General features: G+C 70.2%; 50 protein-coding genes, 1 tRNA gene and 1 pseudogene (1 of these 52 running past the window's edge). 29 read left to right on the top strand and 23 right to left on the bottom strand.

The features are described 5' to 3' along the window. The 6 genes from ACFVXA_RS35280 to ACFVXA_RS35255 form a co-directional block, all read left to right on the top strand. Window positions 1-60, top strand: the 3' portion of a protein-coding gene (locus ACFVXA_RS35280) for an ATP-binding protein (protein WP_389749372.1). The gene continues 2,901 nt to the left of window position 1, outside the view; 60 of the gene's 2,961 nt are visible here — the last part of the coding sequence; the start codon falls outside the window, past its left edge; it ends in the stop codon at window positions 58-60. Between the two features lie 93 nt (window positions 61-153). Beyond that, a complete protein-coding gene (locus ACFVXA_RS35275; protein WP_389749371.1) occupies window positions 154-816 on the top strand; it encodes a hypothetical protein in 663 nt (220 codons plus the stop codon). Between the two features lie 168 nt (window positions 817-984). Continuing rightward, window positions 985-3,168, top strand: coding sequence for a hypothetical protein (locus ACFVXA_RS35270; RefSeq protein ID WP_389749370.1), 2,184 nt, complete (start codon window positions 985-987; stop codon window positions 3,166-3,168). 81 nt (window positions 3,169-3,249) lie between these two features. After that, window positions 3,250-4,035: a hypothetical protein gene (locus ACFVXA_RS35265; RefSeq protein ID WP_389512243.1), complete on the top strand. Its 786-nt coding sequence runs from the start codon at window positions 3,250-3,252 to the stop codon at window positions 4,033-4,035. A 328-nt stretch (window positions 4,036-4,363) separates the two neighbouring features. Continuing rightward, on the top strand, window positions 4,364-5,719 hold the full coding sequence (locus ACFVXA_RS35260) for a WhiB family transcriptional regulator (protein WP_389512245.1): 1,356 nt from the start codon (window positions 4,364-4,366) through the stop codon (window positions 5,717-5,719). Window positions 5,720-5,810: 91 nt separating this feature from the next. Next, window positions 5,811-6,074 carry a hypothetical protein gene (locus ACFVXA_RS35255; protein ID WP_389512247.1) on the top strand — a complete coding sequence of 88 codons (264 nt, stop codon included), beginning with the start codon at window positions 5,811-5,813 and terminating at the stop codon, window positions 6,072-6,074. Between the two features lie 335 nt (window positions 6,075-6,409). Here ACFVXA_RS35255 and ACFVXA_RS35250 read toward each other — a convergent pair. From ACFVXA_RS35250 to ACFVXA_RS35215, 8 genes and pseudogenes are all read right to left on the bottom strand, one after another. After that, window positions 6,410-6,728, bottom strand: a pseudogene (locus ACFVXA_RS35250) (MFS transporter); the annotation flags it as partial. Window positions 6,729-6,766: 38 nt separating this feature from the next. Beyond that, window positions 6,767-7,261, bottom strand: a complete 495-nt coding sequence (locus ACFVXA_RS35245; RefSeq protein ID WP_390028276.1) for a hypothetical protein — start codon at window positions 7,259-7,261, stop codon at window positions 6,767-6,769. Window positions 7,262-7,296: 35 nt separating this feature from the next. Continuing rightward, entirely contained in the window at window positions 7,297-8,403 is a 1,107-nt protein-coding gene (locus ACFVXA_RS35240; protein ID WP_390028275.1) for a sugar ABC transporter substrate-binding protein, read from the bottom strand. A gap of 458 nt (window positions 8,404-8,861) precedes the next feature. After that, entirely contained in the window at window positions 8,862-9,308 is a 447-nt protein-coding gene (locus ACFVXA_RS35235) for a heat shock protein transcriptional repressor HspR (RefSeq protein ID WP_362022494.1), read from the bottom strand. Window positions 9,309-9,313: 5 nt separating this feature from the next. Then, complete coding sequence (gene dnaJ, locus ACFVXA_RS35230; protein WP_362022120.1) at window positions 9,314-10,495, bottom strand: molecular chaperone DnaJ; 1,182 nt, start codon at window positions 10,493-10,495, stop codon at window positions 9,314-9,316. Between the two features lie 33 nt (window positions 10,496-10,528). Then, a complete protein-coding gene (gene grpE, locus ACFVXA_RS35225; RefSeq protein ID WP_362022123.1) occupies window positions 10,529-11,191 on the bottom strand; it encodes a nucleotide exchange factor GrpE in 663 nt (220 codons plus the stop codon). Beyond that, window positions 11,188-13,053 (bottom strand): molecular chaperone DnaK, encoded by a 1,866-nt coding sequence (dnaK, locus tag ACFVXA_RS35220; protein ID WP_362022126.1) that lies wholly within the window; start codon window positions 13,051-13,053, stop codon window positions 11,188-11,190. The genes grpE and dnaK overlap by 4 nt, the downstream gene beginning before the upstream one ends. 168 nt (window positions 13,054-13,221) lie before the next feature. Further along, the gene (locus ACFVXA_RS35215) at window positions 13,222-14,253 is read right to left on the bottom strand and encodes an MraY family glycosyltransferase (RefSeq protein ID WP_390028255.1); all 1,032 of its coding nucleotides are present in this window, start codon (window positions 14,251-14,253) and stop codon (window positions 13,222-13,224) included. A 382-nt stretch (window positions 14,254-14,635) separates the two neighbouring features. Between ACFVXA_RS35215 and ACFVXA_RS35210 the strand changes: the two genes are divergently transcribed. From ACFVXA_RS35210 to ACFVXA_RS35185, 6 genes are all read left to right on the top strand, one after another. Then, on the top strand, window positions 14,636-16,927 hold the full coding sequence (locus ACFVXA_RS35210) for a (Fe-S)-binding protein (RefSeq protein WP_362022132.1): 2,292 nt from the start codon (window positions 14,636-14,638) through the stop codon (window positions 16,925-16,927). A gap of 323 nt (window positions 16,928-17,250) precedes the next feature. Next, window positions 17,251-18,525 (top strand): FG-GAP repeat domain-containing protein, encoded by a 1,275-nt coding sequence (locus ACFVXA_RS35205; RefSeq protein WP_390028274.1) that lies wholly within the window; start codon window positions 17,251-17,253, stop codon window positions 18,523-18,525. A 158-nt stretch (window positions 18,526-18,683) separates the two neighbouring features. Then, entirely contained in the window at window positions 18,684-20,141 is a 1,458-nt protein-coding gene (locus tag ACFVXA_RS35200) for an FG-GAP-like repeat-containing protein (protein ID WP_362022135.1), read from the top strand. Window positions 20,142-20,366: 225 nt separating this feature from the next. Then, a complete protein-coding gene (locus tag ACFVXA_RS35195) occupies window positions 20,367-21,869 on the top strand; it encodes an FG-GAP-like repeat-containing protein (protein WP_390028254.1) in 1,503 nt (500 codons plus the stop codon). Between the two features lie 180 nt (window positions 21,870-22,049). Next, complete coding sequence (locus tag ACFVXA_RS35190; RefSeq protein WP_390028253.1) at window positions 22,050-23,486, top strand: FG-GAP-like repeat-containing protein; 1,437 nt, start codon at window positions 22,050-22,052, stop codon at window positions 23,484-23,486. Between the two features lie 243 nt (window positions 23,487-23,729). Beyond that, a complete protein-coding gene (locus tag ACFVXA_RS35185) occupies window positions 23,730-24,752 on the top strand; it encodes a Yip1 family protein (RefSeq protein ID WP_390028252.1) in 1,023 nt (340 codons plus the stop codon). A 100-nt stretch (window positions 24,753-24,852) separates the two neighbouring features. On the opposite strand, the gene ACFVXA_RS35180 is transcribed toward ACFVXA_RS35185, so the two are convergent. Further along, the gene (locus tag ACFVXA_RS35180) at window positions 24,853-25,350 is read right to left on the bottom strand and encodes a phosphoribosyltransferase (protein WP_390028272.1); all 498 of its coding nucleotides are present in this window, start codon (window positions 25,348-25,350) and stop codon (window positions 24,853-24,855) included. A 10-nt stretch (window positions 25,351-25,360) separates the two neighbouring features. Beyond that, the gene (gene dcd, locus ACFVXA_RS35175) at window positions 25,361-25,936 is read right to left on the bottom strand and encodes a dCTP deaminase (protein WP_362022147.1); all 576 of its coding nucleotides are present in this window, start codon (window positions 25,934-25,936) and stop codon (window positions 25,361-25,363) included. 514 nt (window positions 25,937-26,450) lie between these two features. Between dcd and ACFVXA_RS35170 the strand changes: the two genes are divergently transcribed. Further along, a tRNA-Gly gene (locus ACFVXA_RS35170) sits at window positions 26,451-26,524 on the top strand. A 153-nt stretch (window positions 26,525-26,677) separates the two neighbouring features. Here the strand turns inward: ACFVXA_RS35170 and ACFVXA_RS35165 are convergent. After that, the gene (locus tag ACFVXA_RS35165) at window positions 26,678-27,337 is read right to left on the bottom strand and encodes a nuclear transport factor 2 family protein (RefSeq protein WP_390028250.1); all 660 of its coding nucleotides are present in this window, start codon (window positions 27,335-27,337) and stop codon (window positions 26,678-26,680) included. A 260-nt stretch (window positions 27,338-27,597) separates the two neighbouring features. Here ACFVXA_RS35165 and ACFVXA_RS35160 point away from each other — a divergent pair, with 260 nt between their 5' ends. After that, entirely contained in the window at window positions 27,598-28,230 is a 633-nt protein-coding gene (locus ACFVXA_RS35160) for a TetR/AcrR family transcriptional regulator (protein ID WP_383745887.1), read from the top strand. A gap of 58 nt (window positions 28,231-28,288) precedes the next feature. Here the strand turns inward: ACFVXA_RS35160 and ACFVXA_RS35155 are convergent, their stop codons facing one another. Then, window positions 28,289-28,591, bottom strand: a complete 303-nt coding sequence (locus ACFVXA_RS35155; RefSeq protein WP_362022169.1) for a hypothetical protein — start codon at window positions 28,589-28,591, stop codon at window positions 28,289-28,291. Between the two features lie 576 nt (window positions 28,592-29,167). Then, the gene (gene phoU, locus ACFVXA_RS35150; RefSeq protein ID WP_362022172.1) at window positions 29,168-29,854 is read right to left on the bottom strand and encodes a phosphate signaling complex protein PhoU; all 687 of its coding nucleotides are present in this window, start codon (window positions 29,852-29,854) and stop codon (window positions 29,168-29,170) included. 253 nt (window positions 29,855-30,107) lie between these two features. Between phoU and ACFVXA_RS35145 the strand changes: the two genes are divergently transcribed. Next, entirely contained in the window at window positions 30,108-31,202 is a 1,095-nt protein-coding gene (locus ACFVXA_RS35145) for a PP2C family protein-serine/threonine phosphatase (protein WP_390028248.1), read from the top strand. A 7-nt stretch (window positions 31,203-31,209) separates the two neighbouring features. Here the strand turns inward: ACFVXA_RS35145 and ACFVXA_RS35140 are convergent, their stop codons facing one another. After that, a complete protein-coding gene (locus ACFVXA_RS35140; protein WP_390028247.1) occupies window positions 31,210-33,780 on the bottom strand; it encodes a hypothetical protein in 2,571 nt (856 codons plus the stop codon). A gap of 512 nt (window positions 33,781-34,292) precedes the next feature. Between ACFVXA_RS35140 and ACFVXA_RS35135 the strand changes: the two genes are divergently transcribed. From ACFVXA_RS35135 to ACFVXA_RS35105, 7 genes are all read left to right on the top strand, one after another. Beyond that, complete coding sequence (locus tag ACFVXA_RS35135) at window positions 34,293-34,976, top strand: DUF899 family protein (RefSeq protein ID WP_390028246.1); 684 nt, start codon at window positions 34,293-34,295, stop codon at window positions 34,974-34,976. 120 nt (window positions 34,977-35,096) lie between these two features. Continuing rightward, on the top strand, window positions 35,097-37,508 hold the full coding sequence (locus ACFVXA_RS35130) for a glycoside hydrolase domain-containing protein (protein WP_389471077.1): 2,412 nt from the start codon (window positions 35,097-35,099) through the stop codon (window positions 37,506-37,508). 6 nt (window positions 37,509-37,514) lie between these two features. After that, window positions 37,515-37,859: a hypothetical protein gene (locus tag ACFVXA_RS35125; protein ID WP_362022186.1), complete on the top strand. Its 345-nt coding sequence runs from the start codon at window positions 37,515-37,517 to the stop codon at window positions 37,857-37,859. Beyond that, window positions 37,856-38,593 (top strand): hypothetical protein, encoded by a 738-nt coding sequence (locus ACFVXA_RS35120; RefSeq protein WP_390028245.1) that lies wholly within the window; start codon window positions 37,856-37,858, stop codon window positions 38,591-38,593. The genes ACFVXA_RS35125 and ACFVXA_RS35120 overlap by 4 nt, the downstream gene beginning before the upstream one ends. Window positions 38,594-38,877: 284 nt before the next feature. After that, the gene (locus ACFVXA_RS35115; RefSeq protein ID WP_030224351.1) at window positions 38,878-39,081 is read left to right on the top strand and encodes a cold-shock protein; all 204 of its coding nucleotides are present in this window, start codon (window positions 38,878-38,880) and stop codon (window positions 39,079-39,081) included. A gap of 183 nt (window positions 39,082-39,264) precedes the next feature. Then, window positions 39,265-40,947, top strand: a complete 1,683-nt coding sequence (locus ACFVXA_RS35110; RefSeq protein ID WP_383745897.1) for a DEAD/DEAH box helicase — start codon at window positions 39,265-39,267, stop codon at window positions 40,945-40,947. A gap of 67 nt (window positions 40,948-41,014) precedes the next feature. Then, the gene (locus ACFVXA_RS35105) at window positions 41,015-41,332 is read left to right on the top strand and encodes an SCO5918 family protein (RefSeq protein ID WP_362022195.1); all 318 of its coding nucleotides are present in this window, start codon (window positions 41,015-41,017) and stop codon (window positions 41,330-41,332) included. Window positions 41,333-41,467: 135 nt separating this feature from the next. On the opposite strand, the gene ACFVXA_RS35100 is transcribed toward ACFVXA_RS35105, so the two are convergent. Continuing rightward, the gene (locus ACFVXA_RS35100) at window positions 41,468-41,842 is read right to left on the bottom strand and encodes a hypothetical protein (RefSeq protein ID WP_362022198.1); all 375 of its coding nucleotides are present in this window, start codon (window positions 41,840-41,842) and stop codon (window positions 41,468-41,470) included. Between the two features lie 572 nt (window positions 41,843-42,414). Between ACFVXA_RS35100 and ACFVXA_RS35095 the strand changes: the two genes are divergently transcribed. Continuing rightward, the gene (locus tag ACFVXA_RS35095) at window positions 42,415-42,747 is read left to right on the top strand and encodes a MerR family transcriptional regulator (protein ID WP_362022201.1); all 333 of its coding nucleotides are present in this window, start codon (window positions 42,415-42,417) and stop codon (window positions 42,745-42,747) included. Window positions 42,748-42,830: 83 nt separating this feature from the next. On the opposite strand, the gene ACFVXA_RS35090 is transcribed toward ACFVXA_RS35095, so the two are convergent. From ACFVXA_RS35090 to ACFVXA_RS35075, 4 genes are all read right to left on the bottom strand, one after another. Beyond that, on the bottom strand, window positions 42,831-43,862 hold the full coding sequence (locus ACFVXA_RS35090; RefSeq protein ID WP_390028244.1) for an SMP-30/gluconolactonase/LRE family protein: 1,032 nt from the start codon (window positions 43,860-43,862) through the stop codon (window positions 42,831-42,833). Between the two features lie 130 nt (window positions 43,863-43,992). After that, complete coding sequence (locus ACFVXA_RS35085; protein ID WP_362022204.1) at window positions 43,993-44,448, bottom strand: (2Fe-2S)-binding protein; 456 nt, start codon at window positions 44,446-44,448, stop codon at window positions 43,993-43,995. A 124-nt stretch (window positions 44,449-44,572) separates the two neighbouring features. Beyond that, window positions 44,573-46,693 carry a molybdopterin cofactor-binding domain-containing protein gene (locus ACFVXA_RS35080; RefSeq protein WP_390028271.1) on the bottom strand — a complete coding sequence of 707 codons (2,121 nt, stop codon included), beginning with the start codon at window positions 46,691-46,693 and terminating at the stop codon, window positions 44,573-44,575. Between the two features lie 449 nt (window positions 46,694-47,142). Then, entirely contained in the window at window positions 47,143-47,538 is a 396-nt protein-coding gene (locus tag ACFVXA_RS35075) for a DUF5994 family protein (protein WP_362022207.1), read from the bottom strand. A gap of 388 nt (window positions 47,539-47,926) precedes the next feature. On the opposite strand from ACFVXA_RS35075, the gene ACFVXA_RS35070 reads away from it, so the two are divergent. Beyond that, entirely contained in the window at window positions 47,927-48,319 is a 393-nt protein-coding gene (locus tag ACFVXA_RS35070) for a helix-turn-helix transcriptional regulator (RefSeq protein WP_362022209.1), read from the top strand. A gap of 33 nt (window positions 48,320-48,352) precedes the next feature. Here the strand turns inward: ACFVXA_RS35070 and ACFVXA_RS35065 are convergent, their stop codons facing one another. The 3 genes from ACFVXA_RS35065 to ACFVXA_RS35055 form a co-directional block, all read right to left on the bottom strand. After that, window positions 48,353-49,525, bottom strand: a complete 1,173-nt coding sequence (locus ACFVXA_RS35065; protein ID WP_390028243.1) for an NAD-dependent formate dehydrogenase — start codon at window positions 49,523-49,525, stop codon at window positions 48,353-48,355. A 103-nt stretch (window positions 49,526-49,628) separates the two neighbouring features. Then, window positions 49,629-50,564 carry a LysR family transcriptional regulator gene (locus ACFVXA_RS35060; protein WP_383909359.1) on the bottom strand — a complete coding sequence of 312 codons (936 nt, stop codon included), beginning with the start codon at window positions 50,562-50,564 and terminating at the stop codon, window positions 49,629-49,631. An 86-nt stretch (window positions 50,565-50,650) separates the two neighbouring features. Continuing rightward, window positions 50,651-51,130, bottom strand: coding sequence for a molybdopterin-dependent oxidoreductase (locus ACFVXA_RS35055; RefSeq protein WP_390028242.1), 480 nt, complete (start codon window positions 51,128-51,130; stop codon window positions 50,651-50,653). A gap of 227 nt (window positions 51,131-51,357) precedes the next feature. On the opposite strand from ACFVXA_RS35055, the gene modA reads away from it, so the two are divergent. Genes modA through ACFVXA_RS35040 form a run of 3 tightly spaced genes read left to right on the top strand, consistent with a single transcriptional unit; the run spans window position 51,358 to window position 54,195 of the window. Further along, the gene (gene modA / locus ACFVXA_RS35050) at window positions 51,358-52,182 is read left to right on the top strand and encodes a molybdate ABC transporter substrate-binding protein (protein WP_384024082.1); all 825 of its coding nucleotides are present in this window, start codon (window positions 51,358-51,360) and stop codon (window positions 52,180-52,182) included. 25 nt (window positions 52,183-52,207) lie between these two features. Next, complete coding sequence (locus tag ACFVXA_RS35045; RefSeq protein WP_390028270.1) at window positions 52,208-53,113, top strand: ABC transporter permease; 906 nt, start codon at window positions 52,208-52,210, stop codon at window positions 53,111-53,113. Continuing rightward, the gene (locus ACFVXA_RS35040; protein WP_390028240.1) at window positions 53,110-54,195 is read left to right on the top strand and encodes an ABC transporter ATP-binding protein; all 1,086 of its coding nucleotides are present in this window, start codon (window positions 53,110-53,112) and stop codon (window positions 54,193-54,195) included. The genes ACFVXA_RS35045 and ACFVXA_RS35040 overlap by 4 nt, the downstream gene beginning before the upstream one ends. Before the next feature lie 72 nt (window positions 54,196-54,267). Here the strand turns inward: ACFVXA_RS35040 and ACFVXA_RS35035 are convergent, their stop codons facing one another. Further along, on the bottom strand, window positions 54,268-55,203 hold the full coding sequence (locus tag ACFVXA_RS35035; RefSeq protein WP_362022228.1) for an FkbM family methyltransferase: 936 nt from the start codon (window positions 55,201-55,203) through the stop codon (window positions 54,268-54,270). Window positions 55,204-55,282: 79 nt separating this feature from the next. On the opposite strand from ACFVXA_RS35035, the gene ACFVXA_RS35030 reads away from it, so the two are divergent. Together ACFVXA_RS35030 and ACFVXA_RS35025 are read left to right on the top strand one after the other, a co-directional pair. Beyond that, the gene (locus ACFVXA_RS35030) at window positions 55,283-55,783 is read left to right on the top strand and encodes a cupin domain-containing protein (RefSeq protein ID WP_389936566.1); all 501 of its coding nucleotides are present in this window, start codon (window positions 55,283-55,285) and stop codon (window positions 55,781-55,783) included. Window positions 55,784-56,205: 422 nt separating this feature from the next. Beyond that, window positions 56,206-56,625: an ATP-binding protein gene (locus tag ACFVXA_RS35025; protein ID WP_362022233.1), complete on the top strand. Its 420-nt coding sequence runs from the start codon at window positions 56,206-56,208 to the stop codon at window positions 56,623-56,625. Window positions 56,626-56,783 lie beyond the last annotated feature (158 nt).

Below are 56,783 nucleotides of genomic sequence, written 5' to 3'. Positions count from 1 at the left end.
TGGGACTGGACGTTCTTGCAGGAGGCGGACCCAGAGACGAACGCGTCAGCCGCCGCGTGACCACCCACGCACCCACACACCCACCGACCGACCGACAGACCAATCGACCGACAGACCGACAGACCGACAGACCGACCAGGAGAGCTGACCAGCATGCGCCTGTCCAAGCACCTCACCGCCGGGGCCGCCCTCATCACGCTCGCGACGCTGAGCGGGTGCTGGTCGGACTCCGAAGGCGGCGCGAAAGCCCCGGCCGGACAGAGCCAGGAAGGGACCGGGGGCCAGGAGAAGGCCGACGGAACCGGCCTGCCCGGCGTCAAGACACTGGGCGGCGCGCAGGAGTTCCTCTCCGGGGCGGGGCTGCCCTGCGCCGACATCACCACGGACGAGAACGCGCACGGGACACCCGCCCAGGGCTTCCTCGGCACCACGTACGACGGCGCCACGGAGGAGGAGAAGCGCGATGCCGCGGCCTGGAAGATCAAGGAGTCGGGCTTCTGCGGTGACACCAACTCCGAACTCGGTGGCTGGGTCGTCTATCTGCCCTCGGACATGAAGGCGTTCCAGCGGAACTACCGCGACAAGATCCGCGCGTCGGCGCAGCGGAGCGGGACCAAGGGCAACCTGCTGACCGGCCGCTTCTTCTTCGGCGCGGACTTCGTCGTGGACCCCACCAACTCGCTCAGGAACAGCGGGCTGGCCGAGACCGGACTGCTGATCGAGAACTGCGACCCCGACCTCGAGGTGCCCACCGGCTACCGCAAGCAGGACTCGCTGGTCGAGGGCTGCGTGCTCACCAACTACATCCCCTCCTGAGGCGGACGACCCCGCGCCTCCAGCGAACGGCCGTCCGCGCCGCCGCCCCGGCCGCCCTCGTCACCGCCCCGGCCGCCCTCGTCACCGGCTGCGTACCGAGCGACTGTCTCCCGGCCGACCCGACATCGGCTCCGCGGCCCCACCTCCACGCCTCCAGAAGGAATCAAGATGCCCCCGCGCAATGCACTGCGCCGCAGAATCGGCAGGGTCGGCGCGGCAGTCCGCGCCGGTCTCTTCGTGGTGCTGGCCATGGTGGCCCTCTCGCTCGCCGTGCCGACGTCGGCGTACGCGGACTTCTCCTGCAATTTCACCGGTGACGACAGCTACCAGATGGACACCCCGGGCACCAACGGCGAATCGATCATGCCCGCGGTCAACCAGTGGCAGAAGGGCAACGGCGCCGAGAGTCTGAGCGACAACGCCGGGATGATCACCGGCGCCGTGAAGATGCCCCTCGACGCCGACAAGTACACGCTGTACGAACTCGACGGCATGCGGGGCATGAACTGGTCCATGACCTTCAAGGGCCGTGGAGACGCCTCGGAGGACGACGGCAACTGGGGCAGCGGCGCCGATTCCTGTGCGGTCATGGCCTATGTCAACAACGGCATAGCCGACACGATCTTCAACGGCACGAAGATCCTCACCCGCACGGCCATCTCCATCAAGGAATCCGCGTCCAACCCGAGCCCCCTCGCCGGCCTCTACTCGGGGCGGGACGACGTCGTCGACACGCTGCGCAAGAACGTCCTCGTTCCGGCCGTCCCCGTCATGATCCTGCTGGTCGGCCTCTGGGTGTTCACCAAATGGCGCAGTGGCGACATGCGAGAGGTGTGGGCGGGAATCTCCTGGGCCGCTCTCACCGTCATCGCCGTCACGGCCTTTCTGACCGGGAACAACTACCACAAGGTCGTGGAGACCGCCGACTCCGGTATCGCCAAGGCCAATTCAGCGCTCACCGCGACGGTCCTGGCCGGAGCCTCCGGAGAAATGCAGAGTCCGTGCGACCTGCCGGACGGCTCCTACAACGAGGGGCTGCGCCTGTCGAGCTGTGCGATGTACGACACGCTCGCGTTCCGCCCCTGGTCCCTCGGCCAGTTCGGCGACCCCGGCAAGAACTGCATCTTCAAGAACGACGGCGGCAAGGTGAAGCCGGACGGCTCCTGCGCCCCGAACAGCGCGGGCGAAACATGCAGTTGGGGCAAGGGCGCGCGCTGCGAGGACCTCCGGGTGCGCCAGGCCGTCGCCCAGTCCTGGACCAACAAGGACGAGTTCGCCGGCAAGGACATCGACAAGTACAAGAAGCAGTGGATGCCCATCCGGCAGGACATCTCCGGCGGTAAGGACGCGGGTGACGATGTTCCCGACAAGAACATCTACCCCGTCGCGTTCAACGACTGGGCCGGCAAGAACGCCGGCAGCCGGGTCGGCATCGCCTTCTACTCGATCGTCGCGGCCTTCATCGTCGGCCTGATGGTCATCGTGCTCAGCGCGCTCACCCTGCTCTGGCACGCCGTGACCCTGATCCTCGTCATCATGCTGCCGCTGATCGCCACGCTCGGTATCCACCCCTCGCAGCAGAAGCTGCTCAAGGGCTGGCTGGAGACCTTCGTGCACAGCTTCGTCCTGCGCGCGGGCTTCGGCGTGATCCTCACCGTGCTGCTCGTCCTGTACCAGATGATCCTGCCCGCCAACATCGCCCTCGGTACGCAGCTCCTGATGCTGCTGCTGGTCACGGTCGCCGTCGTGATGATGCTGAAGAAGCTCCTCGCCGGGAACTTCAGTCCGCAGTTCGCGGGCGGCGGCGGAGACGCTCTCGGCATCCGGGACGCGGCGACCGCGGGCAGCGAGAAGTCGGTGGACAGGACACCGGACGCGGTCAAGGGTGCCGGGCGCTCCGTGGGCCGTACGGCGGGCCGGGCGGCGGCCGGGGCGACACGGTACGCCGACAAGAAGTGGCTCGGCGACCGGCTGAAGAGGGGCGGTGTCCTCGCGCCCTCCAAGCGGGACCAGGCCAAGTCGGCGTACAGGTCGTCGCAGGTGACGGACCGGAGCTACGAGGGCAGGCCGGAGAACGGACCGCACCCGCAGGAGCCCGTCGACCCGCAACCGCCCAAACCCCGCCGCCGCGTCAGCGGCACGACCGGCAGCCCGGCGGGCCAGGCTCCGCAGGCCCCGGTACCTCAGCCGGGGCCCCAGCCAGGACCTCAGGGCCAGGGCCAGGGCCGGGGCCAGGCTCAGCCTCATCCTCGCTCCCAGCCCCGGGGGCCCCGTCAGCCCACCGCCCCTCAGCAGGCGCCCCCCGCGCCCCGGCCGGACGAGCCCCGCCCCGACGGCCGCGTTTCGAAGTAGCCGACCGCCCATGGAGCCCGAGCAGACACCTGTCCTCCGCGCCAAGGTGCAGGGCACCGACATCGGAATGTGAATCCTCCCGTGAGCCGCACGACCGCCAGCAGTCCGAAAGCCGGACGCCCGAAAACCAGTTACCCGACCCCCAGTCGCCCGACATCCAGCAGTCCGAAACCCAGCAGCCCGGAAACCCGCCGCACGGAGGCCCCACGCACAGAGGTCCGCCGTACAACGACCGGCCATCCCCGCACCCCAGAACCGCCCGGCAGCCCAAGGCTCGCCCGTGTCGGGCGTGTCCTCCGCCAGGACCCGGCCGACCCCTGGGCCGTCAAGCTGCTCCCCCGCGTCGTCCTCGGCCTCGCCGCCGCCTACACCCTCTTCTCCATCGCGGCGTCCAGCGGCTCCTCCTTCGTCACGGTCTGCGTGCTGCTGATGCTCGGCCTGCTGGTCTGGCTGCTGCGCAGGCGGGGGCAGTTGCTGCTGGCGCTGGCCTCGACGACCGTCACCGCCGCGCTGACCGGGTACTTCGCGGCGGTGGGCGACGCGGCACGCTGGGGTGCCGGACTCGCCGTCAGCGGCACGGCCGTCTTCGGGTACTGGGCGCTGGCCGGGATGGCGCTGCTCGGGCCCTGGATGGTGAAGGAACACCCTGGCCGGCGCGGCGTCACCGTCCTTGTCGTCGATGTGATTCTCGTCATCGCGTCCTGCGTCGGCATGTTCCTGCCGGAGGCCGGTGTACCCGTGGGATTCCTCGGCGTGATCGGGGTCCTGGCGGCGCGCGGCGGCGCCCTGACCACAGCTCACCGCCTGGCCCGACGGGCTCCGGGTGCCTTGTGGCGCTTCAACGCTCGGAGCGAAGGGGACAGTTGATGCGTCCGTGAATGTGGTGAATCGTCACTGTGTGGAGATGGTCCGGACTTTGCAATTGCGTTGCCATCCGTCGTCGGCATGTTCTAGAGTCCCTCGCGATCAAAGATCACCACGGGGGACAACATTCATGCGTATGGCGAGCCATACGACGCTGTCTGCATTGCCTGCACCGCCTGCACCATCCACACGTCCGTCTTCACCGGCGTACCTTCCCGACGCGGCGCTGCCCTGTCAGCGTCGGCCGGATGTCTTCCAGCACCCGCTGCTGGACAATTGCCGGCCTGTGCAGGACGGTTCACCGCAGCAGCGTCACCGTCACCAAGTTCTGATGCGTACCGCGCGCGACCTGTGCGCGTCCTGCCCGCTGTGGGCGGAATGCCTCCAGGACGCGGTCACCCACACCGAGCCGCCCGGCTATACGGCCGCGACCACCGCGGACGACCGGAACTGGATGCGCCGCGCGCTCGGGCTCGGCGACGAGAACGGGGATCTGCCCGACCGTGAGGCCGAACGCGACCGGCCGGAGGAGCTCGTGGCCGAGCGGCGCCGCGGCACGGTGTCCCGGAGGCTGGCCCGGGTGAGGTCCCGGGTGACCGGGAGCGCGTCGCGCTGGACCGACGGGTACGGTGCCGAACTCGCCCTGGTGCTCGACGCGTTCGACGCGCGTCAAGAGCAACTGGCCCAGCAGGAACGTTTCTTGCAGGACGCCCCGCCGTACACCGTCGCCGCTCGGGCGAGTTCACAGGAGTCATTGCAGTCGCAGATCCCACCCGCGAGACGTGTGCCGGTGGACAGCAGGAACGAGGAACCCATGGCAGCGGCCGAGGCCGGGCAGCGGATCGCCTTCTCGCTCAAGGATCCCGCTCAGGCCATACAGCGGGTCGTGCTGGTCCCGCTGATACGGTCCGCCGTGCCGGCCCTCACGAGCGTCGAGCAACTCACAGCAATGCTCACGACCGTCCCCGGCGGAGGTGTCACGCACGAGACGGTGACGGACATCCGTAGGGTGCGGGAGGCCGTCGAGTCGATGCTCCCGCAGGAGCCGGACGCCGCGGACGGCGAGGACGGCCCGGGATCCCAGGACACCGCGGACCGGGCGGCCGTTCCCCTCACCCCGTTCCGGAGTCTCACGGGCTCCGTCTGCGTCGAACTGGCCCTGAGCGACCCCGTGGCCGCGCTGCGCCGGGACTTCCTGGAACCGCTGATGCGCGACCTCGTGGCCTCGCTCTCCAACATCGAGAAGGTCGCGACCATGCTGGCCGCCACGACGGGCGAGGAAGCCGGGCAGGCCGACGATCCCCGCCTCGAGACGATCCGGGCGGCCCTGCGCGGGCTCACGTCCCGCCTTCCGCAGCGCGCTACGCACCCGGCCACGGCCGGCGCCGCGTCGGCACGCCTCGCGGCATCCACCGGGAACACCGCCGACGCGGGACCCGGCCGCCGGTCGTCCACGCCCAGCATCCGGGCCGCCGTGGAGCAGTCCGTGGCGACGCTCCCCGGCCCGTTCGCGGCGCGCGACGTCCTGCGCAGCTTGCCGCCCGGGATGTACGGCGACCCCTCGAAGACCATCAGCAACGTCCTGTCGGCCCTGGTCAAGTCGGGCCTGCTGCGCCGGCTGTCCCGCGGTACGTACGTCCGCGCCCGCGACCTCGATCTCTCCCACGAGCCGGTGAAGAGCGCCTGATCCGCCCCGGGCCGCCCGCCCGGCGTCTCCTCGGCCCGCAAAGGCCCCGTCGCCTCCCCACCCCCGCATGCCGGAAGGACCAGACCCTCCCGTGACCGAACCGATCCCCTCCTCCGCGCCCTCCCCTCAGCCGGGCGCCCAGGTGCGCGTGTTCTCCCCCAACGCCGGGCTGATCGACGGCGTCCCCGTCACCGTCCCGCCCTACGGCGACATCCAGCAGATCGTCATCGCGATCCTCCAGCAGCGCGCCCAGCAACAGGGCGCCCCGACCCCGGCCGTCATCAGGGACGACCGTTACGGCGGCGAGATCAGCCTCCTCATCCACCCGGACGGTTCGACGGAACAGCTGGACTGAGCCCGCCGTCGGCCCCCCTCGGACCACGCACGGAGATGCCGCCGGGCTCCCGCAAGCGGCGCAGCAGCAGCCATCCGACGGCCGGCAGGGCGACCAGCAGGGCCAGGGCCGCGTACAAAGGCGCCCAAGGAGGGCCAGTCATTCCGCCCGACGACCGGGCCGCTTCCGGCGGGCGCCGGATCACTCCCGCCGGGAATCGGACCACTCCCGCCGGGAATCGGATCACTCCCGCCGGGAGTCGGATCGCCCCCGGCGGGAGTCGGATCGCCCCCGGCGGGGGCCGGATCACCCCAGCCGGTGGTCGGCTTGCTCGCGTCGGCGGCAGGCGTCTTGAGGGTGGGCGCCCCGACCGCCCGTACCGCCGCCGCGCACAGGGCCGTGCCCGCGAGGGCGGGGAGTATCAGCAGCGGCGTGGAGCGCAGGCCGTCGCCCGTCGCGAGGGCGGCGGAGACCGCCAACGGGGCGGCGGCGAAGCCCAGGTTGCCGCCCAGGGAGAACCAGCTCATCGCGGTGTGACGGCCGTGGGCTCGCGCCGCGTGCCAACCGCGTGGCCTCCGGGTGGTACGCGGCGACGCCGATCCCGGACACGGCGACCACGAGGAGGGTGAGGGCGTAGGTGCCGGTGACGCCGCTCAGGGCGACCCCGGTCCCGGCGAGCTTCGGCTACACGCCCGGTACGCACCGGGGACGCGTCAGCCCGCCGCCGCCCAGCTCCTGAGCAGTGCCTCACGGGCCTGCCGCCAGGGTGTCGCGCCGCCGCCCTCGACGCGGCCCCACTCCAACAGCCGTGCCACGTCCGCCGAACCGTCCACGAACCGGTCCAGCAGCTCCACCGACAGCTCGTACTCGGACTGCACATAGCCCCCGACAGCGGCCGAGTGCACGGTCAGCTCGGCCTTGTCGTCGTCCGTGCGGACATGGACCTCGAAGGCGGGCGGCGCCTCGCCGCCGCCCAACGCCACGTCGATGAGGGTGTCCACCACGCTGCCCACCAGCCACTTGGTACTCGACCGCACCGGGGCGCCCTGCACGCTGACGGCGCGCACGTCCGCCCAGGGCCAGAACCCCTTCTGGTCCGTGCCCACCGCCTCGATCCCCTCGGGGGTGAGCCGCACGCCGCGCCCGTAGCCCTCTGGCTCGGCACCGACGTGCACGCTCTCCTTGGTGATCCAGAACAGGCCGATCATGGCCACGATTGCCTCCAGGCGGCGGTCCTCGCGATCTACTTCAGGTGGATCGCGTTGCAGGCAGCCTTGTAGCTGGCCGTGCAGATCTCCTTGACCGTGTAGATGCCGTCCTGGATCACCGTGTCCTCGATGTTGGCCTTGGTGAGGTCGACGACGGGCACGAGCTGGGCCGGAATGTCCTTGTTCGTGGGGCTGCTGACCTTGTCGCGGGTCAGCGCGTCGAACTCGATCGAGCGGCCCTGGACCTTCGCGACCGCCATCTCGGCGGCGGCACTGGCCTCCTGCGGGTACGACTTGTAGACGCTCATGAACTGGTCGCCCTTGACGATGCGCTGCACCGCGGCCAGTTCGGCGTCCTGACCGGTGACCGGCGGGACGGAGCTGACGCCCGCGGTCTTCAGGGCGTCGATGACGGCGCCCGCGATGCCGTCGTTGGCGGAGTAGACGCCGGCGATGTTGTTGAGGCCGACGGCCGCGATCGCCTTCTCCATGTTGGCCTTGGCGTTGACCGGGTTCCAGTCCTTGGTGTCGTACGACTGGGCGATGACGACCTTGTCCTTGAGCTCAGCGAGGGCACCCGTCTTGAACTGCGCCGCGTTCGGGTCGGTGGTCGCGCCGTTCATCATGATGATCTTCTTCGAGGCCGAGTTGCTGCCCAGCGCGCCGACGAGCGCCTTGCCCTGGACCTCGCCGACGAGTTCGTTGTCGAAGGAGATGTACGCGTCGATCGGGCCCTGTGCCAGCCGGTCGTACGCGATGACGGGGATGCCCGCGTCCTTGGCCTTCTGCACGCCGCTCGCGATGGCCTTGGAGTCCACCGCGTCCACCAGGATGACGTCGACCTTGTCGTCCACCATCTGCTGGAGCTGGGTGTTCTGCTTGGCCGCGTTCTGCTCGGCGTTGGCGTAGACGACGTGGCCCTTGTTGCTGGTGAGCTTCTCGACCTGGTCCTTGATGATGGGGTAGTCGAACTTCTCGTAACGGGAGTTTTCCTTCTCCGGGAGGAGCAGGCCCACCTTGATGTCGTCGCCCTTGGTGGGGCTGGCCTTGGTACCGCTGCCACCGATCCCGTCCACGACACCGCAGCCGGCCAGGGTGACGGCCATGGCGGACGAGGCCAGGGATATGACGGTGCGACGCATGCGGGTGTTACGAGTGTTCACATCAGGTGCCTTCCGGGCGAGGTTGCAGCATTGCGACCCAGGTGGCTGAAAGCCAACGCGGCGATCACCTCAGCGTCAAGGAGTAACCACTTAACGAGATGGCAACAGCGTTCTGTGTTCCCCAAGTGAACACGATGGGAAGAGGGTACGCCCCCGTATTCGATCAATCCCCTCAGCTTCACCTTCTGTCACACACGGCCGTACGACGGCAGGCGACCAAGTCCCTTGCGCGGCACCCTGATCGGCAACAGCTTTTACCTGCCGTTGACGATCAGCACCGATCGTGACTTGTCAGGCCTTGTCCGGACTGATGGAGCGGACCAGCCGTATGCGGTGCGAGGAACCGACCAGACCAGCCGCGTGCGGTACCCGGACAACGCGCGAAGGGGCCGGGAGGTTCGATCACCTCCCGGCCCCTTCTCACCTGCGCGTGGGAACTACTCCGCCGACCGCTTGGGTCGCCACACCACCAGCGCGCTCGTCTGCTGGACCTCCTGGTACGGGACCAGGTCGCGGCGGTACGAGGCGTGGACGGCCGCCTCGCGCTGCCGCATGGCGGCTGCCGCGCCGTCCAGGGCCGACTCCAGCTCCGCCACGCGGGACTGGAGGGCGGCGACCTGGTTCTCCAGCTCGATGATGCGCTTGATACCTGCCAGGTTGATGCCCTCGTCCTGCGACAACTGCTGGACGGTGCGCAGCAGTTCGATGTCGCGGGCCGAGTAGCGCCGGCCCCGCCCGGCCGTGCGGTCGGGGGAGACCAGGCCAAGGCGGTCGTACTGACGGAGGGTCTGCGGGTGCAGGCCGGAGAGCTGGGCCGCCACCGAGATGACGTAGACCGGGGTTTCCTCGGTCAGTTCGTACGGGTTGCGTCGACGGCCGTCCATCACGCTCATGCTCCCTTCGCGGCCTGGAACAACTCCGCCCGCGGATCCTCACCCGCGGTCGCCTCGCGATACGCCTCCAGGGCGTCACGTGCCTTGCCCGACATGTCCGTGGGGACCGCGACCTCGACGGTGACGAGGAGGTCGCCGCGTGTGCCGTCCTTGCGGACCGCGCCCTTGCCGCGGGCCCGCATCGTCCGGCCGTTGGGCGTGCCCGGCGGCAGCTTGAGCGTGACTGCCGGTCCGCCCAGGGTGGGCACCTTCACCTCGCCGCCGAGCGCCGCCTCCGCGAAGGTGACGGGCACGGTGACGGTGAGGTTGTCGCCCTTGCGGCCGAAGACCGGGTGGGAGCCGACGTGCACGGTGACGTACAGGTCGCCCGCCGGGCCGCCCCGTTCGCCTGGAGCGCCCTTGCCGCGCAGCCGGATCCGCTGGCCGTCGCTGACGCCCGCGGGGATCCGCACCTGCATGGTCCGGGACGACTTGGCGCGCCCCGAGCCCTTGCAGATCTCGCAGGGGTTCTCCGCGATCAGACCGCGGCCCTTGCAGTCCGGGCAGGGGTCGGTGAGCGAGAAGCCACCGCCCGAGCCGCGGGCGACCTGCCCGGTGCCGACACACGTCGGGCACACCCGCGGCGTGCCGTTCGCGTCGCCGGTGCCCGAACAGGCCTTGCAGGGCGCCTGCGAGGTCATGCGGAGCGGAACGGTCGCGCCGTCCACGGCCTCCGTGAAGCTCAGCGTGACCTCGGTGTCGATGTCCTGGCCGCGCCGGGGCTGCGTACGGGTGCCGGTGGTCGCGCCACCGCGGTTGAACAGGCCCCCGAAGACATCCCCGATGCCGCCACCGAAGCCGCCTCCCGCACCCTGGCCCTGGCCGCCGCCTCCGAAGAGGTCGCCCAGGTCGAAGTTGAAGGAGCCGCCACCGGCGCCGGGACCCGGACGGAAGCCGCCGTTGCCGAAGAGGGCACGAGCCTCGTCGTACTCCTTGCGCTTCTTGGGGTCGCCGAGCACGTCGTTCGCCTCGGAGATCTCCTTGAAGCGCTCCTCGGCCTTGACGTTGCCCTTGTTGGCGTCCGGGTGGAACTCGCGGGCGAGCTTCCGGTACGCCTTCTTGATCTCGGCCTCGGTGGCGTCCTTGGGGACGCCGAGGACCTTGTAGAAGTCCTTCTCGATGAAGTCCTTGGTGCTCATCCTCGACGTCCCTCCTCTCTCATGCGTTCAACGTCAGCCCTCGTCCGGGCCACCGCTCTCCTTGTCGTCGGCCGCCTCGGACGACGCCTCGTCGGCCTTGACGGTCTGCGCCCCGGGCTGGGGCTCGGCGACGGCCACCCGCGCGGGGCGGATGGTGCGCTCGCCGATGCGATACCCCGGCTGCAGAATCGCCACGCACGTCGTCTCCGTGACGTCCGGCGCGTACGAGTGCATCAAGGCCTCGTGGATCGTCGGGTCGAAGGGCTCGCCCTCCTTGCCGAACTGCTGAAGCCCCATCTTCGCCGCGACGGTCTCCAGCGACTCGGCCACCGACTTGAAGCCGCCGACCAGTTCGCCGTGTTCCCGCGCGCGGCCGATGTCGTCGAGCACGGGCAGGAGCTCGGTCAGGAGGTTCGCGATGGCGATCTCCTTGACCGCGATCCGGTCGCGCTCGACCCGGCGGCGGTAGTTCTGGAACTCGGCCTGGAGCCGCTGGAGGTCCGCCGTGCGCTCGGTGAGCGCCGTGCGCGCCTGGTCCAGCTGGGCCGTCAGGCCTACCAACTGTGCTGCTGCGTCCCCGTCCGGGGCCGCCCCCTCCTCCGAGGAGGAAGAGGCGGTCTGCGGCTCGGCGTCGTCAGAGGTGGCGCCGGAGGGGACGTCAGGCTTCTCGTCGAAACCCGGGGTCTCCTCCGTCACGCGGCACCGTCCTTGCGGTCCTCGTCGACGATCTCGGCGTCGACGACGTCATCGTCAGCCTTCGGCTGCTCGGCGCCGGCGGCACCCTCGGCGCCACCGGCCGCCTGCGCGGCCTGGGCGTCGGCGTACATGGCCTGGCCCAGCTTCTGCGAGACGGCGGCGACCTTCTCGGTGGCCGTACGGATCTCGGCGGTGTTGTCACCTTCGCCGGACTCGCCCTTGAGCGCGGCCTTCAGCTCCTCGACGGACGCCTCGACCTCGGCCTTGACGTCACCGGGGACCTTGTCCTCGTTGTCCTTGAGGAACTTCTCCGTCTGGTAGACGAGCTGCTCGCCCTGGTTGCGGGTCTCGGCGGCCTCGCGGCGGGCGTGGTCCTCCTCCGCGTACTTCTCGGCCTCCTGGCGCATCCGGTCGACCTCGTCCTTCGGCAGCGAGGAGCCGCCGGTGACGGTCATCTTCTGCTCCTTGCCGGTGCCGAGGTCCTTGGCCGTGACATGCATGATGCCGTTGGCGTCGATGTCGAAGGCGACCTCGATCTGCGGGACACCGCGCGGGGCCGGCGGCAGACCGGTCAGCTCGAACATCCCGAGCTTCTTGTTGTACGCCGCGATCTCGCGCTCGCCCTGGTAGACCTGGATCTGCACGGAGGGCTGGTTGTCCTCGGCGGTGGTGAAGATCTCGGACCGCTTGGTCGGGATCGTCGTGTTCCGCTCGATGAGCTTCGTCATGATGCCGCCCTTGGTCTCGATGCCGAGGGACAGCGGGGTCACGTCGAGGAGCAGGACGTCCTTGACCTCACCCTTGAGGACACCGGCCTGGAGGGCGGCGCCGATGGCGACGACCTCGTCCGGGTTCACACCCTTGTTGGCCTCGTTGCCACCGGTCAGCTCCTTGACGAGCTCGGCGACGGCGGGCATACGGGTGGAGCCACCGACGAGAACGACGTGGTCGATCTCGGAGAGGTTGATGCCCGCGTCCTTGATGACATTGTGGAACGGCGTCTTGCAGCGCTCCAGAAGGTCGGCGGTCAGCTGCTGGAACTGGGCGCGCGTGAGCTTCTCGTCCAGGTGCAGCGGGCCCTCGGCGGACGCCGTGATGTAGGGCAGGTTGATCGAGGTCTCGGTGGACGAGGACAGCTCGATCTTGGCCTTCTCGGCGGCCTCGCGGAGGCGCTGGAGGGCCATCTTGTCCTTGGCGAGGTCCACGCCGTGACCGGCCTTGAACTGCTGCACCAGGTAGTCGACGACGCGCTGGTCCCAGTCGTCACCACCGAGGTGATTGTCACCGTTGGTGGCCTTCACCTCGACGACGCCGTCGCCGATCTCCAGCAGGGACACGTCGAAGGTGCCGCCACCGAGGTCGAAGACGAGAATGGTCTGGTCGTCCTTGTCGAGGCCGTAGGCCAGGGCGGCGGCCGTCGGCTCGTTGACGATGCGCAGGACGTTCAGACCGGCGATCTCGCCGGCCTCCTTCGTCGCCTGACGCTCGGAGTCGTTGAAGTACGCGGGAACGGTGATGACCGCGTCCGTGACCTTCTCGCCCAGGTAGGCCTCGGCGTCGCGCTTCAGCTTCTGCAGGATGAACGCGGAGATCTGCTGGGGGTTGAAGTCCTTCCCGTCCAGGTTGATCTTCCAGTCCGTACCCATGTGCCGCTTCACGGACCGAATCGTCCGGTCCACGTTCGTGACCGCCTGGCGCTTGGCGACCTCGCCGACGAGCACCTCACCGTTCTTCGCGAAGGCGACGACGGACGGCGTGGTCCTGGCACCCTCGGCGTTGGTGATGACGGTGGGCTCGCCGCCCTCCAGAACGCTGACGACGGAGTTAGTCGTGCCCAGGTCGATGCCGACCGCACGTGCCATTTCAATTCCTCCAACATGACTTGAGTGGAACGGACTCAAGTGTGCACGACGCCCGCCGCTGGGTCAACAGACCTGAGTCAGGGTGGCTCAACTCTTATCTCTTCCTTACGCGCATGATGGACCTGACCTGGGAAAATCGAGCGGGTCCGGCGTTCGAGGAAGAGCGCGTCAGCGCGAAACGGGGCGCCTTGGGGGCGGAGCCCCCCAGATACGGGAGGGGTAGGGGCGGAGGGAGCGAGAACCTCCCGGCCGCACACCTCCCACGACCGCGACGAGCCCGACACCCCCGGCCACCCACCACGCGGCCCCCGCCCCCACCCACCCCAGATCGATGAACAGTCCCACCAGCGCCCCGGGGAAGGCGGCCGCACCGAGGACGACCACGACCCCCTGCCGGGTCAGCCCGACCCGCCGCAGCCGGTGCACCAGGTGGTCGGGGGCGGGCCGCAGCAGCGGGCGCCCACCCCGCCGCCGCGACACCAGCACGAGTACGGCATCGGCGCAGGCCACGGCCGTCAGCGCGAACCCCGCGCCGAACCCGGCCCCGGCCTGCCGCCCGGCATGCACGAGCACCGCCGCCGAGGCCAGCACGAACCCGGCGAACAGCGCGCCGCACCGCCCCGGCGCGATCCGGGCCGGCGGCCAGCCGTGCATCAGGAAGCCGGTCAGCGCGGCGGCCAGCACACTCAGCAGCGCCGCGAGCCCGTCCATCACCTCGGCGGCGGCGCACCCGCTGAGCGCGAAGGCGGTGATGACCCCGACGGTCCCCATCACCCCGTCGGCATGATCGAGGGAGGCGAAGGCATGGACGACGAACACGACGCAGGCGACGGCCAACACCCCGCCCGGCAGGCCGAGTTCCTCGTACGGCACGGTCAGCGCGGCGCCGACGGCCACGCCGGCCACCCGCACCACCGGCGGCAGGGTCCACAGGTCGGTGACGAGCCCGAGCAGCGCGACCCCCATCGCGACCACCAGCAGCCGCGCGGCCTCCGGCCCCAGCGGGGCGACGTCCGTCCACTCGCCGACTCCGGCGACGAACGCCGTGCCGCCGACGACGGCCACTCCGCCGAGCAGCGGAACCGGCCGCACGCGACGCCGTTCGACGATCCCGAAGCGCAGGGCGAACGTCCGCAGCAGCGCGGCGAGCGCGGCGGTCAGCAACAGGGCGGCCGTGGCGGCAGCGATTCCGTACAACACGACGCCAATTTAGGCCTGATTGTCACAATATTGCGCCATTAACACGATCAGCTTTGGATCGGGCGGCGGCGCGATGGGGCGGCGCCCCGTTCGGGGCGAGGTGGACCTGATGGGCGAGACCCCGCCCGGGGCGAGGTGGACCTGATGGGCGAGACCCCGCCCGGGGCGAGGTGGACCTAGTGGGCGAGACCCTGCCCGGAACGATGCGGGCCTGGTGGGCGACACCCCGCTCAGGCGAGCCTCAGCGACGCAGATCACCGCACTGCTGACTACAGTGCGGCAGTAGAAGTGGGTAGTCTCAGACGGACTGCATAAGTTACCGCTTAGTAATCACATCGAAGTCCGCCACGAAGCCCCGCCTCGCAGGCCCGAGGAGCCCCCAATGCAACTCGCCGCGATCATCGTGTCGCTGGTCCTGACCGTGGTCGGCGTTGCGCTCATTGCCCGAGCCGTCGCGCAGATCTACCGGTTCATCAAGCTCGGCCAGCCCGTACCCGCCGGCAGCCGAACCGACGACTGGAAGGCCCGCAGCATCACGCTGGCCAAGGAGTTCGTCGGCCACACCCGCATGAACCGGTGGGGGATCATCGGCGTCGCGCACTGGTTCGTCGCCGTCGGCTTCCTGACCCTGGGCCTGACGATCGTCACCGCCTACGGTCAGCTGTTCAAGGCCGACTGGACGCTGCCGATCCTCGGCGGCTGGCTGCCGTACGAGCTGTACACCGAGTTCATCGCGCTGTTCACGACACTCGGCATCCTCGTACTGATCGCGATCCGGCAGCTGAACCGGCCGTCGAAGCCGGGCCGCAAGTCGCGCTTCGCGGGCTCCAAGACGGGCCAGGCGTACTTCGTCGAGGCCGTGATCCTCGTCATCGGCCTCGCGATCATGACCCTGCGCGGCCTGGAGGGCGCGATTCACGGCGTCCACCACTACGAGGCCGCGTACTGGGCCTCGTACCCGCTGGTCGCCGCCTTCAAGGGGCTGAGCCTCGGCACGCTGCAGAACCTGGTCTACCTGACCGCCATGATCAAGCTCGGCGTCACCATGACCTGGGCGATCACGGTCGGCCTCAACACCAACATGGGCGTCGCCTGGCACCGCTTCCTCGCCTTCCCGAACATCTGGTTCAAGCGGAACGCGACCGGCGAGACCGCGCTCGGCGCGCTCCAGCCCATGACGTCCGGCGGCAAGCCCATCGACTTCACCGACCCCGGTGAGGACGACGTCTTCGGTGTCTCCCAGGTCGAGCAGTTCTCCTGGAAGGGCCTGCTCGACTTCTCCACCTGCACCGAGTGCGGTCGCTGCCAGTCGCAGTGCCCCGCCTGGAACACCGGCAAGCCGCTCTCCCCCAAGCTCCTCATCATGTCGCTGCGCGACCACGCGCACGCCAAGGCGCCCTACCTGCTCGCCGGTGGCGGCAAGGACATGGAGGGCAACGAGAAGGCGTCGGCCGAGCAGCTCGCCGACGTCCCCGCCGCCGCCCTCGCCGAGGCCGAGCGCCCCCTCATCGGCACCGTCGAGGAGAACGGCGTCATCGACCCGGACGTCCTGTGGTCCTGCACCACCTGCGGCGCCTGCGTCGAGCAGTGCCCGGTCGACATCGAGCACATCGACCACATCGTCGACATGCGCCGCTACCAGGTGATGATCGAGAGCGCGTTCCCGTCCGAGGCGGGCACGATGCTCAAGAACCTGGAGAAGAAGGGCAACCCCTGGGGTCTGGCCAAGAAGCAGCGTCTGGAGTGGACGAAGGAAGTCGACTTCGAGATCCCGGTCGTCGGCCGCGACATCGAGGACCTGTCCGAGGTCGACTACCTGTACTGGGTCGGCTGCGCCGGCGCCCTCGAAGACCGCGCCAAGAAGACCACCAAGGCCTTCGCGGAGCTCCTCCACATCGCGGGCGTCAAGTTCGCGATCATGGGCGGCGACGAGAAGTGCACGGGTGACTCCGCCCGCCGCCTCGGCAACGAGCCCCTGTTCCAGGAGCTCGGCATGGAGAACGTCATGGCACTGAACATGGCGTTCGGCGAGGAGACGGACGACGAGGGCAAGGTCACGCCCGAGTCGCAGAAGCCCAAGTCGGCGAAGAAGATCGTCTCCACCTGCCCGCACTGCTTCAACACCATCGCCAACGAGTACCCGCAGCTCGGCGGCGACTACGAGGTCATCCACCACACCCAGTTGCTCCAGCACCTCATCGACGAGGGCAAGCTGCTCCCGGTGACCCCGGTCGACGGGCTCATCACCTACCACGACCCCTGCTACCTGGGCCGCCACAACAAGGTCTACACGCCGCCGCGCGAGATCATGTCGGCCGTCCCGGGCCTGCGCCAGCAGGAGATGCACCGCCACAAGGAGCGCGGCTTCTGCTGCGGTGCCGGCGGCGCGCGCATGTGGATGGAGGAGCGCATCGGCAAGCGCATCAACAACGAGCGCGTGGACGAGGCCCTCTCCCTCAACCCGGACATCGTCTCCACCGCCTGTCCGTTCTGCCTCGTCATGCTGACCGACTCGGTCAACGGCAAGAAGAACGACGGCAAGGCCAAGGAGTCCATCCAGGTCGTCGACGTGGCCCAGCTGCTCCTCGACTCCGTCAGGACGCCGGTCGACGACGAGCCCCCGGCGGGCGAGACCGACTCGGAGAGCGCCCCGGAGCCGGAGCCGGTGAAGTAACGGCCCGTTCGGTACCACCGACGCCCCCTGCCCCGTCCGGGCAGGGGGCGTCGTCGTTCCTGGCCGGTTCAAGTGGCTCAGCCTTCGGCCGTGGCGCTCGGCGACGCGGAGGGCGATACAGAGTGCGATGTGGAGGGCGACGTGCGGGGCCTCGGTCAGGCGCTCGGCGAGGAAGCGGGGTTCGCCCGGTGGCGTTGTCCGGCGTGACCCATCCCGCACGCCGCACCCCTTAACCCCCCGCCCGAACACGTGCATGATGACCCGCGTTGTTGTCTCCGGGGCGGGTGAGGTGCGCGGTGAGCGGGCGAAGAGCGGGCACGCGGATGGCGGCAGCCCTGGCGGTATGCGCCCTCGGGAGCAGCCTTCTCGCCGCCTGCGGCCCCGGCACGGAAGCCGGAGCGCCCCAGCACACGCCGACGCGGATCGCGAAGGCTCCCGCCCAACTCCCCGTCCCCCACGGCAAGGGCAGCAAGGTCGCCGACGACTTCAACGGCGACGGCCACCGTGACCTCGTCGTCAACGACCTCGTCAAGCAACAGAGCCACGCGGACGACGCCGGCATCGGCATCGTCTACGGCGGTGCACGTGGACTCACGCCCGGCGCACGGCAGTTGCTCAGCCCGAAGAAGCAGGCCTCCCCTACCAAGGGCCAACTGCCCGCCGTCTTCGACGCGGAGGCGAGCTGCGACCTCGACAAGGACGGCTTCACGGACCTGATCGTGTCGACCGACCCGCCGTACGACGGCCAGGGACAGCCGCCGGTCCCCCTCCAGATCCTCTTCGGATCCCCGAAGGGCCTCACCGGCAGGGCGGTCGAGCTCGCCGTCCCCGCGCCGGCCCGTTTCGGCAACGACTGGCCGGACCAGCCGGTCTGCGGCGACTTCGACGGCGACGGCGCCGAGGACCTGGTCGTGCACGCCTCGGCCGGTCACCTCAGCTGTCTGCGCGGCCCGTTCAGCCGCAAGGGCGCTCCGCGCAAGGCGGGCGGTCCGATCCCGTCGCCGGGTGAGGTGCCCACCGGCCCGGCCGCCGACGTGAACCGCGACGGCTACGACGACCTCCTCGTCCGTACGGCGGCGGGCACGGGCGCGTCGGCGGTGGTCCTCGGCGGACCGGCCGGACCCACCCGCACGGGCGCCGCCCTGCCGGCCGGCATCGACGTCGCGTTCGGCAGCTTCGGCAAGGGCAAAGCCCTCGACGCGGCGGTCGGCGCGATGGACGGAACGTCACTGCGCTACGACCTCCCCGGCGCCGCCCGCGGCAGCGTCCCCACCCCGGGCTCGATGCTCGACTCCGGCGACTTCGACGGGGACGGCCTGAGCGAACTCATCTCCAGCGGCTCGGAGTTGCGTGTGCTGCGGGGTCGTACGGCCGGACTGTCCGCGGCGGGCATGGTGACCGTGAAACCGCCGGCCCAGGGCACCACCCGGGTGCTGACGGTGGGCGACTTCTCCGGGGACGGGCGCGCGGACCTGGTGGTACGGACGTACCGGGGCGAGACGAAGGACACCGTCGCCGTCTACACCGGGACGAAGCGGGGGCTGCTCGCGGCGGAGCCGACGGTCACCTTCTCCACCTCGGAGTTCCTGACGTCGTAGCGCCCGGTGGATAGTGCGCCGACGCCTCCCGCCGCACAGGAACCTCAAAGATTTACCGAACACACGTACAACCCTTACCCAACACCGAAGGTCTCCTGATCGCCCACCGACTGCGGATGCCCCTGCCAGGCATCCCCGCATGCCGCAGGAGATCCCGCATGCACAAGCACCACCCGCGAATCGCCCTCGCAGCGGCCACCGCCGCCGCGCTGACGGGCGGTCTGCTCACCTTCGCGACCGCGCCGGCGACGGCCGCCGCCTCCGCCCGGCACTACAAGGCGGACTTCAACGGCGACGGCTACGGCGACGTCGCGTTCGCCGCCCCGTACGCGACGGTCGGCGGCAAGGGCATGGCCGGCTACGTGGCCGTGGTCTACGGCAGCTCCACCGGCCTGAACCCAGCCAAGCGCACGGTCGTCAGCCAGAACACCACGGGAGTGCCCGGCACCGCCGAGGAGGAGGACTACTTCGGTGAGGCGCTCACCGTGGGCGACCTCAACGGAGACGGCTACACCGACCTCGCGGTCGGCGCCCCCGGAGAGGACGTCGGCACGGACGACGACGGCGGCTCGGTCACCGTGCTGTGGGGCTCGTCGGGCGGCATCAAGAACGGCACCTCGGTCAAGGACCCGGCCGCCTCCGCGCACGACGAGTGGGGCCGCAGGCTGACCGCCGGCGACTTCAACGGCGACGGCAAGGCCGACCTGGCCGTCGCCACCAGCGCCTCGCACGCGTACATCGTCAAGGGCCGCTTCACCACGACCGGAACGACGGGTGGCACGCAGAAGATCGACCTGCCCGAGTGGGCGATGTTCGGCGTCGACGCCATGGCGGCGGGCGACACCAACGGCGACAAGAAGTCCGACCTCGTCGTCACCTACCGCACACGGCTCGACTCCGACCCCTCGGGCAGCTGGTCCAAGGGCGTCGCCTATCTCGGCACCGCCTCCGGCCTGGACACCTCCGTGCCGCGCCCGCTGAACGGCGGCACCTCCGTGGCCCTCGGCGACATCAACGGCGACGGCTACGACGAGATCGCCCTCGGCAACGTCTTCACCAAGGAGGACGACCACACCGGCAGCCTCGGCGGCCAGGTCGTCGTCATCCGCGGCAGCGTGGGCGGCCCGGTCAACGGCGACGCGCCCATGGCCGAACTGACCCAGGCCTCCGAGGGCGTGCCCGGCACCGACGAGGCCAACGACGGCTTCGGCAGCTCGGTCTCGATCGGCGACGTCAACGGTGACGGCTACGGCGAACTCGCCATCGGCGTCGTCTTCGAGGACATCGGCACGAAGGAGGACACCGGCTCCACCGTGGTGCTGACCGGCTACGCGCTCAACGGCGGCCGCGCGATCTCGCAGGACACCTACAACGTCCCCGGCTCCCCCGAGTCCATGGACTACTTCGGCTCCGACGTCCTCCTGTCGGACGTCAGCAAGGACGGCCACGCCGACTTGACCGTCGCCGCCGGCTTCGAGGACGAGGGCGTCGGCGCGATCACCGCGCTGCGCGGCTCCTCCGGCGGCGTCACCACCGCCGGCGCCCGCTCCTTCGGCCCGGGCACCCTCGGCCTGTCCCGCACCTACGGCTCCTTCGGCACCGGCCTCATCGGCTGACGTGCCGAAGGCGGCTCTTTGGTGGGGCGTCGAGCTTCGGCCCGGCGCCCCATCAGTCACGAGAATTTACCGAACTCACGTGCAACCCTTACGCCCCAGCGAAGGTCTCCTGATCGCCGGCCAACCGTGAACCCGAGGACAACTCCCGGCAAACACGAGCGGTCCGCACCCCATTGTCTGTGGATGTCCCGCCAGACATCCCCGCATGCCGCAGGAGAACCCCGCATGCACAAGCAGCACCCGCACCACCGGTCCCACCTGCGACTCGCCCTCGCGACGGCCACCGCGGCCGCGATGACCGGCGGTCTGCTCACCTTCGCGGCCGCGACGGCGAGCGCCGCGGATTCGTTCAGGACGGCGAAGGCCGACTTCAACGGCGACGGCATCGGCGACGTCGCCGCGTCCGCGCCCGGTGCCTACGTCAGCGGCCATGCCAACGCCGGCCAGGTCGTCGTGCTCTACGGCACCGCGAACGGCGTATCGTCCGCCAAGCGCACGACGATCAGCCAGAACACCTCCGGCGTCCCGGGCACCGCCGAGACCGGTGACCAGTTCGGCGCCGAGACGGCGTACGCCGACTTCAACGGCGACGGATACGACGACCTCGCCGTGGGCTCCCCGTACGAGAAGGTCGGCAGCGACACCCACGGCGGTGCCCTCACCCTCCTGTGGGGTTCGGCGAACGGCCTCACCGGCAAGAGCGTCGACGTGCCGGACGCGGCCCCCACCTCGCACGACTACTGGGGCAAGGACCTGGCCGCCGGCGACTTCGACGGCGACGGCAAGGCGGACCTCGCCGTCGGCAACTCGTCCAGCTCGATCTACGTCTTCAGGGGCGGCTTCAGCACCGTCGGCACGCCGGGCGGACGCGGTGTGATCAAGCCCCCGATCCAGTCGGGCACCAACGACTACCCCTTCGGCCCGATGAGCCTCACCGCCGGGGACGTGAACGGCGACGGCCGCACCGACCTGATCGTCGACGGCTACGAGACCCAGACCTCCTCCGGCTGGAACACCAACTACTACGTGCCCGGCACGGCGAACGGTCTGAACCCCTCGTCCGCCAAGGCCCTCAAGCCCGGCATCGTCACCGCGGTCGGCGACATCAACGGCGACGGCTACGGCGACATCGTCAGCGGCGCGGGCTGGGACAGCACCACCACCAACGGCACGCCCGTCCCGGACTCCGCCGACGGCGGCAAGGTGAACGTCACCTACGGCTCCGCGTCCGGCCCCGCCACGACCTCCGGCATCACCCAGAACACCGGCAGCGTGCCCGGCACCTCGGAGAAGGGCGACGCCTTCGGCTGGGACCTGGACATGGGTGACATCAACGGCGACGGCTACCAGGACCTCGTCGTCAGCGCCCCGGACGAGGACATCGACGGCGTCAGCAACACCGGCATGGTCACCGTCCTGTACGGCTCCGCGAGCGGCGTCAAGGTCTCCTCCGGCGTGCAGTCCTTCGCCCAGAGCACACCGGGCGTGCCCGGCAACGACGAGAAGAGCGACCGGTTCGGCGCGGACGTCAAGCTCGACGACGTCACCGGGGACGGCAAGGCCGACCTGCTCGTCGGCTCGTACGAGAACAGCGCCAACGGCGCCGTGACCTACCTGCCGTCCAACGGCACGGCGATCACCACGAGCGGCTCCCGCACCGTCGCGCCGAGCACCTCGGGCGTCTCGACGTCGGGCACGCCGCAGTTCGGCGCCCTCTTCGCCGACTGAGCCGTCCTCTGTCCCTCGGCACCCGTCCGCGTCCGCCCATCCGTCGTCCCCTTTCCGCTGTTCCGTCGTCCCCTTTCCGCTGTCCCGCTGTCCCGCTGTCCCGCTGTCCCGCTGTCCCCTTTCCGCTGTCGCCGGACCCGTGGCCGTCATGGGCCCGACCTCCCTCCTGGAGCCCCTTCCATGCGCAAGCGCACCCTCTTGCTGGCCGCGACCCTCACGACCGGCCTGCTCACCGCCCTGCCCGCCACCACGGCCGCCGCCGCGCCCTCCGGCCTGTCCGGCGACTTCAACGGCGACGGCTACCGCGACCTCGCGATCGCCGCGCCCATCGCCAAGGTCTCCGGCAAGTCCGGTGCCGGTTACGTCGCGATCGTCTACGGCACGGCGAGCGGCCTGGACACCTCCAAGCGCCAGATCATCAGCCAGGCCACGACCGGCATCCCGGGCACCCCGGAGTCGTCCGACTACTTCGGCGACCGTCTGACCACGGGCGACATGGACGGCGACGGGTACACGGACGTCGTGGTCGGCGTGCACAGCGAGAAGATCGGCTCCACCGACTCCTACGGCACGCTCACGGTGCTGTGGGGCGGCGCGGACGGCGTGAAGTCCGGCACCGACATCTCCTCGCCGCTGCCGGAGAACCTCAGCGAGCTGGGCTGGGCGCTCGCGGCCGGCGACTTCGACGGCGACGGCCACACCGACCTGGCGGCCGGCAACAACTCCTCGCCCTCTCTGAACATCTTCCGTGGCCCCATCTCCCGTACGGGCAAGGCGGCTTCACTCGTCGGCATCGACACGATCGACCAGACGACCATCTACCCGGACAACCTGGTCGCGGGCGAGGTCAACGGCGACGGCAAGACGGACCTCCTCGTCATGGGCCAGCAGGAGACCAGCAGCGGCGACTACGCCACCCGCAGCGCCCTCTACCTCGGCTCGGCCACCGGCCCGAAGTACAGCAAGAAGCTCTCGGGCGGCTACTCGGCCACCATCGCCGACGTCGACAAGGACGGCTACGGCGACATCGTCACCGGCAACTTCATGGAGAAGTCGACGACCGAGCCGAACGGCGGCCTGGGCGGGGCGATCACGGTGACCTACGGTGCGTCCGGCGGCCTGAGCACCCGTACCCCGGTCCGTATCACCCAGGACACGGCCGGCGTCCCCGGCACCGGCGAGAAGTGGGACGGCTTCGGCTGGAGCCTCACCTCCGGCGACACCAACGGCGACGGGTACGCCGATGTCGTGATCGGCTCCGACAGCGAGAGCCTCGGCACCAAGAAGCACGCCGGCCAGGTCACGGTCCTGCGTGGCTCCGCGTCCGGCCTGACCGGCACCGGCTCCAAGTCCTACTCGCAGGACACCGCGAACGTCCCCGGCACCGCCGAGTCCGAGGACTACTTCGGCGACGCGGTCTTCCTCACCGACGCCAACGCCGACGGCCGTGCGGAACTGACGGTCGGCGCCCGCGGCGAGAACGACGGCGCCGGCGCCGTCTGGCTCTTCAAGTCCACCACCTCCGGCACCACGGCGACCGGCTCCAAGTCCTTCGGCAGCACCACGCTCGGTGGCCCGTCGGGACTCGCGTACTTCGGCAACGTCTTCGCGGGCTGACCTCCCACCTGGTGACCGCCGCGCCGTACGCCACGGTGGGCGGCGCGAACGGCCTCTCCGGCGTCTCGCCGTCTCCGACGGCGGCCTGTGGACCCCGCGCGGCGCGTCCGCCGGCATCACCCCGGCGAACGCGCTCACCTTCGGCCCGGCGTCGGTGGGCGTCTCGACGTCCGGGTACCCGAGGTTCGGCCAGGTGATGCTCCGCTGAGCCCGTAGGGGGCGCCCGGGGAGTCCCCGTAGGGGATGTCACAGGTCGGCCCCAATGCCGGGCCCGTCGCCCCGGGCCCGGCACGTCACTCTGCGGGACCAGGTACGTTCGATAACGTGGCTGGATTCAGGATCGGACGCGGCCGGGACAACCGAGCCCCGCAAGCGCGACCGCAACAACACCGACCGTCGTACGGACAGCAGGCCCCCCAGGGAGGCCAGCAGCCGCCGTACGGCTACCCGCCCGCGCCGCAGCAGCAGCAGTACGGGGGTCAGGGCCAGGGTCAGCAGTACGGCGGGGCGCAGCCCTACGACGGCGGACAGCGGGGCGGCTGGCCCCAGGCCGGTGGCCCCGGTGGGGGCGAGCCGGAGTACTTCGGCGACGGGCACCCGCAACAGGGCCCGGACCCGTACGCGGCAAACAGCCCCGGCCACACCCAGGCCTTCTCGCTCGGCGAGGACCCGTACAGCCAGGGCGAGACCTACCGGGCCGGCCAGGCCGCGGCCCCGCCGATCGGCCCCCGCCTGCACTGGAAGGACCTGCTGAGGGGCATCGTCATGGCCCCCAACCAGACCTTCCTCCAGATGCGCGACTACACGATGTGGGGCCCGGCCCTGATCGTGACGTTCGTCTACGGCCTGCTCGCGGTGTTCGGCTTCGACGGCGCCCGCCAGGACGCCATAAACGCCACGCTCTCCAACGCCGTCCCGATCGTCCTGACGACGGCCGTGGCCATCGTCATCAGCACCTTCATCCTGGGCGTGGTCACCCACACCCTGGCCCGCCAGCTCGGCGGCGACGGCGCCTGGCAGCCCACGGTCGGGCTCTCCATGCTGATCATGTCCCTCACGGACGCCCCGCGCCTGCTGGTCGCCATGTTCTTCGGCGGCAACGCGTCCTTCGTCCAGCTCCTGGGCTGGGCGACCTGGGTCGCGGCGGCCGCCCTGCTGACCCTCATGGTCAGCAAGTCCCACGACCTCCCCTGGCCGAAGGCGCTCGGCGCGTCAGCCATCCAGCTGATCGCGATCGTGTCGATCATCAAGCTGGGCACGTTCTAGCGCGCGATACCTGCCGTACGGCGGTACGTACCTGCCGTACGCACGAGAGAGGGCTTCCGGCGCAGCGCCGGAAGCCCTCTCTTCGGTTCGTCGTCCCTGCCTACGCGTCGAGAACCTGATCTGCCCTCTTGATCACCGGCGGTTCGACACTCCACGGGAAGTTGATCCACTCGTCGGTCCGCTTCCACACGTACTCGCACTTCACGAGGGAGTGGGCCTTCTCGTAGATCACGGCGCTGCGGACCTCGGCGACCGCGTCGACGCAGAAGTCGTGCACCAGCTTGAGCGTCTTGCCGGTGTCGGCGACGTCGTCGGTGATCAGGACCTTCTTGTCGGAGAAGTCGATGGCGTTGGGGACGGGAGCGAGCATGACGGGCATCTCGAGGGTGGTCCCGACCCCGGTGTAGAACTCGACGTTCACCAGGTGGATGTTCTTGCAGTCGAGGGCGTACGCGAGGCCCCCGGCGACGAAGACACCGCCGCGGGCGATGGAGAGCACGATGTCGGGCTCGTACCCGTCGTCGGCGATGGTCTGGGCGAGCTCACGGACCGCGGCGCCGAAGCCTTCGTACGTGAGGTTCTCGCGCACCTGGGACATGTTCACGCCCTCACACCTGGGTCCGATGGAAGTTGAGGAAGGACCGGGAGGCGGTCGGCCCGCGCTGGCCCTGGTAACGGGACCCGTACCGGTCGCTGCCGTACGGGAACTCGGCCGGCGAGCTGAGCCGGAACATGCACAGCTGCCCGATCTTCATGCCCGGCCAGAGCTTGATGGGCAGGGTCGCGAGATTGGACAGCTCGAGGGTGACGTGCCCGGAGAACCCGGGGTCGATGAACCCGGCGGTGGAGTGGGTGACGAGCCCGAGCCGCCCGAGGGAACTCTTGCCCTCCAGCCGCGAAGCGAGATCATCGGGCAGCGTGATGACCTCGTACGTACTGGCGAGGACGAACTCCCCGGGGTGCAGGATGAACGGCTCGTCGCCGTCGGGCTCGACGAGCCTGGTCAGGTCCGCCTGCTCGATGGAGGGGTCGATGTGCGGGTAGCGGTGGTTCTCGAACACCCGGAAGTAGCGGTCGAGCCGCACGTCGATGCTCGACGGCTGCACCATGGATTCGTCGTAGGGATCGATCCGGACCCGCCCGGCGTCGATCTCGGCCCGGATGTCCTTGTCTGAGAGAAGCACGCCCCGAGGATACGCAAGGCGCGCGGACCGACCACAATCGTGACGTCCCGCGCGCCTGCTCACATCGGTGCCGACGCTCGGCCTACCGCTTTTGCAGCTCCACCGGAACGACGTTCCGGAGCCGCGCACACCGCGGACACCGGATCAGCCGACCGGGACCGAGCCGCTCGGCCTGCTGCATCGGGAACGAAGCGGTGCTGAACACGTGCCCCTCGGCACAACGGACGACGGTGCGCTCCATCAAGTCCACAGAGTCCCTTCCCCAAGAGCCTTCGTCAGGCACTGGCGTGACCGACGACGAAAGCCACATTACGGGACGAAAGGAAAGGCCCTCCAGGCGGCACTCCGGTCCCGCCCAGACCCTCTTCCACGCCTCCACCGTACGCCCCAACTCCGGTCCCCCGCAGCTGCATCCACCCTCCGAAACGCGAACCGGCCCCTCGGCTTCAGCGCCGGAGGCCAGGCATGAGGTAGAGTGAGCGGGCATTCGACACCGGCTCAACCGGCGTCTTACGCGGGTGTAGTTTAATGGTAGAACATCAGCTTCCCAAGCTGAGAGCGCGAGTTCGATTCTCGTCACCCGCTCCATGAAAAGGCCCAGGGTCAGAGACCCGGGCCTTTTTCCATGCATGGTGATCAGTTGTCCCGTGCCGGATTCGAAGAGCCCGGCCTGCCGCGACAGTCGGGCCCCGCCGGTGACGTACGGCCGGCAGTGCCGGGCCACACCCGCCGGGGTACGGCTCAGTGCTTGTTGACCGCCGAGGCCCAGTCGAGGTTCACGCCCATGTCGGAGTACATCTTCGTGTAGCCGACGTAGCAGTTGAACTGCTCGACCTTGCCGTTGTGCAGGTACCAGAAGTCGGCGGTCGGCACGTCGACCTTCGCGCCGGTCGGCTCGACGGTGCCCGCCGGCGTCTGAAGCGGCCCCTCGAACGTGCCCTGGATCGACAGCTCGATGCTGACCACGTCGCCGTTCACGGTGATGCGCTTGAGGTCACGGTGAACATCGGGGAAGAGGTTGGCCATGTAGGGCAGAACGTCACCGAGCGCCTTGCCCTGGTAGGTCTTGCCGGCGACCTCGTCGTTGAAGACGCCGTCCTTGGCGAAGCTGTTGACGAAGGCGGGGACGTCCAGGTTCTTGCCCTCCGCCACGTGGTACGCGTTCAGCACGACCGCGAGATTGGCTGTCTCGTGCCGGGTCAGGTGGTGGTTGGTGAGCGGCAGCGCCGCCAGTTCGCGAGGACTCAGGGCCGTGGGGGCCTCCGAGCTGCCGGCGGTGTGGACGTGCGTGCCGCTGACGGCGGGGCTCGCGGCCTGTGTCGGTGCGGCGGCTATGGCGAGACCGGTCAGGCTCGTGACGGCGGCCGTGGCGATGATCGTCTTCCATCCGAGCGACTTCATGTCGTCTTCCTCTGTGTCGGTTGTTGGGATCCGAGATCCGTCGAGACGGGTTCGCGCCGTACGTGGCGCTTTTCAAATCAAACGCTCGCTTGACTTTATGGACGGCGTCCCATGTCAAGCGAATGTTTGATTTACAGGTTGGGCGGGTGTCGCGCACCGAGGGGGCGGGCGTCGGCCTGGCGTTCTAGGTCGCTGGTGGGCCGCCTGTCGGACCAACGGCTGCTTGACAGCAAAATCAAGCAGCTGTTTGAGTTCTGCCCATGGCGACAGAACGGACAGATCAGCGCCGCGAGGCCGGCCAGCGGACGCGGGACGGCCTGCTGGCCGCCGCGCAGGAGTTGCTCGCGCGACGCGGCCAGGAGGGCGTGACCCTCCGCGAGATCACGGATCGCGCGGGAGCCAACGTCTCCTCGGTGAGCTACCACTTCGGGTCGCTGAAGGCGCTGTGCGATTCGGCGATCGAGAACGCGCTGGAACGCTACCTGGACGCACAGATCGACGAGGTCGCCTCGCTCGACACCGCATCCAGCATCGAGGATCTGGCCGCGGCGTTCGCCGGGCCGATGATGCGTGCGCTGGCGGCCGGCGGACGGGATCTGGCGGTCATGCGGACGGTGGCTCGCGTCGGGATCGACCCCCCTGAGGGCTGGGGCCGGCTGACGGCAAAGTTCCAGCAGTCCCGGCGGGACATCGTCCGGCAGCTCTCGGCGAAGATTCCCGGAGTCGACGAGCGGGAGTTGGACTTCCGCATCCGGTGCGCGGCCGGCCTGCTGAACTGGCTCATGTTGGCGCCCATAGGCACCGAACTGGCCGCCGGGCCCCCTGAGCAGATCGAGCGGTGGCTGGTCCCCGTGTTGGCCGGGGCGTTCTGCGGCTCCCCGAACGTCGGCTGAACCGGGCTGATACCGCCGGCCCGGACGTGGGATTCAGCAGAGCGTGTCTGCTGGACGCCTACCCCTGGACGGGGAGGTCCGGATGGTTGGCCAGAAAGATCACGTAGGCGATCGCCGCCGTTGCGCCCAAGAGGGACAACACCCCACCCACGATGGCCCGTGGCCTGCTCGCTCGGCCCGACCTCGATGCCCGGTACTCGATGCAGGCCCGCACCAGGCCGACGAGGGCCAGGGGCAGCGCGATGAAGCAGACCAGTATCCAGAACGGGCAACAGAGCCAGCACGCCACGGACGTCCCACCGAACCAGACCGCGAGCGCTGCCCTCTCTCGTGTCTCGTCCGGTGCGCCGACAGAAATCATGGGCCGATCCAAGCAGAGCACTTGTGCAAGTCGCGCAGCAGGGGAGTCCGATCAAACCGCCTTCACCGTCGACAGCGGGCAACAGTACGCGGGCAAGTGGGGAATCACGGTGAAAGGGATCTGGCCCGCCGAGGCTCGCGCACGCTTCCGGGCCTCGAGGCGAATCCGGGGACCCACCCTTCAGCGATCACGGCCACAGTCCTCCCGGTGGCCCCGCACCGATGACACGACCCCGCAGCCGGCCTTCAGCGCAGCAGCGGTTCCATGTGCAGCGCGGCGTCGCCGGCCGCCTCGTCGGGAGTGCGGCCGTTCTCTCGGGGACATGCACGGGCTCCCGGCAACTCGCCTCGTGTCAGGCCGCCAGGAGCGAACTTCGAGGTCCAGCGTGCGAAAGCGGATATCGAGGTCCAGCGTGCGACAGCGGATGCGGACCGACCGGGCGGCCGCCAGGTGGTCGTCCGTGATCTCCGGCATGACGGCGCGCCCCCGGATCATGCAGCGCCGCGGGTCGTCGATCGCGCCGAGGGCGGCCTCCCGCCCGAGCTCGCGGGCAGGCCCGGTCCGGCTGTCGAACGGCTACGCCGGGTCGTCCGGCACCACCACAGGTGCCGGGGTCAGTTCGTCCGCGTATTCGCCGGTGACCAGGTAGACCACCCGCTTGGCGACGGACACCGCGTGATCGGCGAAGCGCTCGTAGTAACGGCCGACGAGTGTCACGTCGACCGCGGTCTCCACGCCGTGCTTCCAGCGCTCGTCCAGCAGGTGCTGGAAGAGCGTGCGGTGCAGCTCGTCCATGCGGTCGTCGTCCCGCTCCAACTGCAGCGCTTCGTCGACGTTCTTGGAGACGATCACCTCGGAAGCCTTGGCCATCAGCCGCTGCGCCAACTGCCCCATCTCGAGGACGGTGCTGTGCAGGTCGCCCGGCACCGCCTGTTCGGGGAAGCGCAGCCGGGCCAGCTTCGCGACATGCCGAGCCAGGGCGCCGGAGCGCTCCAGATCCGCGCTCATACGGAGCGAGGTGACCACGATCCGCAGATCGGTCGCGACCGGCTGTTGCCGGGCGAGCAGCGTGATCGCCCGGTTCTCCAGCTCCCGCTGCAGCTCGTCCGCCTTCTCGACGGCCGCGATCACACTCTCCGCGAGCTGGAGGTCCGCATCGAGCAGCGACGCGGTGGCCCGTCCGATGGCGGAGCCGGCCAGCCGGGCCATCTCGACCAGTCCGTCACCGATCGAGTCGAGTTCCTCGTGGTATGTGTCCCGCATCGCGTTCCTTTCCCGGTACCCGTGCCCAGGTACTCCCGTCTGCTGCCAGGCTTGCACACCGGTGTGACCACGAGTATCGGCCTCCTGGGCCGCCTCCGGCCCGTGTGAGTGGTGGCAGGCACACCACCCACAGCATTCGTCCGACCGGCTCGCGGGGTGCAGAGTGGAACTCGCGGGGTGCAGAGTGGAAGACGTGGACCTCCGGTGGCGCTTTGGTGGTCAGGGTCAGGCGTGGCAGTCACGCCATGCGCTGATGCTCTTCCCGCTTGCGCTCATCGTGGTGATCACGATCGTCGACATCAATGTCCCCGCCGATGTCCATCTGGGGCCGTTGCTCGTCGTCGCGCCCGCGCTCACCGCTTCCTTCGCCGGCCCCTGGCGCACCGGGCTGATCGGCCTCCTGACCGTGCTGGCTCAGGCGTTCATCGGTCTGCACTTCGGCGTGCTCTTCACGGAGCGCAACGTCATGATCCAGGTGGTCGCGCTCACGGTGCTGTCAGCCATGATCGTGTTCTTCTGCGTCGTGCGGGAACGGCGCCGGGCGGAGCTGGCCAAGGTGCGGTCGGTGTCCGAGGCCGCCCAGAGGGCGCTGCTGCGTCCGCTCCCCCAGCGGATCGGTTCGTTGCAGATCACCTCCTTGTACTTGGCCGCCGAGGAGGAGGCCGAGATCGGCGGGGACCTGTGCACCGCCACACGTACCGGCAGCGGGACTCGAATGATCATCGGTGACGTTCGGGGGAAGGGCCTGTCTGCTGTCGGGGAGTCCGCGATGCTGCTCGGCGCCTTCCGTGAGACCGCCGATCGCTACACCTCGCTCGCCGCTCTCGCCGCCGCGCTCGACCGCAGTGTGTGCCGCTACCTGTCCGACTTCATCGAGGCCGACGGTGACATCGAGGAACATTTCATCACCGCCCTGCTGCTGGAGATCCCCGACGAAGACCCGGCGGTTCGGATGACCGACTGCGGCCACCCCCCACCACTGCTGCTGAGCCGGGACCGGGTCGCCACCGTCACGAGCCCCCACCCGGCGCCCCCGCTCGGCATGTACGAGATGGCGGCGGGTGACTACACCATCGACGAGTTCTCCTTCGAGGCCGGTGACACGCTGCTGCTGTACACCGACGGCGTCACCGAGGCCCGCGACCGCAACGGCACCTTCTACCCCCTCGCGCTACGCGTCGCGCGCTGGACCAAGAGCGACCCGGAAGCGCTCATGCACCACCTGCGTCGGGACCTCCTCGCCCACTGCGGCGGACACCTCGGCGACGACGCCGCCATCGTCGCGATCCAACGCACGGCGCCCCAGTCCGGCCACCGCCTTGGACTGTTCAACCACGCCGCCCACTGACTCCGGGTCAGTTCCTGACCGTGAGGTAGAGCCAGCCGCTCCACGTGCTCAGGTTGGTGGTGTCCTTCGTGCTGTGCTCGTACTCGGAGCGGACCCGGAACTTCTGGTCGACCGCGTTGGTGAGGCTCAACTGCGCCACCGCGGTGCTGTTCGCGTCGAGGGACACACAACTCGACGTGGTGAGCGTGTGCCAGGCGCCGCTGTAGTACTCCTGGGCCTGGAAGCGCTCGCACTGGCCGGACTTGTTCGGGGTCACCACAGCGGTCACCCGGGGCTTCACCGTGTGGTGGTAGACGCGGTAGGTGGTGCCGCTGTACGTGGTGCTCGTGTAGTAGCCGGTCAGCGTCTGAGCAACCTTCACCTGGTCGTAGGCCGTGCGGGTGGCCGTGGCCGGGGCGTAGCGGTAGTCGCCCGCGAAGGACGCCGTGAACGTCGTGGTGCGGCTGAGTTTGTACGTGGCCGACAGGTTCCCCTTGCCGTCCACGGTGCCGGACTTGACCAGCGTCTTCTTGCCGCCGGACGGCTGCGCGTAGATCGAGACCGTACGGCCGTTGTACGTCGTACCGAGGTGGGCGCCGACGGTGGCCGTCGCGCCGTATGTGTACGAGGACCTGTCGGTGGTGATGGACACGGTCGTCACCGCACGGGACACCTGGACGATCGCGGACGCGGTGGCCGCCTGGTGGGAGGCGTCGCCCGGGTAGCTGACCGTGTAGGTGTCGGCGCCGCCGATGGACGGCGTGTCCTTGACCGTGACCGTGCCGTCGGTACCCACGGGCGCGGTCCACTGGACGGGCGTCGTCGTGTGGGCGGCGTCCGTGCGGGACACGGTGACCGTCTCGCCGCTGCCGTACGGCGCGTCGCCCAGCGTGCCGCCGAACGTCAGCGCGGTGCCGCGCGTGGCGGTCGTGGGGGCGTGCAGCGTCAGGGCCGGGGTGTACGGGGAGACCTGCAGGGTCGCGTCGGAGGACGTCGGCTGGTGCGTCGCGTCGCCCGCGTAGGAGAGGTGGTACGTGAATCTGCCGGCGCTGTCCGGGGCGTCGGTGACCGTGAACTCGGTCGTGGCCGGGTCGACCGGGACCGACGGGAGCTGGGTCGTCTCCTGGGTGTCCTCGTTCGTCCTGGACACCTGGACGGTGGCGCCCTCCGGGAGGCTGACGAGGTTCGGACCGGTCAGGAGCGAGCCGGTGAAGGCCACCGAGTGGGGCGTCGCCGAGCTGACGTCCGGGAACGGGATGGTGGTCGACAGCTTCGCCACGTGCACCGTCAGCGAGGCGGTCGCAGCCCGGTGCGTCGCGTCACCGGCGTACGACACCTGGTAGGTGTACGCGCCCTCGTCCTGGCGGGTGTCGCTGACGGTGAACGAGCCGTCCTTGCCGACCGCGGCCGTGGCGTCGGGCAGGGGTGTGCCGTCACGGGTGACCTGGAGCGTCGCGCCGGCCGGTACGAATCCCTTGGTGCTCACCGATCCGGTGAAGGTGAACTGCCGGGTGGGGACCGCGTACTGCGGGGCGTTCAGGGAGAGTTGGGTGTCGGTGAGCTTGGGGGCGCCCAGCACGTCGAGGGCGTAGCCGCCCGAGGAGTCCCGCGTGACGGCGTAGAGCGTCACGCCGTCGGCTCCCCACTCCAGGCCGTCCGGGGCCAGGGTCCCGGTCGGGAAAGTGACGTGGTTCTCGGCGGAGTTGGAGTCGGCGTAGAGGTACAGGCCGGCGGCCGAGCCCGAGGTGCTGCCGACGGCGATCGTCCCGTCGGTGTCCCCGGCGAGCGAGTTCGGGCCGGAGCCGACACCGCCGGTGTAGTACACGGAGGGGTCGGCGCTGCCCAGGTCCGAGGTGCGGTACGCCTGCAGGGCGGGCGACTGCGGGGCGGCGAGCAGCACCCGCGCGCCGTCGCCGGTGACCTGGAGCCCGGTCGCCGTACCGCCGTGGACCAGGGTGTCGGCCTCGACCGACGCCGTCCCGGAGGAGACGTCGAAGGTGGCCACGTGGCTGAGGTTCTGCTGTGGTTCCTCGGCCGCGAGGACGCCGCCGCCCGTGGCGAGCAGCGGGGCGGCCGACCAGTGCGACATCGAGGGCTGGGAGGTGGCCGCCGGGTCGGCCGCGGACGGGTCCACCGATCCGATGACGCCCTTGCCGCCGGCCGGGTCCGTGCAGCCGTACCAGATCCGGCCGCCCGCCACGGCGACGGAGACCGGGGCGCTGCCGGTCCCGGTCGGGATGCGGGTGGACTCGGTGAGCGTCGCGGTGTCGATGGCGGCGAGCGCGTCACCGTCGGCCAGGGCCGCGTAGAGCGTCCCGCCGTCGGCGGACAGCGCCAGACCGGTGGCGCCCGGCTCGTCGGCGAGGGTGGTGACGGGGGCACCGGACAGGTCGGTCACCAGGATGCCGGTCGAACCGGCGCCCTGGCTGAAGAAGATGTGCCGGTGAGCGGCGTCGACCAGCATGTGCGAGTAGTGGGACAGCGGCAGCGCCGCCGTGCTGTCGGCCCAGGCGGTGGATCCCGTGAGGCCGACGGTGGCGGTGGTCAGCCCGGCGACGACCGATATCGACGCCGTGAGCGAGACCTGCTTGAGGCGCATGGAGCTCCTGGGGAAAAGGTGAACACGCAGGTCGGACGATAACGCTCGCCCGTGACAGGCCTCGTCGCGGGCCGCCTCCCCCAGCCACCCGTTCAACACTTTTGCCCTCATTCCGCGACCACGGCGGCCGGTGTCCCGCCGCTGCGCCGCAGGTCGGAGCCTCCCGTCATGACCTGGCAAAGAGTACGGCCCCGTGCACCGGCCCTCGGGGGGCCTCGGCCACGCTCCGTCGTTCACGGCCCCCCAAGGGCCGGGCGCCCGTGGGTCGTTCGCCGGCGCTCTCCCCCGCCCGAGGTCATCGGCCTCGCGCCTCTGTGACCCCTCTCTTCACGGCCGTCAGAGCCTGCCACTGAGGTTTCGCCGCTGCCGCGCGGACGATCAAGACATTGTCCGTGCAGGGAGGGGCGGGCCGGTGGAGTGCGCGCGGCTCCGGCGCCCGCGAAACCCCGAGCCGCCCTACGCTTGAAGGAGCGGTTCGGGGACGGGGGGAATGCCCACACCTGGAGGACGCGATGTTGCGGCACACCAGACTGGACGCGGAATCCGCGGACTACCTCGCCGCTCGTGAAGAGCTGCGCCTGGCCGAGATCGAGCTCATGCGCCACCGTGAGAGGGTCGCGGCCCAGCGGCGGGCGCTCCCGCCGGGGCCGCCGGTCGACGACTACGTCTTCCTGGAGGGGCCGGCCGGCCTCGACAGCGGCGACGCACCGGTGCGCGAGGTCACCCTGAGCGAACTGTTCACCGCCCCGGACCGGCCGCTGATCGTCTACCACTTCATGTACGGCAAGCTGCAGACCAGCCCCTGCCCGATGTGCACCCTGTGGATCGACGGCTTCAACGGCATCGCCCACCACCTCGGCCGCAACGCCGACTTCGCCGTCGCCGCGGCGGCCGACCCGCCCACCCTGCGGCAGCACTCCCGCAACCGAGGCTGGGACCGGCTGCGGCTCCTGAGCTGCGGCGACAGCACCTTCAAGTACGACCTGGGCAGCGAGGACAAGGACGGCGAGCAGGACTCCACGGTCTCCGTCTTCACCCGCGACGGCGACGGCACGGTCCGGCATGTCTACTCCGCGCACCCCCGCTTGGCCGATGACATCGCCGAGCGCGGCATCGACCTGCTGGCCCCGGTCTGGCATCTCCTCGACCTGACCCCGCGGGGCCGCGGCGACTGGTACCCGAGCATCGACTACTGACGGAAAAGAGGGAATTGAGAGTTCCGTCGGCTATGGTCCGGCGCACGGCACCAGGCCAGATGGGATCGCCGCCTTCCCCGACCGACGCCCCCGTACGGGCCGGTGTCGCCTCGTAGCGGCATGAGGAGAGTGGGCGCCTTGGACGAGAAGGTTCTCGATGCTCAGCAATGGGTGAACGCCACGTACGGGAACGTCGCCGGCTACCAGCGGTGCCCGGAGGACGGCCGTACCGGCTGGGGCACCATGTACTCCCTGATCATGGGCCTCCAGCACGAGCTGGGCATCAGCCCCGTCGTCGCGAGCTTCGGCCCCACCACGATGGCGAAGGTCGCGGCCCTCGGCGACATCGGGTTCGGCTGGAACCAGAACGCCAACATCGTCCGCATCATCCAGCACGGCCTGTTCTGCAAGGGCTACTGGGGCGCCAACGGCTATGGCGAGTACGGCGCGGTGACCACCGAGGCCGTCAAGTCGCTCCGCCTCGACATGGGCTTACCGGACGGCGGGAGCGGCACGACGGGCGGCCAGACCACCCCGAAGCTCTTCAAGTGCATCCTGAACATGGACGCCTACGTCCGGGTGGCCGGCGGCACGGACGACGTCCGGGCGATCCAGCAGTGGCTCAACGGGCGCTACTGGCAGCGGGACGCGTACAGCATCGGCCCCTGCGACGGGATCTACTCCCGGGACGTCCAGAAGGCCCTGATGATCGCCATCCAGTACGAGCTGGGCATCACCTCCCCGAACGGCAACTTCGGTCCGGCCACGCAGGCCGGCCTGAAGACGAAGAACCTCGGCGAGGGCGACTCCGGCATCTTCGTGCAGCTGTTCTCCGCGGCCTGCGTGTTCAACTCGCCGGTCCCCAGCGGGGGAAGCAACGCGGGTACGTCGACGACGTGGCGCGGCACCTACGACGCCAAGCTGGCCGAGTTCGTCCGCGCCTTCCAGAGCTTCTCCCGGCTCGCGGACTCCGGCCGCTCCGACTACCAGACGTGGGCCCAGCTCCTGGTGTCGACGGGTGACCCGGACCGTCCCGCGACCGGGTCCGACACCCGGTTCGAGATCACCACGTCCCGGGCGAAGTGGCTGTACGACAACAGCTACCGGGTGGTGGGCCGTTACCTCTACGACCCGCCGGGGTCCACGCTCGACAAGGAGATCAAGCCCGGCGAGCTCCAGACGATCTTCGGTGCCGGTCTGACGGTCTTCCCGATCTACCAGGACAACGCCCGCCAGATCGGCGACTTCACCTACACCCAGGGCTACATGCACGCCCTGAACGCGCACAAGCTGGCCGCCGACTACGGCTTCAACCGGGGCACACCGATCTACTTCGCGGTCGACTACGACGCCACCCAGGACGAGATCGACGCGGCGATCGTCCCGTACTTCCACGGCGTGGCCGCCGGCCTCGCCTACAACGGCAAGCGGTACATACACGGGGTGTACGGGTCCCGGAACGTGTGCACCAACGTCACGACCAAGACCGGCGCCCGCTACTCCTTCGTCTCCGGCATGTCCTGGGGATTCTCCGGCAACCTCGGCTTCCCGCTCCCGGCGAACTGGTCGTTCAACCAGATCAAGGAGTTCCAGGTCAGCAACGGATCCGATGTGTTCGACCTGGACCGCGACGTGGTCTCCGGCGCGGACCGGGGCCAGAACTCCATCGGCAAGGCGGCGGGACCGGCCGACGGCTTCATCGACTACGTCGGCCGCCTGTACGCGATCGCCCAGGCGTACGGCAAGGGCAACCCGAACCAGCTCGTCATGGAGTACATCCGCCACGAGTCCTACGGCGACTACCAGTGGGACTTCCTGATCGGCGGCTACGACGGCGACTTCATCACCTTCGCCAACGGTCGCGGCATGAGCGTGATGACGGACTTCACGGACCCCTTCACCGGGTACGAACTGGGCGCCGAGCACCTGATGGCCACGGCCAACGGACACTTCGTCACCCCGCGGCCGGACAACCCCAAGAGCGTCAACGGCGGGGACGTGGCGGGCTGGGGCGGTGACCTGATGACGCTCTACGCGGACTGGCGCAACTCCGGATACGCCTCCGGCTACACCTTCTGCCAGGAGAAGTTCGCCAAGATCGGCGTGGCCTCCAGCTTCGGCTTCAACGACCTGATCGAGGACGCCGACGGCTACCTCCTGGCGAACGTCGTGCGTGGCGGAAAGGACATCGCGAGCGCGGTCCGCGACCACTACAACGGCGGCGGCGGGCTGCACCGGTTCACGGACTACTACCAGCAGCGCTTCACCAACGCCGAGGACTGCAAGTTCCTCGCGCACAACGTGCTCACCGCGTTCGACGACGCGCGGGTCGTCGCCGCCCAGAAGTACCTCATCGCGGTCCGGGGCGGGGCCGCGCTCCCCGAGACGATCGACTACGACAAGCTGGAGCGGTTCGAGCAGGGCTTCGCCGACGAACTGCTCGCCCGCACCGGCACCGAACGCAGGATGCGGGCGACGTACCGGGCGAACCACGAGAAGTACCTGCGCGCGGCCGGCCGAAGGAAAGAGTGACGCACAGTGCGCCGACGGACACCGGGACCCGCCGGGTGGCTGGCCCTGACCGCCGTAGCGGCGCTCCTGCTGGGATTCACGTACGCCGTGGGTGTGTTCTCCGGCGGCCATGAGATCGACGAGACCTGTGCCGCCGCCGGCTGGACCTATGACGAGCGGTACCGGGCCGAGCACTGGCGCGACCAGCGCCGGCTCTTCCCGCTGCACGAGCGGTGCAACGCCCATGACGACCTCGTCCCGCCGTGGGTGAACCCGGCGCTGGTCGTGCTGTTCGTCGCCCTCGCGGGCTGTGCGGGAGCCGCGGGGTGGACGGCGATCACCCGTGTGAGAGCGAAGAGGGGGAAGTCATGAGGGTTCCTGAGGTGTCACGGCGCCGGTTCGTCGGTGCCACGGCGGGGGTCGCGGGCGCGCTGGCGCTCGGCACGGTCGGCACGGCGGGACCGGCGGCCGCGCTGCCGGCACAGCCGGGGGGCTCCGGAGCCGCGCTGCCGACACAGGGGGCGGGCTCTAAGGCCGCGCTCCCGGCGCGGAACGGGATCTGGCGGGACGCCCGGTCGGCGAACGGCTGGCCGGTCCTGGAACAGGCCGAGCGGTTCGCCGTCGAGGGCAGCGGCCGGACGGTCGAGCTGGCCAAGGGGAACGCGGCGGTGATCCTGCTGTATGTCGCCCGGCGCTTCCACTACGAGATAGCTCCGCTCCGCGAGGGCGACGTGCTCGGCCACAGACGGTCGCGCCGGATCCGCGAACGCCACGAGTCCAACCACCTCTCCGGTACGGCCCTGACGATCCGCGCCCACGCCTACCCCGCCGGGGTCCGAGGAGGCCTCTACCCGAACGAACTGCTGGTCGTCCGGGACATCCTGGCGGAGCTGGACGGCAGCGTGGTCTGGGGCGGTGACCTGCGCTCACCGAAGGAGTCGCATTTCGAGATCGCCCTCAAGCCCGGGCACCCGAAGGTGAAGGGTGTCGCGCGCAGGATCGGGGCCTGGAACGCGGGTCCGGGCGACGAGGGCGCGGGGGCGACCGACGCGTTCGATCCGAAACGGCGGGCGCGGGCAGCGGCCTTCGCTCGTCGGGCGGGGTAGGGGTACCCGCGGAGCAACGCTGCGGCCCGGGCGGATCAATATCTGTGGCGGGGAAGTGAGATATCGGCGCGACTCACGATGAGAATTCCTTGCCCGACAGGCGGAGCGGAATTCAAAATTGTGCACGAACGATCGCGCCATGCTACTGTCGTTCTCAGTTGCAGTTGTGGTTCCCAAAGTTTTTCCGGTGCATTTCCCAATGAATTTCCCGGACGGGGCAATCATCGCGGCGACGTGGGTCCACACAGTGTGGACTCTCTAGCTCTGCCCCAAGGAGATTTGACATGGCTACTGGCACCGTGAAGTGGTTCAACGCGGAAAAGGGCTTCGGCTTCATCGAGCAGGACGGCGGCGGCGCCGACGTCTTCGCCCACTACTCGAACATCGCCGCCCAGGGCTTCCGCGAGCTCCAGGAAGGCCAGAAGGTGTCGTTCGACATCGCACAGGGCCAGAAGGGCCCGACGGCCGAGAACATCGTTCCCGCCTGACGCTGACGCACATTTCGCAGCTGGGGCCCGCACCGTGGGGTGCGGGCCCCAGCTCGCTGCATTTCAGGGCGCCTTACGGAAATGTAAGCGATCCCATTGCCTTTGGCTCGTTCTTGCAATTCTCTGCGCCGCTCATGTGCTGCGGGAATTCCTTGATACGTGCCACATCAAGGAAGGTTCCGCATGAACCGCGCACGCCAGAATGACCGCTCCCCTCGTACACACACTCGCACCCGCACCGGAAATTCGGGCGCCGGCTGGGGTGGCGGCCGCTCCGGGGCACCGCGCCGTCCCGAAAGCCACGGACGTCGACAGACCGCACCGCAGGGCGAGTTCGCGCTGCCGACGACGATCACCCCCGGGCTGCCCGCCGTCGAGTCGTTCGCCGATCTCGACATGCCCGCGCCGTTGCTGACCGCGCTCGGCCACGCGGGCGTGACCGTGCCGTTCCCGATCCAGGCGGCGACCCTGCCGAACTCCCTCGCCGGCCGTGACGTCCTCGGCCGTGGCCGCACCGGTTCCGGCAAGACCCTCGCCTTCGGCCTCGCGCTGCTGGCCCGTACGGCCGGCCGGCGCGCCGAGCCGCGGCAGCCGCTCGCCCTCGTCCTCGTCCCCACCCGCGAGCTCGCCCAGCAGGTCACCGACGCGCTCACGCCGTACGCCCGCGCCGTGCGGCTGCGGCTGGCCACCGTGGTCGGCGGGATGCCGATCGGCAGGCAGGCCGGAGCCCTGCGCGCCGGCGCCGAGGTCGTCGTCGCGACGCCGGGCCGGCTCAAGGACCTCATCGACCGGGGCGACTGCCGGCTGGACGGCATCGACACCACCGTCCTCGACGAAGCCGACCAGATGGCCGACATGGGCTTCATGCCCCAGGTCACCGCCCTGCTCGACCAAGTGCGCAGCGGGGGCCAGCGGATGCTCTTCTCGGCCACCCTGGACCGCAACGTGGACCTGCTCGTGCGGCGCTACCTGAGCGACCCGGTGGTCCACTCCGTCGACCCGTCGGCGGCGACGGTCACCACGATGGAGCACCACGTCCTCCACGTGCACAACGCGGACAAGCACCGGACGACCACCGAGATCGCGGCGCGCGAAGGCCGGGTGATGATGTTCCTGGACACCAAGCACGCGGTGGACCGGCTCACCGAGCACCTGCTGAACAGCGGCGTCCGCGCCGCGGGCCTGCACGGCGGCAAGTCCCAGCCGCAGCGCACGCGGACCCTCACCCAGTTCAAGAACGGGCATGTGACGGTGCTGGTGGCGACCAATGTCGCGGCCCGCGGGATCCACGTCGACCACCTCGACCTGGTGGTGAACGTGGACCCGCCCAGCGACCCCAAGGACTACCTGCACCGTGGTGGCCGGACGGCCCGCGCCGGTGAGTCCGGCCGCGTGGTCACCCTGGTGACCCCCAACCAGCGGCGCGGCATGAGCCGGCTGATGGCGTCCGCCGGGATCACCCCGCAGACCACTCAAGTGCGGGCGGGTGAGGCGGAGTTGAGCCGCATCACCGGTGCCCAGGCCCCCACGGGCGTCCCGGTCGTCATCACCATGCCGGTGGTGGAACGCGAACGCTCGCGACGCGGTACGTCTTCTTCGGGACGGTCGTCGTCGAGGTCGTCGTCACGGTCTTCTTCGCGGTCGTCGTCGCGCTCTTCATCGATCTCTTCGGCCCGTTCGTCATCCGGTTCGCCGTCGGGTTCGCCGTCGGGCTCGCTGTCGGGTTCTTCGACCGGATCGCCGTCCGGTTCGTCGTCCGGCTCTTCGTTTCGGGGACGCCGTGGCCGCAGCGGTCAGGGGCGGCCCAGCTCCTTCGTCTCGGACAGCTCCCCCACCTCTGGACGGGTCCGCGCCGAGGGTCTGTGACGACATGACCGTCATGACCGTCGAGGTGGCCCTCTCGTCGCCCTTCTCCGTCCCCCTGTGAGGCATCATGCGCTGCGTCATCGCCCGGTATCCGTTCGACCTCACCAAGAGTGGAGTGGTGGACTCGATGAAGGGCATCAAACCCGAGCCCATCACGGGTGAGTCCGTGATCATCGGCCGCCGCCACTACCCCGTCAAGCAGGTGGGCGAGGTCATCACCCGACAGGACCGCCGGGATTTCACCGCCGGGGAAGTCACCCGGGCCATGGCCCGCCTCGGCTTCACCTGCCAGGGCGGCCCCGAGCCCGCGCCCGTCACGCGTGTCCTCACCCCGATCCAGAACGCGTCGGCGCTGCTCGGCAGTCCCGCGCCCCTGGAGGTCTGAGGACAGCCGCGCGGACGCGCGGAAACCGCGACCCCGGCACCTGCGCGGAGGCCGCGACAAGAACAGCCGGAACAGCAGTGAGGGCCCTGCCGACACACGTCGGCAGGGCCCTCATCGCGTTAGGGGAACAGCCTCCTACTGGTCGGAGTAGCTGAAATCGCCCACGGTCCAGGCGCTGACGTCCTTGATCGCGACGCGGTACATCCCGCCGGTCTCGGGGATCCCCAGGCTGCCCTGCAGGATCCGGGCGAGATGGAAGTGCAGATGCGTGGGCGCCTCGCCGCGGTCGGGGCGGCGCTTCGCCCGGTGGGCGGCGAACACGTCGGAGAACGGGCCGAGACGGTCCGAGTCCTTGAGGACCTCCGACACCCGCTCCCTCCAGACGGATTCGGGAGCCAGCCGGCCGGTGATGACGGTGCCGCCGACGACCACGGTCAGCGACATCTGATTGCTGTGCTCGGACTCCACCATGGCGCAGATGTCAACGAGCAGCTCGTCAGGGTTCGACATGAGAGCCCATTCTATTCAGCGGGCCCGCCGCGACCCCACCCCCCTGTGGCCCACACCGACACCAGGTGTCGTGGGTCGCAGGATATGTACCTTTCAAGTGAACCGAAATCTACTCTGACGAGAGTAGACATTGCCCATCGGTCTGGCTAAGGTTTCTTCCGTAGACACAGTCAGAGAGACCTGCCAGACACGAACTGGCGGGTGGTGGCCCGCAGACCGAGGGGCCACCGAGGCAACACCAGCAGTTCGCGACACCAGTAGTACGCAACACCGATGGAGTACCGCAGTACCAGTTCGCAAGTAGTCGTTTCAGAGGAAGAACGGAGGAGCAGACGCCATCAGGATCGCCCGGCCCGAGAAGCTCTTCGGCCCGGGTACCGCAAGACCCCGGAATGGAAGGTGGTCCCCGGTCACGCAGTCGCGATCCCCGCATACCCGTCCCTCTCCCGGGCCGGGCAGCGGATACAGAAGGTCGGCACAGCAGTAGAGCCGACAGATGGTGTTCAATTTCCTTCGGGGCCTTGGTGCCGTTCGGCACCAAGGCCCCTCGACGCGTTGCACTACGAGGTGACATGACAGCAGATACCCCGCTCAGCGGTCGTCTGGACGACGACGACTACCCCGCCTACACCATGGGGCGTGCCGCAGAGTTGCTCGGCACCACCCCGGGCTTCCTCCGCGCCATCGGTGAGGCCCGTCTGATCACGCCGCTCCGCTCGGAGGGCGGGCACCGCCGGTACTCCCGGTACCAGCTGCGCATCGCCGCGCGCGCCCGTGAGCTCGTCGACAAGGGCACCCCGATCGAGGCCGCATGCCGCATCGTCATCCTCGAGGACCAGCTCGAGGAGGCTCAGCGCATCAACGCCGAGTACCGCCGCGCCGCGAAGGAATCGCCCAGCAGCTAGCGCACACGTTCCCGCTCACTCACATCAGACTCCCGCTCACTCAGATCAGAGCGGAAGACCGTCGGACGGCATCCTGAACGCCGTCAGAGGGAGACGGCGACGGCGTTGAAGCTCGTGTCGGGCGTCTGCGGGCTGGTGAAGCGGGCGTTGACCAGGTAGAGGCGATGGCCCCAGCGGGCGACGGTGGTGGGGACGTCGAAGCGCGCGTCGGTGATCGTGCGGCGCAGGGTGGCGGTGGTGGCCCTGGCGTCGAGGTCGAACACACTGATGACGTTCAGCCGGTTCTGTACGACGTACAGCGTGCGGCCGATACGGAGGAGCCCGTCGCCGTTGACGACGGTGTCCGCGCCGATCAGCGCGATCTCGGTGGCGTACCCCGTCCTGAGGCTCACCTGGTAGAGCCTGCCGGGGGAACTGCTGACGACGATCAGGCCGCGGCCGTCGGGGGTGCCGACGATGCCGTTCGCGTTGTTCACGTCCGGCGTCTGGACCCAGTCGCCGGTGAGTGGCAGCGCGCGGGGCTCACCCTCGCGCCCGCGCGGTATGCCGTAGAGCACGGCGTCGCGCGAGTCGGTGAACCATGCCCGGTCGCCCAGCAGGATGACATCGTTGATGAAGTGCCCGGTCGGGTCGGTCAGTTGGTAGCTGGTCAGCAGTTCGCCGGTACGGGAGTCGACGACACGCGCGACTCCGGTGCTCCCGGCGACGTACAGCAGTCCGTCCTCGTCCAGCTTCAGCCCGACGGACACCAGGCCGGTACCGCCCTCGTGGATGACCTCGCCCTCGCCGGTGCGCAGGTCGGTGCGGCGGATGGCGCCGTCGGCGCGGGAACCCAGGTAGGCGTACGGCTCTGTGCCGATGGTGATCCCCTCGGGGAGGAAACCGTTCGGGAGCGGGAACTCGGTCGGCCATGGGCCGGCCGCGGCCGAGGTAGCGGCATGCGCCGTGCCGGTACCGGTGCCGATCGCCACCGCGAGCGCGGTGACCGCGGCACCCCCGAGCAGGGCGCGCCGGGACGCCTGTCGGCGGGACGACTGAGGATCGGCCGGTTGAGGATCGGCCGGTCGACGTTCGTACGACTGAGGACGGGACGACTGAGGATGGATCCGGGGCATGATTCCGGGCCTCCGTGAAGAGAAGCGTCGTGGGGGTGGGACCTCGTTGCGCTCAGCTTCAACTCGCTTACCAATGCGGTCTGTTGGTCAACGCATGGTCAAGCGCCGAGGTTCCCCGAACGCGTTCTCGTCAGTCGTGGGCCGCCGCCTTCTTGATCGCCTCGCGGATCCGGGAGTAGGTCCCGCAGCGGCAGACGTTCTCGATGCGGTCGATGTCGGCGTCCGATGGGCTGGACGTCTTCTTGAGGAGCGCCGCGGCGGCCATGATCTGCCCGGGCTGGCAGAAACCGCACTGGGCGACATCGCAGTCGAGCCAGGCCTGTTGGACGGGGTGGAGTGTGTCGCCGTCGGCCAGTCCCTCGATGGTGGTGACCGCGCGGCCGGCGCAGTCCGCGACCGGCACGACGCAGGGCTGGACCTCCGCGCCGTCGAGATGGCTGGTGCAGGCGCGGCAGACGCCGACACCGCAGCCGTATTTGGGCCCGGTGACGTCCAGCAGGTCGCGCAGCACCCACAGCAGCGGCATGTCGGCCGGTGCCTCGACGGTGACCGGCTTCCCGTTGAGGACGAAGGAGTAGGAGGGCATCGGCAGCACCGTCTCAGGATTCGCAGCGGGTTCAGGTTTCCCGGCGGGTTCAGAAGTCGCGGGGGGACTCAGAAGTCGCGGGGGAGGCTCAGAAGTCGCAGAAGGCTCGGAAGTCGCGGGAGGCTCAGAAGGTGAGGGGGAAGCGGCGGGGGCGGGTGCCCGTCGCGCGGGCGTAGGCGTTGGCGACGGCTCCGGCCGCGGCGGGGACGCCGAGCTCGCCCGCCCCGCCGGGGTCCCGCCGGGAGGGCATGATGTGCGCCTCGAAGTGCAGCGGGGCGTCCCGTTGTCGGGCGTAGTGGAAGTCGGCGAAGCTGCCCTCGCGGACGGCGCCCCGGTCGATGTGAAGGCCGGCCCTCAGCACGGTGGAGATGCCGTCGACGGCGGTGCCCATGAGCTGGGCCTCAAGTCCGCGCGGATTGACGGCCGTTCCCACGTCGGCCGCCATCACCACCTTGGTCACCCGGGGGTTCTTCGGGTCGGTGGCGTCGATCTCGACCAGGCAGGCCACGCAGGAGTCGTACTCCTCGTGCACGGCCACGCCCTGGGCCCGCCCCGCCGGCATGGTCCGGCCCCAGTCGCCGGCGGTCGCGACCTTGTCGAGTACGGCCTTGACGGCCTTGCTCCTCAGGGTCGTACGGCGGAACGCGACCGGGTCCTCGCCGAGGCTCGCCGCGACCTCGTCGACGACGATCTCCTCCGCGGTCCGCATCGTTCCGGAGTCCACCGAGCGCCAGGCTCCGAGGGGCATCGCCAGTTCCACGCCGCCCGAATCCCCTGAGACGCGGCCGAAGTTGTAGAGGCCGTCGTCGCTGGGGAGGGGGCCCGCGGCCGAGGTCCGTGCACCGGAAACGGCGGTGGTCACCCGGCCCGTCGCACCGCCCTGGGCGGCCGGGCCTCCCTTCCCGTACGACTCGTTCACCGAGGCCATCATGTGGGTGAAGGCCACCACCCGGCCCCCCGCGTGGCTGGCCCGGATGCGGTGGTGGCTGGCCGGCCGCATCCGGCCGTGCCGGATGTCGTCGTTCCGCGTCCACATCAGCTTGACCGGGCGGTGTGCGGCCTTGGAGATCTGGGCCGCCTCGATCGCGGCGTCGTAGTTCAGCCGGCGTCCGAACGAGCCGCCGCCCCGCATGACATGGACCCGGACCTTCGACGCGGGCAGCCCGACCAGCGAGGCGATGGTGTCGCGCGCGTCCGTCGGCGTCTGCGAGGAGAACCAGATCTCGGCGTGGCCGGCGCGCACGTCCGCCACCGCGGTCAGCACCTCCATCGGCGCGTGGCTGACGAAGGCGAACTCGAACTCGCCCGTCACCTGCCGGGTGCCGAGCAGCGGGGTCCCGAGCGGGGGGACGGCGGCGCGCAGCCGGGAGCGGATGGCGGCGTCCGACAGAGCCGCGAGCGGGCCCGGCGCCCACCTGATCCGCAGCGCGTCCCGGGCCTTGAAGGCATGGTGGAAGGAGTCCGCCACCACGGCGACGCCACCGGCGATCCGGACGACCGCGTGGACGCCGGGCAGCGCGCGGGCCGCCCGGTCGTCGACCGAGACGACCTTCCCGCCGAGCGTCGGCGGCCGCGCGACGACGGTCGGCTTCGCCCCGGCGACCGACAGGTCCCCGGCGTACTTCGCCGCCCCCGTCACGATGTCGCGTGCGTCGATCCGGTTCGTCGGCTGCCCGATCACCCGGTGCCGGGAGGCCGGCTTGGGCTCGGCCCGCAGGGCGGGATGGTGGATCCTGGCGGCGCTCTCGGTCAGCGACCCGAAGGTGGCCGTACGCCCGTCGGGGGCGACCACCATCGTGTCCCGGGTGCGCAGCAGGCCGACGGAGAGGTGCCAGCGCCGGGCGGCTGCGGTCAACAGCTTGGCGCGCGCGGTGGCGGCGAGCTCGCGGGCGGGTCCGTACAGCGAACGGACCGAGCTGGAACCGCCGGTGTACTGGTTCCCCTTGTTCCGGGCCTCGGCGAGCGGGATCTCGACGTCGGCGAGCCGGGCGTCCAGCTCCTCGGCGATCATCATGGCGACCGCGGTCGTGATGCCCTGGCCGACCTCGACACGGGGCAGCCGTACGACGACTTTGTTGGCCGGGGTGACCTCCAGGACCAGCATCTCCTCGTCCTCGCCGGTCACCAGAACGTCGGACGGGGTGCCCACGCCCGCCGCGGTGGGCTCGGCGCCCTCCGCCGACGAACCGTCGCAGCCGAGCGGGGCGGCGACGGTCAGGGTGGACGCCGCCAGCGTGTAGACCATGAACCTGCGGCGGGACAACTGACGGGCCAACGGACAGTCCTCTCGGTGCGTCGTACCCGGGTTCCTTCGACTGCACTGTAGGAGGGACAGGCGCGCTTCCGGGTTGCGCCGGGTCGCGCACCGAGAGCGCTGTCCGTCGGCGAGTCCCGTCCGTCGGCGGGTCACGCTGCACGCGATCGCGCTTCAGCCGGTGCCGAAGCCCGCCGTCACCTTGTCCGAGCGGCTCTCCGGGACCGTGGCTCAGGCCGTGCGCGGGGCCGACGCGGACCATGCCCGCGGGGTGCCGCTCGGCGGCGGCCGTGTTGCCGGGCCCTTCGGCGCCGGCCGTGTTGCCGGGCGGCTCGGCGACGGCCGCGTCGGCGAGCCCTTCGGCGGCGGCCGTGTTGCCGGGCTGCTCGGCGACGGCCGTGTGCAGGCCGGGGCGGGTCAGTCGTGCGGTCGGGTTCCCGTCAGCGGGTGCCCACCGCCGCGGCCGCCATCAGTGGCTCGGCGTCCACCGCGTCGACCTCCGGGGGGACGACCAGCAGGTCCCAGCGGCCCCGGCCCTGGCTGAGCAGGCAGACCGTGTGCCGCCCGTGCGACCCGGTCGACCTGCGCAGCCGTACGACATGGTTGGCGACGAGCATGCGTCCGGGCGACGCCGGCCACATCGCCGTGTTCACGGTGACGGCGGTGATCTGGCCCCACGTCCGAGGCAACGCGCCGATCAGCAGCGGGAGTTCGGTGAGCAGATCGCGGGAGCGGGGCCACCAGGCCCCGTCGATGCGCCGCGGCAGGACGCTGTGCGGCGCCAGACGCAGCCGGGCGCGGGGCTGGGACGGCAGGGGTTCGATGACGGTGGCCATGAAGGCGCTCCTGTCTGGGGCACGCCTTCGGGGACGTGCCGGTGATTCATCCGGTGCGCGGGCTCAGATGACGCGTCATGCCATGCGGCGCGGACTCCGGCGACTACCGGTGGTGCGTGTCGTGCGGCGCGGGCTCAGGGGGCGTCCCAGGGGCGCGACCCGCCCCGGGCGGTGCTCTTCCCGGCGTCGTCGTGAACCGAGGACGAGACCGGCACTACCACCGGCGTACGACATGCCCTCGGTCCGCTCACCCTACTCCGCCCTACGGGCCAGGGGCCTTACGAGCCGACAGGACAGCGGACTTCGGGGCCTTCGGACGTCTGCCCGACCGGACCACGCCCACGGCTTTCCTTGCAGGTGCAATGATCTGCTGCCTATCTTGGCGCGTATGCAGTCCTACACCATCGGCCAGGCCGCCCGGCTCCTCGGCGTGAGCCCCGACACCGCCCGGCGGTGGGCGGACGCCGGGCGGGTGGCCACCCATCGGGACGAGGGCGGGCGGCGGCTCATCGACGGGCGGGATCTCGCCGCGTTCTCCGTCGAGCTCGCGAAGACCGACGGCGAGGAGGACGCCTCCTACACCTCGGTCCGCAACGCGTTCCCGGGCATCGTCACCGCCGTCAAGCTCGGCGATGTCGCGGCCCAGGTCGAGATCCAGGCGGGCCCGCACCGGCTGGTCTCCCTGCTGACCCGGGAGGCCGTGGAGGAACTGGGCCTGGAGGTCGGCATGGAGGCCACGGCACGGGTGAAGTCCACCAACGTGCACATCGATCGCACCTGAGCGGACCTACGGCTCAGGCGGCATCAGGAGGCGTCAGGAGGCAGCCGTCGAGTACGAGTGCGCCCCCGTCCCCGCCAGCGCCCCGCCGTCGACGATCAGGTACTCGTCGCGGATCGGTGTGCCGTCCAGCCAGGATTCCAGGATCTCCCTCGTGCCCGCCGCGTAACGGGCCTGCGCGGAGAGCGAGGAGCCGGAGATGTGCGGGGTCATGCCGTGGTGCGGCATGCTGCGCCACGGGTGGTCCGCCGGAGCCGGCTGCGGATACCAGACGTCACCGGCGTAACCCGCCAGCCGGCCGCTGCGCAGGGCGCGTTCGACCGCGTCCCGGTCCACGATGCGCGCCCTGGCCGTGTTGATGAGATAGGCACCGCGCTTCATCGTGGCGAGCAGCGCGTCGCCGAACAGGCCCTCCGTCTCGGGGTGCAGCGGCGCGTTGATGGTGACGACGTCGCAGTGCGGCGCCATGTCCTGGGCACTCTCGTGGAAGGTCAGGCCCAGTTCGCGCTCGACCTCGTCGGGGAGCCGGTGGCGGTCGGTGTAGTGCAGCTTGACGTCGAAGGGCGCCAGACGCCGCAGTACGGCCAGGCCGATGCGCCCGGCCGCGACCGTGCCGACGTGCATGCCCTCCAGGTCGTACGAGCGGGCCACGCAGTCGGCGATGTTCCAGCCGCCGTCGAGCACCACCTGGTGCGAGGGGAGGTAGTTCCGTACCAGCGAGAGCGTCATCATCACCACGTGTTCGGCGACGCTGATGCTGTTGCAGTACGTCACCTCGGCGACGGTCACGCCGTGTGCGATGGCCGCGTCGAGGTCGACGTGGTCGGAGCCGATGCCCGCCGTGATCGCCAGCTTGAGGTTCTTGGCGGCGGCGATCCGCTCGGGGGTCAGGTAGGCGGGCCAGAACGGCTGCGAGATGACGACGTCCGCGTCGGGCAGTTCACGGTCGAAGACCGAGCCGGAGCCGTCGCGGGCGTCCTTGTCGGAGGTGACGACGAGGGTGTGGCCGCGCTCCTCCAGGAAGCGGCGCAGCCCGAGTTCGCCGGTGACGCTGCCGAGCAGCCGGCCCGGGGCGAAGTCGGTCGCCTTCGGGGTGGGCGTGGTCTGGCCTCCGGGGTAGTGGTCGATGACGGGGAGATCGTCCCGGGCGTACGTCGTCGGGTATCCGTCGGTCGGGTCGTCGTACAGGACGCAGAGCACCTTGGCCATGTCGCGGCTCTCCTCAACTCCGTTGTCGGAAGGTGCCTTTCACCATCCTCGGGGTCGATTCCGCTGGTCAAAGCGAACGTTGCTATGCCCGGATAGCCCGCGGCTATGAGCCCCCGCCGTCGAGGTACGTGTGCAGCAGCGTGTCCAGCGCGTCCCGCACCCGCGCCTCCCGCGCCGACTTCACCAGTGCCTCGGCGAGCACGGAGGGCGGGTCGTCCCGCGCGACGACGATCCCGACCCGAGGCCCGTGCGCCGGCCCCTCCAGCGGCACCACCCGCATCCCGTCCGGCACCCCGAACATGTGCAGCCAGGCGTGCGAGATCACGCTGGACCAGCGGCCGACCGGCAGATGCGCGTACAGCCCGGCGACGCTGTCCGACTCGATCACCGGTGCGGCCGTCGCGCCGTCGGCGGCGAAGCACTCGTCGATGATCCGCCGGTTGCGCATCCGCGGGCTCAGCAGACACAGGGGCAGGGCCGCGGCCTCCGCCCAGCGTGCCGTCGTCGCCGTCGCCAGCGGGCCGTCCACCGGAGTGAGGAGCACATACCGCTCCTCGTACAGCGGGAAGCGGCGTACGTGACGGAGCTCGTCGTCGTCGAGGTACGTCATCGCCGCGTCCAGTTCGAACTCGGCGAGGCCATGGGTGATCTCGGCGGACGACAGCGACTCCAGGCTCACCCTGGCCTGTGGATGCCGCTCGCAGAACGGGGCGGTGAGCAGGGAGGCGGCGGGCAGCGCGGTGGGGACGACGCCCAGCCGCAGGGTGCCGGTCAGGCCGCCGCGCAGCGCCGACAGCTCCTGGTGGAGGGCGTCGCGCTCGGCGAGGATGCGGTGCGCCCAGGCCAGTACGACCTCACCCTCCGAAGTCAGGCCCTCGTACCGTCTGGCCCGGCGCACGATCGGGACGTCCAGTTCGTGTTCCAGGCGGCGGATCGCGGCGGAGAGCGACGGCTGCGACACATAGCAGGCGGCCGCGGCGCGGGCGAAGTGCCGCTCCCGGGCGAGCGCCACCAGGTACTCCAGTTGACGCAGCAGCATCCGCGACCTCCCGTCGACGTCGAACCGTCGACTGCCCACAGTCGACCGTCGACCATTGACGGATCAGGCTCGCAGACATGTCCGCCCTACGTCCATGACGGGTAGCGCCCGTCCACCCGGATCGCGTTGATGCCGCTGGTGTGCCGGGCGCCGCAGCGGTCCTGGGGCAGGACCAGCTGGGGGCCCGCCCGGTCGAGCGGGGTGTCGTCGATGCCGACCGCGAGCAGGACCGGCGCATGCGCGAAGTCGGGGTCGATCTCGGCCCAGGTCAGCAGGGCGTGGTGGCCGTCCGCCCCGGTCGCCGCGATGAGGAAGCGCAGGCGGTCCTTGCGGCGGGCGGGGTCGAAGACGGGCCCCGCGTCGCGCAGGACGTCGTGCAGCAGCGGGCCCCGGAAGCGGTGGTGCTGGACGCCGCTGGTGGCGCACTCGAAGCTGACCTCGACCCGGTGCTGCGGCCAGGCCTTCAGGTCCGCCACGGTCGGCCGGGCGGGCCGGACGAGGTCTCCGGTCAGGGCCGGCTCCGCCAGGGAAGGAGCGGGCGGCTGGGTCAGAAACGGGCTGCTCACTCGGCACCACCTCCCCGATGACCGTACCCAGCCGCCCGTCCCGTACAAACGCACATGCGTACATCCCAACCACGATCGTGCAGCTCATGCGATGAGACAGGAGACTTCCCGCTTGCATCTGCGGCAGTATGATCGGCGCATGCCCAGCTGAGGCGTCGGCCCGCACACCTGAACCGTCACAAGCGTCCCCGCATGCGTACCTGAAGAGTCAGAGGAGTAGCCCCGTGATGACCCGTTACGCTCGCCGGACCCGCCGGACCCTGCAGGTGGCCGGTGCGGGTGCCGCCGCGCTGCTGGCTCTGAGCGCCTGCTCCTCCGGCTCGGGCTCGTCGTCCAAGCCGGACTCCTCGGCCTCCGCCAAGGACACCTCGAAGCTCTCCGGCACGGTGACCGTCTTCGCCGCCGCCTCGCTCAAGGAGAGCTTCACGACGCTGGGCAAGGAGTTCGAGAAGGCCCACCCCGGCACGAAGGTGACCTTCAGCTTCGGCGGCAGCGACACGCTCGCCGCGAGCATCACGGGCGGCGCCCCGGCCGACGTCTTCGCCGCCGCCAGCCCGAAGACGATGGCGATCGTGACGGACAAGAAGGACGCGGTGGGCACCCCGTCCACCTTCGTCCGCAACCAGCTGGAGATCGCCACCCTGCCCGGCAACCCCGACAAGGTCGCCTCCCTGAAGGACCTCACCAAGTCCGGGCTCAAGGTCGTACTCTGCGACAAGACGGTGCCGTGCGGTGCCGCCGCGCAGAAGGCGCTGGACGCCGGCAGCCTCAAGCTCACCCCGGTCTCGTACGAGCAGGACGTCAAGAGCGCCCTGACGAAGGTGGAGCTGAAGGAGGCCGACGCCGCCGTCGTCTACAAGACCGATGTGAAGGCGGCGGGGGACAAGGTGGAGGGCGTGGAGTTCCCCGAGTCGGCCAAGGCCATCAACGACTACCCGATCGCCCTGCTCAAGGATGCCCCCAACGCGGCCGCGGCGAAGGCGTTCATCGAGCTGGTGCAGTCCGCCGAGGGCCAGAAGGTGCTGACCGCTGCGGGGTTCCTGCAGCCGTGACCGAGGTGCAGCCGTGACCGAGCCCATGACCGGGCTGGACAAGTCCGACGCCGCGGCCGAGGTGCTCGCGGGTGGCGACACCCGCGGGGCCGGGCCGCGGCGTCGCCGTGTGCGGGGCGGGGCGCGGGACGAGGTGCGTGGGCGGGTGCGGAGCGGGGTGCCGCTTCCGCTGCTGCTGCCCGCCCTCGTCGGCCTGGCCTTCCTGCTCCTCCCCCTGATCGCCCTTCTCGTACGGGCCCCCTGGCGCAGCCTGCCGGACCAGCTGACCAGTACGGCGGTCTGGCAGGCCCTCCAGCTGTCGCTGATCTCCGCCACGGCGGCCACGGCGGTGAGCCTGGTGCTGGGCGTCCCGCTCGCCTGGCTGCTCGCCCGGACGGACTTCCCGGGGCGCGGTGTCGTACGAGCGCTGGTGACGCTGCCGCTCGTGCTGCCCCCGGTGGTGGGCGGTGTGGCGCTGCTGCTGGCGCTCGGCCGCAACGGCGTCGTCGGGCAGTGGCTGGACTCGGCCTTCGGGATCACGCTGCCGTTCACCGCGGCGGGGGTGGTGGTCGCGGAGTCGTTCGTGGCGATGCCGTTTCTGGTCATCAGCGTGGAGGGCACGCTGCGGGCCGCCGATCCGCGCTACGAGGAGGCCGCGATGACGCTGGGCGCCTCCCGCTTCACCGCGTTCCGCCGGGTCACGCTGCCGCTGATCGCGCCCGGCATCGCGGCGGGGTCCGTGCTGGCCTGGGCCCGCGCGCTCGGCGAGTTCGGCGCGACGATCACCTTCGCGGGCAACTTCCCCGGCCGCACCCAGACCATGCCGCTGGCCGTGTACCTGGCCCTGCAGAGCGACCCGGCCGCCGCGATCGCCCTGAGCCTGGTCCTGCTGGTGGTGTCGATCGCGGTACTGGCGGGCCTGCGGGACCGCTGGATGACGGCGGCGTCATGACGGACCTCTTCCCCGCCCCCGGCCAGAAGCCCGCCTCCGGCGAGGGACTCGACGCCCGTATCGTCGTCCGCCGGGGCGCCTTCCACCTCGACATCGCGCTGGCCGCCGCCCCCGGCGACGTCGTCGCGCTGCTCGGGCCGAACGGTGCCGGCAAGACCACCGCGCTGCGCGCCCTGGCCGGGCTCACCCCGCTGTCCGAGGGCGGCCGGCTGCGGCTGGACGGCGCGGCCCTGGACCGTACGCCGCCCGAATCCCGCCCGGTGGGCGTCGTCTTCCAGGACTACCTGCTCTTCCCGCACCTCTCCGCACTCGACAACGTGGCCTTCGGACCGCGCTGCCAGGGCGTGCCGAAGGCGGCGGCCCGGGCACAGGCCGCCGCCTGGCTGGAGCGCATGGGCCTGGCCGACCACGCCGGAGCCAAGCCGCGTCGCCTCTCCGGCGGGCAGGCGCAGCGTGTCGCCCTCGCCCGCGCGCTGGCCACCCACCCCCGGCTGCTTCTGCTGGACGAACCGCTGGCCGCGCTCGACGCCCGTACGCGGCTCGATGTGCGCGCCCAACTCCGGCGCCACCTCGCCGACTTCGAGGCCCTCGCCGTCCTCGTGACACACGACCCGCTGGACGCGATGGTGCTGGCGGACCGGCTCGTCGTCATCGAGCACGGCCGCGTCGTCCAGGACGGCGCCCCCTCGGACATCGCCCGCCATCCGCGCACCGACTACATCGCCCAGCTGGTCGGCCTCAACCTCTACCGGGGACAGGCGGAGGGCCACACCGTACGGCTGGACGCGGGCCCGGCGATCACCACGACCGAGGACCTCACCGGACCGGTCTTCGTCGCCTTCCCGCCCGGCGCCGTCACCCTCCACCGCGACCGCCCCACCGGCTCCAGCGCCCGCAACCTGTGGCAGTGCCGGGTCGGCGGCCTGGAGACCCACGGCGACCAGATCCGCGCGGACCTCACCGGCGAACTCCCGCTCGCCGCCGACCTGACGACGGTCGCCGCGGCGGAACTCGACCTGCACCCGGGCGCCCCGGTGTGGGCGACGGTGAAGGCGACCCAGACGCACGCCTATCCGGCGTGACCTGGGCCTGCCTGCCCGGCGTGACCAGGACCTGCCCGGCGGATCATGCCGGAGACGCCCTAGTGGGGCGCCCTAGTCCTCCGGGGCCGGTACGGCAGCCGCCCGCACCATCACGCAGTCGAACTCCACCACGCGGCCCGTCGCCGCTTCCCTGGACACCGGGTACATGCCCGTGATCTCGAACCCGCTCTCCTCGTACACGGCGATCGCCTCGCCCATACGGGGGCTGCCCTCGTACAGCCGCAGCGTCGCGACCTCCGACTGCATGGCGACGAAGTCGGCGACGCGGTCACCGGCGCCCGCGAACACCTCCAGGTCGTACCCCTGGGTGTCCATCTTCAGATAGGGCCGCGGATCGGTGAGGCCGTCGAGCGCCTTGTCCATCAGCCCGTCGAGACGGCGGATCTCGATGTCCTCGGTACGGGTCTTCGCGAACCGCTTGTAGCGGTCCTTGCCGTACTCGCTGGGCGGGAGAAGGGAGTTCATGGTGTTCCAGCCCACGTGGATGGACCGGGTCGCGTCCTCGCGCCCCAGCCCGAGGTGGTGCACCGCCCACTCGGGGTCCCCCTCGGCTGCCTTCCGGAGCTTCGCGAACGCCTCCGCCGTGGGTTCGAACGAGACGATCCGGCCGGTGTAGCCGAGGCGGCGCAGCTGCCGTCCGTACTGGCCGGAGTTGGCCCCCACGTCGAAGACGCAGTTCACCTCGTACCGGTCGAGGAGGGCGGCGACGTGCTGGCCGCACAGGTAGGTGGCCGCCGCCAGCTGGAAGCGGCGTTCGTCGGCCGCCGTCGCCTTCTCGTCGAGCAGGAGACGCGCGCCGGTGTCGCCCAGCGGCACGTTCTTCCAGGCCGCGGGCCTGCCGCGCAGCACCAGGTCGGCCCCCGGCCCCAGCGGAACGCGTCTGCGCTCACCCCGCCGGTAGAGCACCGCTGTACCCGAACCGAGATCCAGAACCCGCACCCCTATCCGGGGAAGCAGCCCTAGCAGTTTTCTGTGAAGGGTCGGCATGACCACACCCTTTCAGACATGCCGGCGGGTGCACCCGGAGTTGGTTGAACCGTTTTCGCCTGCGTGATACAGCCATGTGATGACCTCACCCGGACCCGCTTCCGAGGCCCCCCGCGAGACCTCTTCCGAAACCCCGCCGCTGGCCGCCGCGCTGGGCATGCAACCGCACCCGGAGGGCGGCTGGTTCGTCGAGACATGGGCGGCGCCGCACGCCCTCCGCCCCGACGGCTATCCCGGGCCCCGCGCCGCCGCGACCGCCATCTACTTCCTGCTCACCCCCGACGACACCTCCGCCTGGCACACCGTGCGCTCCGACGAACTGTGGCTGTGGCACCGCGGCGGCCCCCTGGAACTCCTCCTCGGCGGCGACGGCGACGCGCCCTCCCCCGAACCGACGGTGGTCCGCCTCGGCCCCGCCGTCGAGAACGGCGAGCGCCCCCAAGTCCTCGTCCCCGGCGGTGTCTGGCAGTCCGCCCGCCCGGCGACGCGCCAGGAGGTCCTGGTCAGCTGCCTGGTCTCCCCCGGCTTCGACTACGCGGACTTCCGCATGCTCGACCGGCCCGGCCCGGCCCCCCACTGAGGCACGCCCCGTCCTCCTACCCGCGCCATCCTCCTACCGCGCCGCATCTCCGTCAGCCACCACTCGACGGGGCCGAGCGTGAGCAAACCGCTTCCCGCACCCGCGAGTTCACCGGCGGCGGGGCGGAGGCGGGCGTGGGCGCACTCGGAGCGGGGTGGTCGTGCAGCGCCGCTTCATGGCCGAGGAGGTGCCGGCAGAGGTCGCCGGGGTCGTACGGGAACTGCTCATCCGTCCCGGCACGCACAACCGCTGTACACCCTTAGCGGCTTTGTGACGTAAGGCGCTGGTTGCGGATCACCAGGGGCGGGCATCACCCGGAGGCAGGACCGGCCGCGCACCGTTTCGCGCGGGTGCCGGTCGGCGGGGATGGAGTCGCCGGGCCGGGTACCGGTTGTCCTGGGAGGGGAAGAGAGGTGTCCGTCATGCGTGCGCACCAGCGCGCCGTCCGGCCGACCGCCCGTGTGGAGTACACCCTGCCGCGTGCGGCCGTCTCGGCGGGCAGGGCCCGCAGGCTGACGTCGGCGTTCCTCACCCGGCCGCGGCCACGGATGGCGGCACCGACCGCCGATCAGGTCGACGACGCCACGCTGATCGCCTCCGAACTCGTCGCCAACGCCGTACGGCACGGCCGCAGCGGCTGTCGGCTGCGCCTGCAGCTGGGGCACGGGCAGCTGACCGTCGAGGTCCACGACGACAGCCCGGGGCGGCCTCGCGTCGGCCGGCTGGACACGGAATCGGAGAGCGGGCGCGGGCTCGCGATGGTCCAGCAGCTCGCCCACAGCCTGGAGGTCGTCAGCACGGGCCTGGGCGGCAAGACGGTCCGTGCGGTGCTGGCCGTGTGACGACGCGCCTCGCGGACGCCACCCGCACGGGCGCGGGGAGCGCGCGGAGTCGTTCGAGTTTCGACCTGCCAGAAAGTGGGCAAGAGAGCGGCCCGAAAAATCAGCCGGAAATTCACCCAAAAAGCAGGTGGCCGGGGCCGCACCTCGCGGTGCGGCCC

This window comes from Streptomyces sp. NPDC058246 (assembly GCF_042881985.1).
In the GTDB taxonomy this organism is placed as follows: Bacteria; Actinomycetota; Actinomycetes; order Streptomycetales; family Streptomycetaceae; genus Streptomyces.
Note: the sequence above shows the minus strand (reverse complement) of the source record. Positions and strands in the feature narration are given on the sequence as shown.

Coding starts and splice junctions, on each gene's coding strand:
- ACFVXA_RS35120 (WP_390028245.1), top strand. CDS start 37,856: ATGAGGGTTCCTGAGGTGTCACGGCGCCGGTTCGTCGGTGCCACGGCG.
- ACFVXA_RS35235 (WP_362022494.1), bottom strand. CDS start 9,308: ATGGACGGCCGTCGACGCAACCCGTACGAACTGACCGAGGAAACCCCG.
- ACFVXA_RS35275 (WP_389749371.1), top strand. CDS start 154: ATGCGCCTGTCCAAGCACCTCACCGCCGGGGCCGCCCTCATCACGCTC.
- ACFVXA_RS35110 (WP_383745897.1), top strand. CDS start 39,265: ATGAACCGCGCACGCCAGAATGACCGCTCCCCTCGTACACACACTCGC.
- ACFVXA_RS35205 (WP_390028274.1), top strand. CDS start 17,251: ATGGCGGCAGCCCTGGCGGTATGCGCCCTCGGGAGCAGCCTTCTCGCC.
- ACFVXA_RS35195 (WP_390028254.1), top strand. CDS start 20,367: ATGCACAAGCAGCACCCGCACCACCGGTCCCACCTGCGACTCGCCCTC.
- ACFVXA_RS35065 (WP_390028243.1), bottom strand. CDS start 49,525: ATGGCCAAGGTGCTCTGCGTCCTGTACGACGACCCGACCGACGGATAC.
- ACFVXA_RS35045 (WP_390028270.1), top strand. CDS start 52,208: ATGACCGGGCTGGACAAGTCCGACGCCGCGGCCGAGGTGCTCGCGGGT.
- ACFVXA_RS35140 (WP_390028247.1), bottom strand. CDS start 33,780: ATGCGCCTCAAGCAGGTCTCGCTCACGGCGTCGATATCGGTCGTCGCC.
- ACFVXA_RS35080 (WP_390028271.1), bottom strand. CDS start 46,693: ATGGTCTACACGCTGGCGGCGTCCACCCTGACCGTCGCCGCCCCGCTC.
- ACFVXA_RS35030 (WP_389936566.1), top strand. CDS start 55,283: ATGACCTCACCCGGACCCGCTTCCGAGGCCCCCCGCGAGACCTCTTCC.
- ACFVXA_RS35160 (WP_383745887.1), top strand. CDS start 27,598: ATGGCGACAGAACGGACAGATCAGCGCCGCGAGGCCGGCCAGCGGACG.
- ACFVXA_RS35135 (WP_390028246.1), top strand. CDS start 34,293: ATGTTGCGGCACACCAGACTGGACGCGGAATCCGCGGACTACCTCGCC.
- ACFVXA_RS35095 (WP_362022201.1), top strand. CDS start 42,415: ATGACAGCAGATACCCCGCTCAGCGGTCGTCTGGACGACGACGACTAC.
- ACFVXA_RS35190 (WP_390028253.1), top strand. CDS start 22,050: ATGCGCAAGCGCACCCTCTTGCTGGCCGCGACCCTCACGACCGGCCTG.
- ACFVXA_RS35115 (WP_030224351.1), top strand. CDS start 38,878: ATGGCTACTGGCACCGTGAAGTGGTTCAACGCGGAAAAGGGCTTCGGC.
- ACFVXA_RS35260 (WP_389512245.1), top strand. CDS start 4,364: ATGCGTACCGCGCGCGACCTGTGCGCGTCCTGCCCGCTGTGGGCGGAA.
- dnaK (WP_362022126.1), bottom strand. CDS start 13,053: ATGGCACGTGCGGTCGGCATCGACCTGGGCACGACTAACTCCGTCGTC.
- ACFVXA_RS35105 (WP_362022195.1), top strand. CDS start 41,015: ATGCGCTGCGTCATCGCCCGGTATCCGTTCGACCTCACCAAGAGTGGA.
- ACFVXA_RS35100 (WP_362022198.1), bottom strand. CDS start 41,842: ATGTCGAACCCTGACGAGCTGCTCGTTGACATCTGCGCCATGGTGGAG.
- ACFVXA_RS35245 (WP_390028276.1), bottom strand. CDS start 7,261: ATGATCGGCCTGTTCTGGATCACCAAGGAGAGCGTGCACGTCGGTGCC.
- ACFVXA_RS35145 (WP_390028248.1), top strand. CDS start 30,108: ATGCTCTTCCCGCTTGCGCTCATCGTGGTGATCACGATCGTCGACATC.
- ACFVXA_RS35035 (WP_362022228.1), bottom strand. CDS start 55,203: ATGCCGACCCTTCACAGAAAACTGCTAGGGCTGCTTCCCCGGATAGGG.
- ACFVXA_RS35085 (WP_362022204.1), bottom strand. CDS start 44,448: ATGCCCTCCTACTCCTTCGTCCTCAACGGGAAGCCGGTCACCGTCGAG.
- ACFVXA_RS35025 (WP_362022233.1), top strand. CDS start 56,206: ATGCGTGCGCACCAGCGCGCCGTCCGGCCGACCGCCCGTGTGGAGTAC.
- phoU (WP_362022172.1), bottom strand. CDS start 29,854: ATGCGGGACACATACCACGAGGAACTCGACTCGATCGGTGACGGACTG.
- ACFVXA_RS35210 (WP_362022132.1), top strand. CDS start 14,636: ATGCAACTCGCCGCGATCATCGTGTCGCTGGTCCTGACCGTGGTCGGC.
- ACFVXA_RS35060 (WP_383909359.1), bottom strand. CDS start 50,564: ATGCTGCTGCGTCAACTGGAGTACCTGGTGGCGCTCGCCCGGGAGCGG.
- ACFVXA_RS35070 (WP_362022209.1), top strand. CDS start 47,927: ATGCAGTCCTACACCATCGGCCAGGCCGCCCGGCTCCTCGGCGTGAGC.
- ACFVXA_RS35155 (WP_362022169.1), bottom strand. CDS start 28,591: ATGATTTCTGTCGGCGCACCGGACGAGACACGAGAGAGGGCAGCGCTC.
- ACFVXA_RS35185 (WP_390028252.1), top strand. CDS start 23,730: ATGTCACAGGTCGGCCCCAATGCCGGGCCCGTCGCCCCGGGCCCGGCA.
- ACFVXA_RS35040 (WP_390028240.1), top strand. CDS start 53,110: ATGACGGACCTCTTCCCCGCCCCCGGCCAGAAGCCCGCCTCCGGCGAG.
- ACFVXA_RS35180 (WP_390028272.1), bottom strand. CDS start 25,350: ATGTCCCAGGTGCGCGAGAACCTCACGTACGAAGGCTTCGGCGCCGCG.
- ACFVXA_RS35130 (WP_389471077.1), top strand. CDS start 35,097: ATGAGGAGAGTGGGCGCCTTGGACGAGAAGGTTCTCGATGCTCAGCAA.
- ACFVXA_RS35075 (WP_362022207.1), bottom strand. CDS start 47,538: ATGGCCACCGTCATCGAACCCCTGCCGTCCCAGCCCCGCGCCCGGCTG.
- modA (WP_384024082.1), top strand. CDS start 51,358: ATGACCCGTTACGCTCGCCGGACCCGCCGGACCCTGCAGGTGGCCGGT.
- ACFVXA_RS35090 (WP_390028244.1), bottom strand. CDS start 43,862: ATGCCCCGGATCCATCCTCAGTCGTCCCGTCCTCAGTCGTACGAACGT.
- dnaJ (WP_362022120.1), bottom strand. CDS start 10,495: ATGAGCACCAAGGACTTCATCGAGAAGGACTTCTACAAGGTCCTCGGC.
- ACFVXA_RS35240 (WP_390028275.1), bottom strand. CDS start 8,403: ATGCGTCGCACCGTCATATCCCTGGCCTCGTCCGCCATGGCCGTCACC.
- ACFVXA_RS35200 (WP_362022135.1), top strand. CDS start 18,684: ATGCACAAGCACCACCCGCGAATCGCCCTCGCAGCGGCCACCGCCGCC.
- ACFVXA_RS35165 (WP_390028250.1), bottom strand. CDS start 27,337: ATGAAGTCGCTCGGATGGAAGACGATCATCGCCACGGCCGCCGTCACG.
- ACFVXA_RS35270 (WP_389749370.1), top strand. CDS start 985: ATGCCCCCGCGCAATGCACTGCGCCGCAGAATCGGCAGGGTCGGCGCG.